This is a genomic window from Candidatus Zixiibacteriota bacterium (assembly GCA_040752815.1).
In the GTDB taxonomy this organism is placed as follows: Bacteria; Zixibacteria; MSB-5A5; order GN15; family FEB-12; genus JAGGTI01.
The window spans coordinates 46,389-104,059 of the sequence record JBFMGC010000005.1; the positions used below are offsets into that span (position 1 = coordinate 46,389).

General features: G+C 58.5%; 48 protein-coding genes (1 of these 48 only partly in view). 26 read left to right on the forward strand and 22 right to left on the reverse strand.

Annotated features, from left to right (window positions below; translation table 11 throughout):
• From AB1772_02590 to AB1772_02600, 3 genes are all read left to right on the forward strand, one after another.
• On the forward strand, nucleotides 1-455 hold a 455-nt coding region (locus AB1772_02590), incomplete at its 5' end, for a PPC domain-containing protein (GenBank protein ID MEW5795225.1).
• Between the two features lie 23 nt (nucleotides 456-478).
• Nucleotides 479-1,345 (forward strand): hypothetical protein, encoded by an 867-nt coding sequence (locus tag AB1772_02595; protein ID MEW5795226.1) that lies wholly within the window; start codon nucleotides 479-481, stop codon nucleotides 1,343-1,345.
• Between the two features lie 413 nt (nucleotides 1,346-1,758).
• Nucleotides 1,759-3,738: a hypothetical protein gene (locus AB1772_02600; protein ID MEW5795227.1), complete on the forward strand. Its 1,980-nt coding sequence runs from the start codon at nucleotides 1,759-1,761 to the stop codon at nucleotides 3,736-3,738.
• Nucleotides 3,739-3,806: 68 nt separating this feature from the next.
• On the opposite strand, the gene AB1772_02605 is transcribed toward AB1772_02600, so the two are convergent.
• Nucleotides 3,807-4,661 (reverse strand): sigma-70 family RNA polymerase sigma factor, encoded by an 855-nt coding sequence (locus tag AB1772_02605; GenBank protein ID MEW5795228.1) that lies wholly within the window; start codon nucleotides 4,659-4,661, stop codon nucleotides 3,807-3,809.
• Between the two features lie 93 nt (nucleotides 4,662-4,754).
• Complete coding sequence (locus tag AB1772_02610) at nucleotides 4,755-6,257, reverse strand: trypsin-like peptidase domain-containing protein (protein ID MEW5795229.1); 1,503 nt, start codon at nucleotides 6,255-6,257, stop codon at nucleotides 4,755-4,757.
• Nucleotides 6,258-6,416: 159 nt separating this feature from the next.
• Between AB1772_02610 and AB1772_02615 the strand changes: the two genes are divergently transcribed.
• The 11 genes from AB1772_02615 (at nucleotide 6,417) to AB1772_02665 (ending at nucleotide 17,769) form a co-directional block, all read left to right on the forward strand.
• Nucleotides 6,417-7,184: a class II aldolase/adducin family protein gene (locus tag AB1772_02615; protein ID MEW5795230.1), complete on the forward strand. Its 768-nt coding sequence runs from the start codon at nucleotides 6,417-6,419 to the stop codon at nucleotides 7,182-7,184.
• A gap of 16 nt (nucleotides 7,185-7,200) precedes the next feature.
• Nucleotides 7,201-8,382, forward strand: a complete 1,182-nt coding sequence (locus AB1772_02620) for a pyridoxal phosphate-dependent aminotransferase (GenBank protein ID MEW5795231.1) — start codon at nucleotides 7,201-7,203, stop codon at nucleotides 8,380-8,382.
• Entirely contained in the window at nucleotides 8,379-8,789 is a 411-nt protein-coding gene (gene folB / locus AB1772_02625) for a dihydroneopterin aldolase (GenBank protein ID MEW5795232.1), read from the forward strand. The genes AB1772_02620 and folB overlap by 4 nt, the downstream gene beginning before the upstream one ends.
• A gap of 3 nt (nucleotides 8,790-8,792) precedes the next feature.
• On the forward strand, nucleotides 8,793-9,302 hold the full coding sequence (gene folK, locus AB1772_02630; GenBank protein ID MEW5795233.1) for a 2-amino-4-hydroxy-6-hydroxymethyldihydropteridine diphosphokinase: 510 nt from the start codon (nucleotides 8,793-8,795) through the stop codon (nucleotides 9,300-9,302).
• Nucleotides 9,283-9,951, forward strand: coding sequence for a deoxynucleoside kinase (locus tag AB1772_02635; GenBank protein MEW5795234.1), 669 nt, complete (start codon nucleotides 9,283-9,285; stop codon nucleotides 9,949-9,951). Before folK ends, AB1772_02635 begins: the two co-directional genes overlap by 20 nt.
• Before the next feature lie 2 nt (nucleotides 9,952-9,953).
• Nucleotides 9,954-10,790, forward strand: a complete 837-nt coding sequence (panB, locus tag AB1772_02640) for a 3-methyl-2-oxobutanoate hydroxymethyltransferase (GenBank protein ID MEW5795235.1) — start codon at nucleotides 9,954-9,956, stop codon at nucleotides 10,788-10,790.
• A 162-nt stretch (nucleotides 10,791-10,952) separates the two neighbouring features.
• Nucleotides 10,953-11,855 (forward strand): DUF3078 domain-containing protein, encoded by a 903-nt coding sequence (locus AB1772_02645; protein MEW5795236.1) that lies wholly within the window; start codon nucleotides 10,953-10,955, stop codon nucleotides 11,853-11,855.
• Between the two features lie 8 nt (nucleotides 11,856-11,863).
• On the forward strand, nucleotides 11,864-13,057 hold the full coding sequence (locus AB1772_02650) for a diaminopropionate ammonia-lyase (protein MEW5795237.1): 1,194 nt from the start codon (nucleotides 11,864-11,866) through the stop codon (nucleotides 13,055-13,057).
• Nucleotides 13,058-13,223: 166 nt separating this feature from the next.
• Entirely contained in the window at nucleotides 13,224-15,230 is a 2,007-nt protein-coding gene (gatE, locus tag AB1772_02655; protein ID MEW5795238.1) for a Glu-tRNA(Gln) amidotransferase subunit GatE, read from the forward strand.
• Entirely contained in the window at nucleotides 15,223-16,605 is a 1,383-nt protein-coding gene (gene gatD, locus AB1772_02660) for a Glu-tRNA(Gln) amidotransferase subunit GatD (protein MEW5795239.1), read from the forward strand. The genes gatE and gatD overlap by 8 nt, the downstream gene beginning before the upstream one ends.
• A gap of 30 nt (nucleotides 16,606-16,635) precedes the next feature.
• Nucleotides 16,636-17,769, forward strand: a complete 1,134-nt coding sequence (locus tag AB1772_02665) for an HRDC domain-containing protein (GenBank protein ID MEW5795240.1) — start codon at nucleotides 16,636-16,638, stop codon at nucleotides 17,767-17,769.
• A 45-nt stretch (nucleotides 17,770-17,814) separates the two neighbouring features.
• On the opposite strand, the gene AB1772_02670 is transcribed toward AB1772_02665, so the two are convergent.
• The 3 genes from AB1772_02670 to AB1772_02680 all read right to left on the reverse strand — a co-directional run bounded on the left by AB1772_02670 (nucleotide 17,815) and on the right by AB1772_02680 (nucleotide 22,143).
• Nucleotides 17,815-20,409, reverse strand: a complete 2,595-nt coding sequence (locus AB1772_02670) for a thrombospondin type 3 repeat-containing protein (protein ID MEW5795241.1) — start codon at nucleotides 20,407-20,409, stop codon at nucleotides 17,815-17,817.
• Nucleotides 20,410-20,775: 366 nt separating this feature from the next.
• A complete protein-coding gene (locus tag AB1772_02675) occupies nucleotides 20,776-21,606 on the reverse strand; it encodes a PKD domain-containing protein (GenBank protein MEW5795242.1) in 831 nt (276 codons plus the stop codon).
• A 60-nt stretch (nucleotides 21,607-21,666) separates the two neighbouring features.
• Complete coding sequence (locus tag AB1772_02680; GenBank protein ID MEW5795243.1) at nucleotides 21,667-22,143, reverse strand: hypothetical protein; 477 nt, start codon at nucleotides 22,141-22,143, stop codon at nucleotides 21,667-21,669.
• 246 nt (nucleotides 22,144-22,389) lie between these two features.
• Here AB1772_02680 and AB1772_02685 point away from each other — a divergent pair, with 246 nt between their 5' ends.
• Complete coding sequence (locus tag AB1772_02685; GenBank protein ID MEW5795244.1) at nucleotides 22,390-24,762, forward strand: hypothetical protein; 2,373 nt, start codon at nucleotides 22,390-22,392, stop codon at nucleotides 24,760-24,762.
• Nucleotides 24,763-24,857: 95 nt separating this feature from the next.
• Here the strand turns inward: AB1772_02685 and pdxS are convergent, their stop codons facing one another.
• Nucleotides 24,858-25,754, reverse strand: a complete 897-nt coding sequence (gene pdxS, locus AB1772_02690; protein ID MEW5795245.1) for a pyridoxal 5'-phosphate synthase lyase subunit PdxS — start codon at nucleotides 25,752-25,754, stop codon at nucleotides 24,858-24,860.
• Between the two features lie 168 nt (nucleotides 25,755-25,922).
• Nucleotides 25,923-26,333, reverse strand: coding sequence for an Rrf2 family transcriptional regulator (locus AB1772_02695; protein MEW5795246.1), 411 nt, complete (start codon nucleotides 26,331-26,333; stop codon nucleotides 25,923-25,925).
• Nucleotides 26,334-26,679: 346 nt separating this feature from the next.
• Between AB1772_02695 and AB1772_02700 the strand changes: the two genes are divergently transcribed.
• The 7 genes from AB1772_02700 (at nucleotide 26,680) to AB1772_02730 (ending at nucleotide 31,773) form a co-directional block, all read left to right on the forward strand.
• Complete coding sequence (locus AB1772_02700; GenBank protein ID MEW5795247.1) at nucleotides 26,680-27,039, forward strand: iron-sulfur cluster assembly accessory protein; 360 nt, start codon at nucleotides 26,680-26,682, stop codon at nucleotides 27,037-27,039.
• Nucleotides 27,040-27,055: 16 nt separating this feature from the next.
• The gene (locus AB1772_02705; GenBank protein MEW5795248.1) at nucleotides 27,056-27,310 is read left to right on the forward strand and encodes a DUF2480 family protein; all 255 of its coding nucleotides are present in this window, start codon (nucleotides 27,056-27,058) and stop codon (nucleotides 27,308-27,310) included.
• An 11-nt stretch (nucleotides 27,311-27,321) separates the two neighbouring features.
• Nucleotides 27,322-27,621, forward strand: a complete 300-nt coding sequence (locus AB1772_02710; protein MEW5795249.1) for a 2Fe-2S iron-sulfur cluster-binding protein — start codon at nucleotides 27,322-27,324, stop codon at nucleotides 27,619-27,621.
• A gap of 254 nt (nucleotides 27,622-27,875) precedes the next feature.
• A complete protein-coding gene (locus AB1772_02715; GenBank protein MEW5795250.1) occupies nucleotides 27,876-28,634 on the forward strand; it encodes a type II secretion system protein in 759 nt (252 codons plus the stop codon).
• A 2-nt stretch (nucleotides 28,635-28,636) separates the two neighbouring features.
• On the forward strand, nucleotides 28,637-29,866 hold the full coding sequence (locus AB1772_02720) for a carboxypeptidase-like regulatory domain-containing protein (protein ID MEW5795251.1): 1,230 nt from the start codon (nucleotides 28,637-28,639) through the stop codon (nucleotides 29,864-29,866).
• A 9-nt stretch (nucleotides 29,867-29,875) separates the two neighbouring features.
• Nucleotides 29,876-31,039, forward strand: coding sequence for a prepilin-type N-terminal cleavage/methylation domain-containing protein (locus AB1772_02725; GenBank protein ID MEW5795252.1), 1,164 nt, complete (start codon nucleotides 29,876-29,878; stop codon nucleotides 31,037-31,039).
• Complete coding sequence (locus tag AB1772_02730; GenBank protein MEW5795253.1) at nucleotides 31,036-31,773, forward strand: prepilin-type N-terminal cleavage/methylation domain-containing protein; 738 nt, start codon at nucleotides 31,036-31,038, stop codon at nucleotides 31,771-31,773. Before AB1772_02725 ends, AB1772_02730 begins: the two co-directional genes overlap by 4 nt.
• 6 nt (nucleotides 31,774-31,779) lie before the next feature.
• Here the strand turns inward: AB1772_02730 and AB1772_02735 are convergent, their stop codons facing one another.
• The 12 genes from AB1772_02735 to AB1772_02790 all read right to left on the reverse strand — a co-directional run bounded on the left by AB1772_02735 (nucleotide 31,780) and on the right by AB1772_02790 (nucleotide 47,313).
• On the reverse strand, nucleotides 31,780-32,922 hold the full coding sequence (locus tag AB1772_02735; GenBank protein MEW5795254.1) for a saccharopine dehydrogenase C-terminal domain-containing protein: 1,143 nt from the start codon (nucleotides 32,920-32,922) through the stop codon (nucleotides 31,780-31,782).
• A 239-nt stretch (nucleotides 32,923-33,161) separates the two neighbouring features.
• Nucleotides 33,162-35,333: a hypothetical protein gene (locus AB1772_02740; GenBank protein MEW5795255.1), complete on the reverse strand. Its 2,172-nt coding sequence runs from the start codon at nucleotides 35,331-35,333 to the stop codon at nucleotides 33,162-33,164.
• 96 nt (nucleotides 35,334-35,429) lie between these two features.
• On the reverse strand, nucleotides 35,430-36,419 hold the full coding sequence (locus AB1772_02745) for a polyprenyl synthetase family protein (GenBank protein MEW5795256.1): 990 nt from the start codon (nucleotides 36,417-36,419) through the stop codon (nucleotides 35,430-35,432).
• 54 nt (nucleotides 36,420-36,473) lie between these two features.
• A complete protein-coding gene (locus tag AB1772_02750; GenBank protein MEW5795257.1) occupies nucleotides 36,474-37,343 on the reverse strand; it encodes an alpha/beta hydrolase in 870 nt (289 codons plus the stop codon).
• A 53-nt stretch (nucleotides 37,344-37,396) separates the two neighbouring features.
• On the reverse strand, nucleotides 37,397-38,938 hold the full coding sequence (gene guaA / locus AB1772_02755) for a glutamine-hydrolyzing GMP synthase (protein ID MEW5795258.1): 1,542 nt from the start codon (nucleotides 38,936-38,938) through the stop codon (nucleotides 37,397-37,399).
• A complete protein-coding gene (gene nadB / locus AB1772_02760; GenBank protein MEW5795259.1) occupies nucleotides 38,935-40,545 on the reverse strand; it encodes an L-aspartate oxidase in 1,611 nt (536 codons plus the stop codon). Before nadB ends, guaA begins: the two co-directional genes overlap by 4 nt.
• Entirely contained in the window at nucleotides 40,545-41,630 is a 1,086-nt protein-coding gene (gene lpxK, locus AB1772_02765) for a tetraacyldisaccharide 4'-kinase (GenBank protein ID MEW5795260.1), read from the reverse strand. The genes nadB and lpxK overlap by 1 nt, the downstream gene beginning before the upstream one ends.
• A complete protein-coding gene (locus tag AB1772_02770; GenBank protein MEW5795261.1) occupies nucleotides 41,623-42,861 on the reverse strand; it encodes a glycosyltransferase N-terminal domain-containing protein in 1,239 nt (412 codons plus the stop codon). The genes lpxK and AB1772_02770 overlap by 8 nt, the downstream gene beginning before the upstream one ends.
• Complete coding sequence (lpxB, locus tag AB1772_02775; GenBank protein MEW5795262.1) at nucleotides 42,858-43,964, reverse strand: lipid-A-disaccharide synthase; 1,107 nt, start codon at nucleotides 43,962-43,964, stop codon at nucleotides 42,858-42,860. Before lpxB ends, AB1772_02770 begins: the two co-directional genes overlap by 4 nt.
• On the reverse strand, nucleotides 43,965-44,960 hold the full coding sequence (locus AB1772_02780) for a Gfo/Idh/MocA family oxidoreductase (protein ID MEW5795263.1): 996 nt from the start codon (nucleotides 44,958-44,960) through the stop codon (nucleotides 43,965-43,967).
• A gap of 194 nt (nucleotides 44,961-45,154) precedes the next feature.
• Nucleotides 45,155-45,928 carry an acyl-ACP--UDP-N-acetylglucosamine O-acyltransferase gene (lpxA, locus tag AB1772_02785; GenBank protein MEW5795264.1) on the reverse strand — a complete coding sequence of 258 codons (774 nt, stop codon included), beginning with the start codon at nucleotides 45,926-45,928 and terminating at the stop codon, nucleotides 45,155-45,157.
• A complete protein-coding gene (locus AB1772_02790) occupies nucleotides 45,925-47,313 on the reverse strand; it encodes a bifunctional UDP-3-O-[3-hydroxymyristoyl] N-acetylglucosamine deacetylase/3-hydroxyacyl-ACP dehydratase (GenBank protein MEW5795265.1) in 1,389 nt (462 codons plus the stop codon). Before AB1772_02790 ends, lpxA begins: the two co-directional genes overlap by 4 nt.
• 340 nt (nucleotides 47,314-47,653) lie before the next feature.
• Between AB1772_02790 and AB1772_02795 the strand changes: the two genes are divergently transcribed.
• Nucleotides 47,654-50,767 (forward strand): M14 family zinc carboxypeptidase, encoded by a 3,114-nt coding sequence (locus tag AB1772_02795; protein ID MEW5795266.1) that lies wholly within the window; start codon nucleotides 47,654-47,656, stop codon nucleotides 50,765-50,767.
• Nucleotides 50,768-50,903: 136 nt separating this feature from the next.
• Here the strand turns inward: AB1772_02795 and AB1772_02800 are convergent, their stop codons facing one another.
• Nucleotides 50,904-51,158, reverse strand: coding sequence for a hypothetical protein (locus AB1772_02800; GenBank protein ID MEW5795267.1), 255 nt, complete (start codon nucleotides 51,156-51,158; stop codon nucleotides 50,904-50,906).
• A 35-nt stretch (nucleotides 51,159-51,193) separates the two neighbouring features.
• Nucleotides 51,194-51,763, reverse strand: coding sequence for a sigma-70 family RNA polymerase sigma factor (locus tag AB1772_02805; protein ID MEW5795268.1), 570 nt, complete (start codon nucleotides 51,761-51,763; stop codon nucleotides 51,194-51,196).
• A gap of 440 nt (nucleotides 51,764-52,203) precedes the next feature.
• Between AB1772_02805 and AB1772_02810 the strand changes: the two genes are divergently transcribed.
• Both AB1772_02810 and AB1772_02815 read left to right on the forward strand, forming a co-directional pair.
• Nucleotides 52,204-52,434, forward strand: coding sequence for a DUF5668 domain-containing protein (locus tag AB1772_02810; GenBank protein ID MEW5795269.1), 231 nt, complete (start codon nucleotides 52,204-52,206; stop codon nucleotides 52,432-52,434).
• Nucleotides 52,431-53,228: a type II CAAX endopeptidase family protein gene (locus AB1772_02815; GenBank protein ID MEW5795270.1), complete on the forward strand. Its 798-nt coding sequence runs from the start codon at nucleotides 52,431-52,433 to the stop codon at nucleotides 53,226-53,228. The genes AB1772_02810 and AB1772_02815 overlap by 4 nt, the downstream gene beginning before the upstream one ends.
• Nucleotides 53,229-53,757: 529 nt before the next feature.
• Here the strand turns inward: AB1772_02815 and AB1772_02820 are convergent.
• Nucleotides 53,758-56,523: a hypothetical protein gene (locus AB1772_02820; GenBank protein MEW5795271.1), complete on the reverse strand. Its 2,766-nt coding sequence runs from the start codon at nucleotides 56,521-56,523 to the stop codon at nucleotides 53,758-53,760.
• Between the two features lie 447 nt (nucleotides 56,524-56,970).
• On the opposite strand from AB1772_02820, the gene AB1772_02825 reads away from it, so the two are divergent.
• Nucleotides 56,971-57,671 carry the 5' portion of a hypothetical protein gene (locus tag AB1772_02825; GenBank protein MEW5795272.1) on the forward strand. 1,246 nt of this gene lie beyond the right edge of the window, so 701 of the gene's 1,947 nt are visible here — the first part of the coding sequence; the start codon lies at nucleotides 56,971-56,973; its stop codon lies beyond the right edge, outside the window.

Consider the following 57,671-nt stretch of genomic DNA (forward strand, 5'->3'; position numbering starts at 1 on the left):
ACAACGAGTATATAGATTGTTGTGTTCCGGGACCTGGCACTTATTACATAAGGGTCCATTACGACAATGAATGTAATGCCTACCAGTTGTGGTGGGACGATGTCAGTGGGTGTTGTGACGACCAGTACGAGGAGAACGATACGCGGGCCACGTGTACGCCTCTATCAGAGGGCACCTGGATCACGGCCAAGCAAGCGGATGACGACTGGTATTGTATCGATGTGACGCCCGGATACGAGCGGGTACTGATTGACTGTCGGTTTAGCCACGCGGAAGGTGACATTGACATCCGACTGGTAAACTCGGGCGGCGCGGTTTTGGCGTCCTCGCGGTCTACAGATGATAACGAGTACATTGACTTCACCGTGTCAACATCCGGTGTGTATTATATTCAAGTGTTTTACGGCAACCGCTGCAATCGATACAACTTATGGTGGGACGATGTGGCCCCATAGAAGTGGATAAAGATACTGAACGCATGAGCATAAGAGGAGTGTTTGTTATGCAACTGCCAGACTCCAGTAGAATAATCTCGCTAGAACTGATCGGCATCATAGTAATCCTATTCCTGGGATTGCCGGCGCAGACTATTGGCGACGACCAATCGGAACACAAGGTCGTCCGGCCCGACACTGCCTGGGACGAAACTGGCCGCCCCGTGATTCTGCCGCCGCGTTCACAGAGGAATGTAGTGGTAGACAACAAGCCAGTGAAACCGGCTGTGGAAAACTCTATGGGGGGCCTTGATGAGTTCGGACGACGGGTTGTCCCCCATGTGGGCACCGAGAAGAACGTAGAAGTAGAGGGGAAACCGGCGCAATCAGAAGCTGCCGGGTTCACCACGACCCTCGATGAGTTCGGTCGGGAAGTACTCCTCCGAGTGGGGATGGACAGAAACGTGGTAGTTGAAGGAAAGCCTTCTGAGCCTGCGTCAATGCGATCTGCCACGGTGACGGACGAAAGCGGGCGCGAGCTTGTGCTGCCGATGGGCATGGTGAAAAACGCTGTCGTCGACGCCAAGCCTGCTATGCCTGTCTCGCCAAGGTCTGCTGCTGTCTATGATGAGTCCGGGCGTGAGGTGGTCCTGCCGCCGGTGACTGAGAGGAACGCGGTTGGAGAAAACAAGCCTCCAGCAAGTGGAGCGCGTAGATTCACCACTGCCCTGGATGAATCTGGTCGAGAGGTTCTGGTAAGGACTGGGACAGACAGGAACGTGGTTGTCGAAGGCAAGCCATCCGAACCTATCCCCATTCAGTCGGCTGCTGCGCGCGACGAATCGGGGCGGGAAGTTGCCTTACCTCCATCTGGGACAAAGAAAAACGTAGTGATTGAAGGCAAAAAATAGCCTCTGGCACCAATTGCCCACCCGAAGCGGACCCACAAAAACAGCCGCCCCGAACATTCGGGGCGGCTTCGTCTTCAGAGATGATCTTCGCGCCTAATTCAGATACGCCCTTAGCGAACGGCTACGCGAGGCGTGCCGAAGACGGCGGATCGCTTTCCCCTTGATCTGCCGCACACGATCGCCGATACTTGGATAGGATAAGGTCAAAAGAGTATTCGGCAATCGTTTTTGAGCATCGGTGGTTTGAAGACAACCTCAAAGACCCCTCCGAATATCTCGGACCCGTCTTCGAAAGTAATGACGACTTCTGGCCGGTCACCGGCTGGCGCATAAGACCGGCTTCAATCTGGATACCCAAACCGAATGCCTCGGATACGTCCGGTGCCATGCGGCGTTAGAAAGGTCACCCGACATTGAATAGGGGCATAGATATCGGAGTGACGGGTCAACCGATCGGCGGTGAGACGCACTACTCTGCCGGCCGGGGTTTTCGCCCATGGGGCATCGGCTGGGGTGTGGTAATAGCGTCTGTCCTGGGAATTCTCGCCGTAGTGCTAGTTCTAACGGCCTGGATGCATGACGATGCCTACATCACCTTTCGAACCATAGACAACTTCGTGAACGGCTACGGGCTCACCTGGAATGTTGCCGAGCGGGTCCAGGCGTACACGAATCCGCTCTGGATGTTCCTGGTAACACTCGTGTACCTGTGCACGAGGGAAGTCTACTTTAGCAGCATCGCCCTGAGTCTCGGTATCACTTTGCTCGCGGCGGCGATCGTTTCGCTCCGGGTATCGACAGCCCCGTTCACTGCAGTGTTGGTGCTGCTGGGATTGCTGGCATCAAAACCGTTCATAGATTTCTCCACGTCGGGGTTGGAGAACCCCCTTACACACCTTCTCCTAATCGTGTTCTTTGCGAAATACTTCACGGGTGATCGCAACCGCGGTACGTTGATGTGGCTTTCCTTCGTAGCCGCGCTCTCAGCTATCAACCGCCTGGATACTATCCTCCTCTACCTGCCCGCTCTGTTGTTCTGCGTGGTCTGTTGCGACAACAAGAAGAACGCATGGGTAATCCTCCCCGGCGTTAGCCCGCTATTCCTTTGGCTTGCCTTTGCCACGTTTTATTATGGCTCGCCGTTTCCGAACAGTGCCTTTGCCAAACTGAGCGCAGGAATCGACTCGCCGGACCTGGCTGCCCAGGGTTGGATCTACTTGAAGAGCGGCTTCTCGCGCTCGCCTGTCACCTTGATCGCAATGGCCGGCGCAGTTGCGGCGGCAGTGTACGCCCGTTCCGCAAAACTGATAGTAGGTTCACTCGGGATCCTTCTCTATATCGGTTATGTGGTTAGAGTTGGCGGAGACTACATGGAGGGCCGATTCCTGGCGGCTCCGTTCGTAATGGCGATCACGTTTCTTTCGCAGCATCGATTCAGGCCGGCGCTGACGGAAGGTACTATGATAGCGGGCACAGCCCTTGTCATAGGTCTGGTGTGGCCAACTTGTCCTCTGCGATCCGGAATGAACTACGGGGCTGACCCTTCCAAATTCTACTGGAACGAGGGCATCGCCGATGAGCGGGAGGGCTACTACCAGAAAACAGGTTTGCTCGTACAATCGAACGACCAGCCCATCCCAAATCACCCGTGGGTACGCGAAGGGCTCGACGCTCGATTGGCGGGCAAACGAGTCGTGACGCGAGCAGGCATCGGCTTCTTTGGCTTCTTTGCGGGACCCCAGGTGCATGTGGTCGATTATCACGGGTTGTCGGACCCGCTTCTGGCTCGACTACCTACGATGACACCAAAGAAATGGCGCATCGGACATTTCATACGACCGATCCCGGAGGGCTACATCGCCTCACTAGAAAGCGGCGACAATGTTCTGACCGAAGAGCTGCTCCGAGAATACTACGGTAGACTGCGTTTCATCACAAGGGGCAATCTATGGGATTGGACCCGGCTCAAGACAATTGTCGATATGAACCTCGGACGATATGAGCATCTGATTCAGAGTTACGTTTCGCAGCCGGTTCGCGTACGATTATCCGACTTCCGCCACCCTCGCCCTCAGGGCACGCCGTATCGAGCCCCGGGAAACATGCTGCTTCGGCAACCAGGCCTGGTGATAGACATGGAAGAACTGCGTCACACCGAGATTATTGAGTTGAGCTCCGATAGCAACGATGAATACTTATTGGAGTTCCTGAGAGATTCGACCGTCGTGGCCAGTCATGTTGTCCCTATCCGGCGAATACCCGAAGGCGGGTTGCGAGTTGACACAATTTACGTCCCCCGCGAAGCGTTCGAGCCCGGATTCAATTTCGTTCACATAACCGGTCAGGGAGGTGATATGACATATAGCGTCGGCCATCTAAGACTGCTGCGATAATCTGTTTCTCCATGAAAAGCCGCCCCTCGAATGAGGAGCGGCTTGTCGTCTATCGATAATCTCGCGGTCTAATTCAAATACGCCCTTAGCGAGCGGCTGCGCGAGGCGTGCCGAAGACGGCGGATCGCTTTCTCTTTGATCTGCCTTACACGCTCACGCGTCAGCGAAAACCGCGCGCCGATCTCCTCCAGCGTGAGCGCCTTCTCGTGATTCAACCCGAAATACAGATTGATCACTTCGGCCTCACGCGGCGTGAGCGTGTCGAGCGCCTTCTCGATCTCGACCCTCAGCGAGCTGCTGAGCAGCGCTTCGTCCGGCGACGGTTGAAACTCGTCCTCGAGGATGTCGATCAGCGAGTTGTCTTCAGAAACCGAAAACGGCGCGTCGAGCGACAAATGCGAGTTCGAGATTTTCAGCGTGTCGGAAACCTCGCCCTCGGACAATTCCAGTTCCTTGGCGATTTCTTCCGGCGACGGCTCCCGGCCGAGACCCTGCTCCAGACGGCTCGAAACCTTGCCGATCTTGTGCAGCGTGCCAACCCGGTTGAGCGGCAGCCGCACGATACGGCTCTGTTCGGCCAGCGCCTGTAAAATAGCCTGGCGAATCCACCAGACGGCGTAAGAGATGAACTTGAACCCACGAGTCTCGTCGAACCGCTTGGCCGCTTTGATCAGGCCGATATTGCCTTCGTTGATCAAGTCGGCCAGGGACAGACCCTGGTTTTGGTACTGCTTGGCGACGGACACCACGAAACGAAGATTGGCGCGAGTTAGTTTTTCCAGGGCCTTTGTGTCACCCTGCTTTATTTTGCGCGCCAGGCGTACTTCTTCCGCAGCGGTAATAAGGGGGGTTTCCCCGATCTCGCGAAGGTACAGGTCGAGTGACCGGTCCTCATCGCGATACTTCAGTGACTGTTTCGCCACCTTGGCTGACTAGCTCCTTCGAACCCTACGACTACTGTTTTGGTCCAAGACGGCCCTCGCGAGCCGTCGGTACTGCTCTCTATCTTCAATAACTTACTGCCTCAGTATCTTCCGGGCGATAGCGCCATCCGGCTCCTGCACAATGAGCGGGATTCGCGACCGGTCTTCCTCTTGTCTCACCGCGGAAAGAAATTCCTCCACCGAACTCACGGCGTTTTTCCCGATTTTCATAATGATCGAGCCGGCAGTTACGCCCGCTCGGTCGGCCGCCGTCCCCGGGTACACTCTCCAAACGTACAAACCGTCAACATGTTCCGCGCCAATATCTCGGGCGATTTCCGGTGTGTAGCGGCTCAATTCCATGCCGAGCAGGACCTCGGTCTCGGGGTGAGCACCCCCTCCAGGGTTTTCCAGCGACTGGGCCAGCCCGCTGTCGCGGTCGCCAATTGTCGTCTTCAGGTTAACGTGCTTGCCGTCGCGGACCACCTCGACAGGGATCGTATTCCCCTGCCTGAGCGTGGACACCAGCACCGAGAACTGACTGCCGTTTACAACTTCCTGATTATTGAACTTCACGACAACGTCACCCGGTTGAATTCCGGCCTGGTCGGCGGGCGATCCCACAAACACCGAGTCGATCACCACCCCGCGTACGGCGTTTAGTCCGAGCCGCTTGGCCTGGCGCTCGTTGACATCCGACATCTGCACTCCCAGCCAGCCGCGACTCGGTTTGCCCGTAGCAATCAAATCTGGTACGATGGCGCGAGCCAGATTGATAGGGATGGCGAACCCGATACCGACCGAGGAACCGGTCGGGCTCGTGATGGCTGCATTGACCCCGATGCACTCACCGCGAAGGTTTAGAAGCGGGCCGCCCGAATTGCCCGGATTAATGGCGGCGTCGGTCTGAATGTAGTTCTGGTAGTACGGCGTGTCGCCGGTGAACCGGAGTTGGCTTCGACCTTTGGCCGAGACCACGCCGACCGTGACGGTCCTATCCAGACCCTGCTCGGGAAACGGGTTGCCGATCGCAATGGCCCAGTCGCCCACCTGGATCTCGTCGGAGTCACCAAACGGGATAACCGTAACCTTCTCTTCCGGCTCGACCCGAAGTACGGCCAGATCCGATTCCGGATCGTTGCCCACGAGCTGTGCCCGGTATTCGTAGCCCGACGATGTCCGGACCGTGATCTCCATGGCGTTGGCCACAACGTGATTGTTAGTCAGGACATAGCCGTCCTCGCGGAAGAAGAACCCGGAGCCGCGAGACATGGCATAGTGGCCGCCCCGGAGCCACCAGTGGGCCTGGTTGTCGCGGGTTGTGGCAGAGACATTGACCACGGCGTCAGCCACCTGATTGACCACGTCAACGAACGGCGACTGCATGTGGCCGCCCTTGTCTACCACAGGGAACAGACCGGTCTGGCTGACGTTGGTCGGCACCTGGGCCACTGAGGGGGCTGACAGGTCCAGGTTAGACGCAATTAGAACGCCGAGGAGGGTGAAAAGGACGGCAGCCGAAACGATACCGGCCGTGCGGCGGCCGGAGAATTTCGGCTTCTGAGGAGGAACCGATTGGTTAATCAAGAAGCCCACCAGAAAACTTAGCCTTATAGTATACCCCTCACTCCGAGGCGTGTCAAGCAAAACCTGATGCCTCGACGTGAGAACTTCCTTATTACTAATACGAACCTCATTCCTGACTTGATACCCGAATTCTAAGGGAAAGTTCTGCTCATCGGGGGTTGTAAGTCTATGGTTTATCGCATCATACAATTGCGAGGCGGCCTGCTTCGCACGGCCGTATCGGGTTTACCCCAGTGTGGCGACCTTGTTGACTTCCCCGCTGCTGCCCGCTACTTTGCCGCCGGAATGGACTCAGCCCGGAAACAGCGGAAACAGCTTATCGAGGTCGGCAAGAGGCTGACTAAGATGCGGATGGTGGCCGGGTCCGACGGCAACCTCTCCGCCCGCCTGGAGAACGGCCACATCCTGATCACTCCCTCGGGCGTGCCTCTCGGTGACCTAGATGCAGACGATCTCGTGATGGTCGATCTGCACGGGACGAAACTTGATGGCGATGGCGAGCCGTCATCGGAACTCGCGACCCATTTGTACCTGTACAAGTCGCGTCCGGACATACAGGCCGTTGTCCACGCCCATCCGCCGTACGCCACCGCCTTTGCGGTCGCCGGAGTCGAAATGGAATGGCGGTCGCTGCCTGAGATGGTAGTGCTTGTCGGTCCGGTGGCATTGACTGAGTATGCCCCTCCCGGGACCGAGGCCGTTCCGAAAGCACTGGAACCGTTTTTCGCGAACCACGACGCCTTTCTATTGCGTAATCATGGGCTGGTGACAGTCGGGCGGTCGGTTATGATCGCATGGCAACGGCATGAGATTGTGGAGCACGCTGCCCGCATACTCCACCTGAGTCGAACGTTGGGCGGTCCCCAGCACATTCCTGGTTCCGATTTTGAGCGCCTCGAAAATCTGAGAAATACGTTGACGCGCGAACGGGACTGATACGCATGGAGACAATGTGCCGGTCCGGAAAGTAGTTATCGATCGAGCCAATCGGCTCTACCAGATGCCGCCCGAGGTGGCGGACTTTGTCCCGTCGGGCCGCACACTGTTCGGGCTGGGACGCAGCGGCGTGATCGACCTGGCCTCGTTCCACTGGCCCATAGCGTTCGAACAAGATACCAAGCCCGCAGGCGACGAGCTGATGCCGGCAACAGAGCAGCAGTTGGCAGCACTTAGGGAGGAACTCGCAGTTTGGATAAATCGCACCCACGGCGCGCGAATCATCCCGGACAAAGAGATCTTCATTGGCGGGGGCATCTCCAACCTTGCCTTTCAAATGGCGCTGGCCCATATCGACAGCGGCGATGCCGCGTTCGTTCCCTCCGTGGGCATCCCCCTTTACAGGGCTTGTGTGACCGCGTGCAATGGTCAGCCGATCACTTATACAGTGTCGTCAAAAAACGACTGGTCGCCTCGATTCGACCGCCTCAATACCGTGCTGGGACGAGCCGCCCGTCTGCTGTTCCTCAATTCGCCGCACAACCCAACCGGCGTGGAACTGACCCACAAGGAAATCGCCGAGCTGGTCTGGACTGCCGGACGGCAGAACATCCTGATTATCAATGATACCGCTTATGCGTCGCTTTCCAACCGACCGCATGCGTCGCTCCTATCAGTCACTGGCGGAAAGAAGGTCGGGGTCGAATTGGGATCGTTCGCCTATCAATTCGGGCTTCCGGCGCTGCCGTTCGGATATGCCGTGGGCAATCGCGAAGCGATATCCGGTTTGAAAAAGACCTCCCGCCTGGTTCACGCCTACCTGCCGTCCTATGCCGCTAATCTGGCAGTCGAGGCGATTCGGCAATATCCCTGCGATGCGCTAACGCGTGTGCGCGACCGGCTAACGCGCGCGTCAAGCGAGGCCTCGCAGCTAATGTCGCTGCTGCGGCTCGAACGCACGGTACAATCGTCGGTACCATTCGAATGGGCGCGTATCGAGAGACGAATGCCATCGACCAACCTTGCCCGAACTTTGCTGCGCCGTTTTCGCATCGTGGTCGCACCGGGGCTTGCCTTCGGCGAGAACGGCGAGGGGTTTCTGCGATTCAGTCTGCTGGCCGGCTCTGAAGCGTTCGCCGAGGCGTGTCGCCGCGTGCGGCGAAGCCGCATCGCACGTAAGCGGGAGGACACAGAATGAAGGATGTCATCCGGCTTGTGGGTCTGACCTTTTACGGCTATCACGGGATTAGCGCGGCCGAAAAGGAAACGGGACGCCAGTTCGAGGTCGACTGCGATCTTCAAACTGATCTGGCCGAGGCGGCCCACTCGGACAACCTCCGCGATACGATCGACTACAGCCAGGTCTACGCGGTTATTCGCGAGGTTGTCGAGGGTCGGGCGTATGCCCTTCTGGAGGGTCTGGCCGGCGAACTGGCCGGTATCCTGCTCGACAGGTTCCCGGTGTATGCGGTAACGTTGAGGATTCGCAAGCTCCATCCGCCGGTGGCCGGTCCGGCGAAGTACATTGAAGTCGAAGTGACGCGAATGCAGGGAGACCCCTCGAAACTCACCGCCCCGAAGTTTAATAGGCCGGAGAGTACCTGAGCGATGATGGAAGTCGTATACCTTGGACTCGGATCCAACCTGGGTGATCGCGAACGATTCCTGAATTCAGCCGTGGGGCGCCTGCGAGACGTCGACGGGTTGGAGATTGTGGCCGTGTCGGCAATCTACGAAAGCCCGGCGCAGGAAACCTCCGACGACTCCCCGCCCTTTCTGAATCAGGTGGTCAAGCTGGAATACGCCTTCTCTCCCGAGGATCTCCAGCAGGCTGTAGAGACGATTGAAGACCACCTCGGTCGCAACGGCAAGGGTGAACGCCGGGCGCGGACTATCGACATTGACATTCTGCTCTTTGGGGATAAGCGAGTCAAAACGGAAAGATTGGAAATCCCGCATCCCAGGATAACCAGGCGCCCGTTTGTGCTCATACCCCTTCTGGATATCGATCCGGAGCTGGTCCATCCGGTGACAGGCAAACCGCTGGCAAAGTATCTTACCCCGGCCGGCCGAACCCAGGTAGAGATTTATCGAGATCATGTCGCACGACAAAGCTGATCCGAGCTATATCGCGGTCGAGGGCGTGATCGGGGTCGGCAAGACCTCGTTCGCTCGTCTGCTGGCCGAGCGCCTCAAGGCGCGGCTGATTGACGAGGAGGTATTCGAAAATCCGTTCCTGGCCGATTTCTATAAAGATCGGAAGCGCCACGCCCTGTCCTGCCAGTTGTATTTCCTGATCTCTCGCTTTCAACAACAGCAGCAATTGATGGAGCGTGATCTTTTTGCACAGCGCATAGTTGCCGACTATCTTTTCGCCAAGGACGCCATATTCGCATCGGTCAATCTCTCCGAGCGGGAGCTGGCGTTGTACAACAAGATCGCTCCGACGTTGGCGCGCGATGTCCCCTCTCCTGACCTCGTGATATACCTTCAAGCGTCCACCAGCGTCCTGCTGGAGCGTATCCGCAGCCGCAATCATCCGTTCGAGAAGCCGATCGATTTCGACTACATCGAAATGCTCAACAACGCGTACGATTACTATTTCTTTCACTATGTGGATACGCCACTTCTTGTGGTCAAAACTGATGAAATCGATTTCGTACATCGGCCGGAGCATTTCGACGATTTGATCGATCAGATTTCCAAGCCGATCGCCGGCAAGAAATACTACAGTCCGCCGTCCGGCCCACTTCCATCCGGGGAATGAATATGTCTGTCGTCAGGAAGCGCGAGAAGATCACGACCCACACTATCGTGAGGATGAAAAAGCGGGGCGAGAAGATCGCCGTGCTGACCGCATATGATTACTTCACCGCACGGCTGCTCGATCAGGCCGGGGTCGATATCCTGCTGGTAGGCGATTCTGCCGCCAATGTCGTGCACGGTCACAAATCGACTTTGGCAATCGGCATGGACGTGATGGTCAGCCACACGGCGGCGGTGGCGCGCGGGCGGGAGAAGGCACTGGTGGTTGCCGACATGCCGTTTCTCTCGTTTCAGCCGTCGATTGAGACGGCCATAAGAAACGCCGGACGTTTCCTGGCCGAAGGAAGTGCCGAGGCGGTGAAAATCGAGGGCGGCCTCGAAATGGTGCCCACGGTGCGGCGGCTGATCGAATGCGGAATTCCTGTGATGGGGCATATCGGTTTGACCCCGCAGTCGATCAATCGCTTCGGCGGACCCAAAGTGCAGGGCAAAACCGACAAGTCAAGCAGTTACCTCATGGATTCGGCGTTGGCGCTCGAACAGGCAGGCTGCTTTTCTTGCGTACTGGAACTTACAACCAGGGAGACCGCGGCGGAGATTACCTCGGCACTGAAGACCATGGCGACGATCGGCATAGGCGCCGGGCCGCATTGCGACGGCCAGGTGCTGGTAATCAACGACATCCTCGGACTGCGCGAACCCGGTTTCAAGCCGCGCTTCGTCCGCGAGTACGCCGACCTGCCGCCGATCATCGCCGATGCCGCGCGACGGTTCGTAGATGACGTCCGCAATGGCCGATATCCGAATGACGAGGAATCCTTCTCCAAGGGTGAAAACTAGAGTTCTTCAGGCTGGGACTAGTGCCGCAACTTCTCTTGGCTTCTGACAACCTCCGGAGATCTGCCGCCCACGATCTAGGAGATATTAGTTGGGATGGTACCATTCTACAGATAGTGCGGCCGTGATCGATTAGAGACAGTAGTCTCGGAAGGGAGTTTTGATATGTTCGCCAAAATAATCGGCATGTGCGCAGCAATGCTCGTGGTTGCGGGAACGGCCCTGGCGCAGAGTGACAGCGCCGCCGGCTGGAAGACCTCGCTGGTCACCGATCTGACTGTTACGCAAACATCGTACTCAGACTCGTGGGTCGGCGGCGAGGCCGGCTCGGTCAACTGGGTGTGGAATCTCGACGGCACCGCCGAGCGGCAGTTGAGTACCAAAGTGAACCTCAAGTCAACCCTGCGCCTGAAGTTCGGACAGACGCTGACACAGGACGCTGACACCAAAGACTGGGCCAAACCGAGAAAGTCCACCGATCTGATTGATTGGGAAAACGTCTTTCGGTTCACTCTGGGAAAAGTCGTGGATCCGTATGCGGCGGTCAGGTTGGAGAGCCAGTTCTTCGACGGCTCCGTGGCGGCCAAGAAGCTGTACCTGAGCCCGCTGAAACTGACCGAGTCGTTCGGTGTGGCCCGCCAGTTCTACAAGAAGGAGAATGAGACCTTCACCAGTCGCATCGGTCTGGCCGCGCGCCAGATTTTCAAGACAACAATCATCGATCTGGCGACACTCGAAACCGATGATTCGACTATTACCGACGGCGGTGTAGAATCGGTAACCGACGCTACCCTCAAGCTGGCGCAGAACATACAGTATGTGGGCAAGCTGAGCATATTCAAGGCGCTGTTTTCATCGGAGTCGGACCGCGAGCATGTGCTGGGCGCGCGCGACGTCGGTGTCCACTGGTCGACACCGGATGTCAATTGGGAAAACACGTTTACGGCTTCGGTGACGACAATTGTCAGCGTGAGCCTGTACACTCAGGTGCTCTACGACAAAGACATTGACAAACGCGCCCGTTTCAAAGAGACCCTCGCGCTGGGCTTCACGGTGCGGATAACGTAAAACCTCAGATGGCCGTAGCAGTAGTCAATCGGTACCGACAGCCGTCACCAGGCTGGTCCGAGGCGGTCGAGGCGCCGTTTCGCGCCGATGACATAACCGCGCTGCATCACTCAATTCCTGAGTACAAGCCCACCCCGCTGGTCCATCTTCCCGGACTCGTCTCTGAGCTTGGCGTGGGCGGGCTTGTGGTCAAAGACGAGGCGCATCGTTTCGGACTCAAGGCATTCAAAGCGCTCGGCGCGTCGTACGCCATCTACCGATACGTGAAGGCCTACCTGGCGGGCCAGTCACTGCCTTGTCCGGCTCCTTCGGAATTCTACTCCTGGCGCGACATACTCCGTAAAGGCGAGCTCACTCTTTGCACGGCCACCGACGGCAACCACGGCCGCGGGGTTGCCTGGACCGCGCGAAAGCTCGATCAGGGCGCGGTCATCTACATGCCGAATAACTCTGCTCCTGCAAGAGTACAGAACATTCGCGGCGAGAACGCAAAGGTGGTGCTGGTGGACGGGACATACGATGACGCGGTCACGCGATGCGCGCGCGATGCGGCGGTCAACCGGTGGCAGACAGTTTCGGATACCTCCTGGACGGGATACGAAGAAATCCCGCGATGGATCATGGCGGGATACCTGACGCTGTTCCGCGAGATCGAAAACGACATCGGCCAAAACGTCCGTATCGATCTGGTCCTGGTACAGGGAGGTGTAGGTGCGCTGGCGGCGGCCGCCGCCTGGTACTTCCGCCGCGAATCTCCCTGGCCGCAAGTTACGCTCGTGTCTGTCGAACCAACCGAGGCCGCCTGCCTGCTTGAGTCAATATCTTCTCCATCGGGCGAACCGGTGTTGAGCAGAGGACGGCAGAACAGTATCATGGCCGGCCTGAACTGCGGGACTCCCTCACTCGTGGCCTGGCCGCTCATCAAGCTCGGCTTCGACATGTTTCTGGCCATCGATGATTCGTCGTGTGTGGACGCCATGCGTCGATTTTATCATCCGAGCGGAAATGACACTCGGGTCATCTCCGGCGAATCGGGGGCCGCCGGCCTGGCGGCATTGCTCAGTTTGACAGGCGACAGCTCCCTGGAGCATGTCCGCCGATCACTCCCCCTGACACCTGACTCGACCGTGCTGCTTCTCAACACCGAAGGAGATACCGACCCGGACGGCTTCCGGTCCCGTGTTGGCAAGAACAAGCTGTAGAACACCTCCAACGAACGCCCGAAACGCTCGCCAAAAAACCTCTTTTCTACGCTGTCCGGCGGGGTATATTTTCCGATCATGACATGTCCTTTCCACCAGAAGTTGTCGTCTACTACCTCGCGCGCTCGGTCCTGAAGGGGTTAGTTATCACCAAGGAGAGATTTCATTGAACCGTGTTCCTGCCAGTTACCCTGTCGCAACGCTATCCCCCGGCCACAAGGAGAACTATGAGCTATCTCGCCGGCAGGTCGGCTATGTGCCCCGGTCCGAGGCCACTCGCGAAACCTATTTCCGGCTCGGTTTCAAAAGCGGTCTGGAAATTCACCAGCAACTGCTGACCCAAAAGAAGCTGTTTTGCCACTGTCCGGCGGGGCTGTATCAGCATGGTGAGTACGACGCTGAGGTGATCCGGCACATGCGACCCACGCTCAGCGAGATGGGGGAGTACGACGGCACAGCCCTAATGGAGAAAAAAACCCGCAAGACGATTATCTACCGGATCAAGGACGAAACCGCCTGCACGTACGATATCGACGATACTCCGCCCTTTCAGATCGACCGCGATGCTCTCGAAATCGCGCTCGAAATCGCCCTCATGCTTAAGTGCAACATGGTCGGCGAGCTGCACATCGCGCGCAAGCAGTATCTCGACGGCAGCATTCCGACCGGCTTTCAGCGCACCGGCATTGTCGGCATCGAGGGAGAAATCCCGCTCGCACACAAGAAAGTTCGCATTATCCAAATCAGCATCGAGGAGGACTCCTGCCGGGAGGTCTCCGATGTGGGCCACCTACGGGTATACACGACCGACCGCCTCGGTATGCCGCTGATTGAAACTGTTACCTATCCTGATATGCTGACTCCGGATGAAGTGGCCGAGGCCGCCCAGTACCTTCGCCTGTTGGTGCGGACATCGGGGAAGGTGCGCACCGGGATCGGCGCCGCGCGCGAGGATGTCAATGTCAGTATCGCCGGCGGAACAAGGGTCGAGATCAAAGGTGTGCAGCATATTCGCTGGATTCCCGATCTGGTGCATGTTGAGGCCTTCCGCCAGAAGGCGCTGCTGCGGATCAGGGATATTCTGCAGGAGCGGTGCTCCGATCACTCGGGATGGCGAGTCAAGTCGGTAAAGCTCGATTCGACTCTCCTGCACGCGCTTCCGCCGCTATTGGCCGAGACTCTAAACACCGACTATCGCTGCGTAGCGGTCAACTTGCCGGCGTTCAGGGACATTCTGTCTCACTTCACCCAACCAGGCAAGTGCTTTGCCAGTGAACTCAGTGATCGACTTAAAGTGATCGCTTGCCTGGAGCGACCAAATCTGATCCACAGCGAAGGCGACGCCTGGTTCGATAACGGCACCGCCGCCGAGTTGCGCCGTCTACTGGGCGCAGACGATAATGACGCCCAGCTCGTGTACTGGGGGCCCGCCGACGATATGGCTACCGCTCTCGAGACTGTCGAGGAGCGATGCCGCCTCGCTTTCGCAGGTGTGCCCAACGAGACGCGGAAGTCATTCTCAGACGGCACCACGATTTTCGAGCGCGTGCTGCCGGGGCCCGACCGCATGTATCCGGACACCGATTCGGCTCCCATTGCCATTGCCAATGATCACATCGAGCGTATCAGAGCGCGGCTGATCGATGTCCTCCCGGACTGGCTGCACCGGCTGCGCATGTGGGGAGTACCGTCGGACACCCATCGGTACCTGATCAGGCGGGAGATTGTGCCGGTGGTTGAGCAGATCGCGGGCAAGACCGGCTGGCCGGAGAAGTTTATCGCGGTGCTTTTCGGTCATACGCTCAAGGGTCTGGAACGCAAGCGGCGGACAAAAGAACCGTTTGAGGCCACTTGCGTGGTCGATCTCTGTCTGGCGGTGCACCGTACCGGACTCGAGCGGACAATGGCTAAAGAAGCGCTGTATGTTCTGGTCGCGTCGCCTGACAGAAGAGCGGAGACAGTTGTGAGCGATCTGAGTTCAGGCCTCAATTCACTGGCGGACGCGACCAGACAAATACCAGCCCTGGCGTCGGAGTTCGAGCGGGTGCGCAAGTCGCGCCATCCCGAGGCGCGGCAGCGCTGGATAATGGGCCGCCTCAAACCCAAAGTTGTCGGCAAGGTTGATTTGAAACTGCTCGCCGAGGCGGTCACGAAGGAGCTGGCTCATGTCTGAAGCGCTCAAAGGGTACAAGGGAGCCGCCCGCGAGGTACTCGAAAAATTCGGCGTGGCCGTCTGGGACAACTGTGAGCTCAAGACCACGCGCGGTGAGTTCAAGGGGATCGTGCTGCCGCGTTCTGAGACCGACGACGACCGGCATCTCGTACTCAAGCTGGCCAGCGGATACAATGTTGGAATCGAAATCGATACCGTGATGGACATCAAAGCCGGCGGACGTAAAGAGGCTCATTACAAGATTCCGGAGAAGCAGTTCCCAGTTTCGCCCAACAAGCCGAATGTGAAGCTCCTTGGCACCGGTGGTACGATTGCGTCGCGGCTCGATTACCGCACCGGCGCGGTCATACCGGCCTTCTCGCCCGGCGAACTCTACGGCGCCGTGCCGGAACTGGCCGACATTTGCAATCTAACGACCGAGAAGCTGTTCGCCGTTTTCAGCGAGAACATGGGCCCCGAGCAGTACAAAAAGCTTGCGGTGCGAATCGGCGAGGAGATCGCCAACGGTGTCGACGGTATCGTGATCGGGCACGGCACCGACACCATGCACCACACCGCTTCGGCGCTCGCTTTCATGATCCAGAATTCGCCGGTGCCGATAGTGCTGGTAGGCTCACAGCGGTCATCGGATCGGCCGTCGTCCGATGCCGCCCTTAACCTCATTCACGCCACCAAAACCGCTGCCGAATCGGATATCGCCGAAGTTGTGGTATGTATGTTCGGGCCGACCTCGGACGAGTACGGCCTGCTGCATCGGGGCACGCGCGTGCGCAAGATGCACTCCTCATACCGGTCGACCTTCCGCACGGTCGGCGATATTCCACTGGCGATGGTCAATCGCGAAAAAGTCACCCCACTGCACGACAACTACAACAAGCGGCGCAAAGACCGCCAAGTCGATATCCATCCGTATTTCGAAGAGCGAGTAGCGATGGTGTATTACTATCCGAACATGCATCAGGACATGATCGACTCGCTGGTTGATAACGGCTACAAAGGTATCGTCATTGCCGGTACAGGCTTGGGACACATCAACAAGCCTGTCTACCCCGCCATCGAGCGCGCCACCGCGGCCGGAGTAGCCATCTATATGACCGTGCAGACTCTCTGGGGATATGTGCACATGTTCGTTTACGACACCGGCCGCGACCTCATGGCCAAGGGGATCATTCCGGCCGCCAATATGCTTCCGGAAGTGGCGTACGTGAAACTGGCCTGGGCGCTGGGACAGACGAGCGATCTCGAACTCGTCAGGGAGATCATGTTGACACCGATCTGCGGCGAGATTACCGAACGCGAGCCATACAACGGTTATCTCATCCTGCAAGGGGGGGTTCCTGAGGTGGAGGCATTCCTCCGCACGATCCACAAATAGTATTGGAGTTGAGCCACGCGCCGATGCCCCATGCCCTGCCGTTTCCGCTACATCGATGACAGTGATTCTCTGCAGGCGCTGGCGGCCAGGCTTGGCGCCGTCGGAACGGTTGCACTCGACACCGAGGCGGACAGCCTGCATCATTACTATGAGAAAGTTTGCCTGATTCAGCTGACGTTTGACGACGAATCCTACATTGTCGATCCCCTGGCCGATATTGACCTGAATCCGCTACTCGATTCGCTGGCCACCCGAAAGCTCTTGATTCACGGCGCGGAATACGATTTGCGAATGCTCCGCGCCGGGTATCGGTTCAAACCAAAAGGCGAAGTTTTCGATACGATGCTCGCTGCCCAATTGGTCGAGGGCGAGGCGCGCAGCCTCGTGTCTTTGGTGAAGCAGTACCTCGGCGTCGAGCTGACCAAACAGAAGCAGCGCTCCGATTGGTCGCGCCGTCCGCTCGGCGACGACCAGCTCACGTATGCCTGCAATGATACCCGCTATCTCGCTCCCGTCGCCGAGCATCTGGAGCGCGAGCTGAACCGTCTGGGGCGGCTGGAATGGCACCGCGAATCGTGCCGCCGTATGGTCAAGGCCACCGGCACGGACAAACCACCGCTCGATCCCGACCGGGTGTGGCGCATTAAGGGCCTGAGCGAAATGGACCGCCGCCAACTGGCGTTCGTGCGTGAAATCTGGCGCTGGCGCGAGCGGGAGGCGCAGCGAGCCGACCTGCCGCCGTTCAAGATCATGGGCAATCAACTCATAATCGATCTCGCCCTGTGGGCCTCACAAGATCGCGGTCATCAACTGCTGCCGCAACCCAAACTGCCCCGCACATGTGAGGGCGCTCGCCTGCAGCGCCTCGAGGGAGCGATCCGTCATGCGCGACGGATGCGCGAGCCCAAGTGGCCGTTCTATCGCGTGGGCGCCAATCAGGTGCGCCCCGAGTACGGCCCCGAGCTGGAAACGCTGCGCGAGGAATGCGCTCGCATCGCTGCACAATTGGGCGTGGAGCCGTCGCTGGTGGCATCGCGCAAGCAGCTTGAGGCCATAGCTCTCGCCCGCCCGACCACACCGTCCACTCTCCAAAAAGCTGGCCAACTAATGGACTGGCAGACAGAGTTGCTGCTACCGGTGGCAAGCAAGGTTTTCGAGACTTAGACCTGGAGGCCCACCGGTCCTCTGATCGATATTGCGAAGCTCGGCCTACAGGCAGTCGGGCAGGCCGAGCGAGAATCCCGTTATGAACAGATAATCGATCAGATTGGTGATATCGCCAATCGTAATATCGTCACAGGATGCAGCGCCTGGAGCCGATTGATTGATGTCCGCCTCCGGCAAACAGCCTATAACTCCCACACACGTCCCCGTGATGAACTTGGCATCGATAAGAGTCGTAACATCGCCGATTGTGGGCTCGTCCTCGCCGCTGCCGTTGGCATCGCCCACGTTGCCGACACAGCAACACGCATCGCCGACTCCGTTTCCGTCGAAGTCCTCCTGTCCGGCATTTGCCACCAGCGGGCAGTTGTCGGACACGTCCGCAACACCGTCGTTGTCGTCATCCGTATCGCAGGCATCCCCCTGGCCGTCGAGATCGGTATCGAGCTGGCTTGCATTCGCGGCCAGCGGGCAGTTGTCGGCGTCATCCGTAAACCCGTCGTTGTCGTCATCAGCGTCACAAGCGTCACCCTGGGGATCGCCGTCGTTGTTGGCCTGGCCGGGATTTACTACCAGCGGGCAATTGTCGGAACCGTCGGCGACTCCGTCGTTGTCGTCATCCGTATCGCAGACATCGCCCTGGCCGTCGGTATCGGAATCGAGCTGATTGGCATTGGCCGCAAACGGACAGTTGTCGCCGGTATCAGGGACTCCATCATTGTCGTCGTCAGTGTCGCACGCGTCACCCTGAGAGTCGCCGTCGTTGTTGGCCTGGTTGCTGTTCGCGATCAGCGGACAATTGTCCGATGGGTCTTGAATCCCGTCACCGTCGTCATCCGGATCGCAGGCATTGCCCAGTGCATCGAGATCGGTGTTTAACTGATCAGGATTGGCCACGGTCGGGCAGTTATCGCATCCATCCGGTATCCCGTCGCCATCGGTGTGAGCGAAGTCGTTGAATCCCGGGCAGATATCGCATCCGTCTGGGGCGTTGTCGCCATCGGCATCGGCATTATCGTCGAATCCGGGGCACAGGTCACACACGTTGCCGGAACCGTCGCCGTCGGCATCCTCCTGGCCGGCGTTTGCCTGCGCAGGGCAGTTGTCACAATCATCGGGGACACCGTCGTTGTCGGCATCCGAGGGCGATTGATCAGGATTATAGGTGTTAGGACAATTATCGCAAACGTCGCCAACACCGTCAGCATCCGCATCTTCCTGGCCGGGGTTGTTAATCTGGGAGCAGTTGTCGCTTCCGTTTGCCACCAGATCCCCGTCCACATCAGGGTCACACACGTCAGTAATGAGATCCCCGTCAAGATCATCAGCCGGACGGAATAAATAAGCCGCTCCGGCGTCATTACCTCCGGAATCCTCGAGCAGAGCGCCGACGATGACTTCAGCCCGACCATCACCGCTGGCGTCTCCCCCACCGGCGACGGCGAACCCGAACCACTCCGTTGTATCCACACCGATAAACTCGAACAGCAGACTGCCCGTCTGGCCTGAGAAGATGCGGGCCAAACCCCGGTCGGCGACACCATCCTGGTTGTAACCGTAGCCACCGGCCAGGATGTCGTCGATTCCGTCACTGTTGACATCACCGGCCCTCGCCACCGAAACACCGAAATAGTCCTGAACCCCAACGCCGTCGAACGTCCAGATGATCCCGCCGGTTTGTCCGGAGTACACATAGACCCGGCCTGCATCAGTAGCCGCAAAATCATGATTGCGCGCCCCCACGATCACGTCGTCATAGCCGTCGGCATTGATGTCACGAAGTCCCGCCACCGAGAAGCCGAATCCGTCAAACGTAGCCGCACCATTGAATGTGTGCAACACCGTGGCGTCGGCGCCTGAGTATACGTACACCCGCCCGGTGCCTGCGTTATGGAAATAAGCGCCGACAATGAGATCGTCGAAGGTGTCGTTGTTGACATCGACCGCGCCCGAGACGGCGTTACCCAACTGCGAGGCCGTTGCCGGGCCGGTGAATGTCCATATCAACGATCCCGTCGGCCCGGAGTAAACATACGCCCGGCCGGCCGCCGTTCCGCCGGCGCTGTTGCCGGTGGCGCCTACTATAACGTCCGGGTTGGAGTCGCCGTTTACATCACCGGCGTACGCGACCGAAAACCCGAAATGATCATTGGCAGCTTGTCCGTTTAGGGAATACAGTAGCGTCCAGTTCTGCCCTGAATAGACGTACGCCCTTCCCGCGCCGGACGCGACGGCATCGTTGTCCGGCGCTCCGATCAGCAGATCGTCATACCCGTCGCCATCGACATCGCCCGCGGTCGACACCGCCGCCCCGAATTTGTCCAAGGCAGCGGCTCCCAGCAGATGACGAAGTAATCGGCCGGTACGGCCTGAGTAAACGTAGACTTCACCGCTCTCGTTGTCGCCGGCAACCGGCGCACCGATTACGATGTCATCGTATCCGTCATTGTTGACATCGCCCGCAAATTGCACCGACGAACCGAAGTCCGCGAAGTTGTCTTCCCCGAAGAAGATGTACGTGGCGTAGTCACAGGCTCCGTGGGCGCCCGACGGAACCGCTGCGGCCGCCAGGATCCCAACCAGCCCCAGAAGCCGGCTCCAACCGAAGCGCCCCGATCGCCGAAGTGCCGCTCGACACATATAACAGGTCCTTTCGTAGAATGAATCCTATAAGGGTCATCTGATCTCTTCAGCAAACGAGGTGATAGAGATGAGTATCGAAAGGTGTCGATGGCTGCGTCTGCGAAAGGATGTCTGAGCAACCTGACGATACGCCGACACATTGACGGTGCCAGGCAGATGCCGTTGGATGATCCCTGTCAGCTATGTCGGACAGTGCGATGATCACGAAGTACGTGATCACCTAATACGCGATAATATCGGTCTTTTTAGTCTCCGCGTCAAGTGAAAAAGAGCTTTGGCAGGCGCGCGCCAGGCCATCCGCCGTCGACCGTGCGAGAGTTAGAGCCCCGTCGAGCGACGGGGCTCACGTTTAGATAGAAGAGACTACAAACAGTTCGGCAGGCCCATGGTTGGGCCGGTGATAAACAGGTAGTCAATCAGAATCGTGATATCACCTATCGAGATATCTTCGCAAGTCGGATCACCGGCAGCCGACTGGTTGACATCCGCCTCGGCCACGCAACTCAGAATTCCGTCGCAAGAACCGGAGATGAACTTGGCGTCGATCATGGCAGTGACATCGCCAATAGTCGGTTCGTCCTCGCCTGACTGGTTGGCGTCGCCGACCCTGCCCATACAGCAGGAGACCGTCACAGAAACCGGCGCCGACCAGGCGGTCTCTTCACCGAACGGATCCCTCACTTTGACTCTTACGCTGTAGCTCCCGAATTCGGCCCAGGAGTGCGAGGCTACAGCGGTGGCGCCGGAGTTGTACGGTCCGAGCCATCCGCTCATCTGACCGTCACCCCAGTCCCACTGGTAGAATATCATGTTTGCCTGGGGATCGGTTGCCTCGCAGGCAAAGGTCATAATCTGTTCAGGCGGGATGCGACCGCCGCCGAGAGCGATCGCGGGAGTCGCCGGCGCGGTATTGGCAGGAACACCGTTGCCGATTGCCACGTGGACTCTTACTTGGTAATTGCCCAGCCAATCGATCGCAGTCAGCAAATCGAGCGCGGGCACCGCTCGCTGGGCGCAGGCGACAATTTCCGGCTCATAGTATGGAACCAACGATGGACCCGGGGTGGGAAATCCGCCCATCATGTTTCTGTAGCCGCCGTCGAAAAAGCAGGTCGGCGTCGGTGTGACATACGACTGCTCCACCCAGGCATCGGCCACAGGATTCATGTCGCTCACCAGGGCGACGTACAACATCGGATACAAACCTGATGATTTCAATTCGTGCAGCGCAGACCGCGCTGAAGGGCAATACCCTCACGAGGTTGCCGTAGACTCCTGAATAAAAACCGGATGGGTATAGGGTGGAGATGCCTGGCTGCGGCCCGGCACACCCGGAGTGGCGGCCGCGGCGGCGTCGGTGTACTTCGCCGAAAACCAGTACCCTTCCGGCGGACTGGCATCGGTGGGAACGCCCTGCGACCTGAACACCACTCCAATCGCCATGATGTTTTCCTCGAAGATTTCGGCAATGCTTGTGGTGGAGGCATCCCAGGTGCCGGTACGATAGACCACATCGCCGTCCAGCATGTTGATGTTGGATACCAGCGGAAAACTCAAAAAGCCGTACCGGTAGAAGTCGCCGTTGTAGTCAACCCACCGGGCCAGCGGCTCCACAAGGAAGACTCTCACGGTACCGGAGTAGGCGGCCTCGCCATCATCCGGAGCAGCCGGGAGGAATGCGCCTGGGGGCGGTTCACCGGGTTTCTCGGAACCGTCCAGACACACCTTCAATTCTCCCGCCGGCGCTACGGACAAAAGGACGAGGACCAAGCCAACGACAAGTAGGGAGTAACGTTGCATGGGGTCCTTTCGTGTGCTCTCTGCGGAGTTGTACCTAACCTCTTGAATTAAGTGTTGATAATATACTTTTTTTGTCTCAAAATGCAATATTGATCATTATGACCGCGCCTGTATTCCGCGCGCCAGTTGCCAAAGTAAACCGCATGGCGTATCATCTCAGGTACATCCGAGTTCCGCTTGTCGGAGAAAATGGGTGAGATCATGCTCGTGAAGTCACGCGCCATCGGGCCGGCCCTGATTGTGATCGTCGCCACTGCCGGTCTATATTTTGGCTGGAAGTTGTTCTGGTTCATGACCGACGACGCCATGATCGCGTTTCGCTACGTCAGCAACAGCGTCCTGGGGCATGGCTACGTATGGAACCCGCCCCCTTTTCTGCCGGTCGAGGGGTACACCAGCTTCCTCTGGGTGGCGCTGCTTGATGTTGTCTGGCGGCTATTCGGCGTTGAGCCCCCTGACATTGCCAATACCCTCTCTCTTGTTTTCTCGTTCGCAACCATTGTAGTAACTGCATGGTTTGGACTCCGGATGTCCCTCACTGACCGGCTTGAGAAATACCGGCTCGGTCTGATCGCCCTCGCGCTGGCGGGGATGCTGACCAATCGCACCTTTCTCGCCTGGACCAGTTCCGGACTCGAGACCGCTCTGTTCAATTTTCTGTTTCTACTCTGGATCGGCATGACTGTCATTCCTCGGCGGCGCGGCACCGTCTGGATCCTCGGTATGACGCTTGTAGCAGCCCTGCTGCATCTGTCGCGGCCGGATGGACTCCTGATCCTGGTGAGCACGCTTCTCCTGGTCGGGCACCGTCTTGCCGGCATAAAACAGGAAGGCAGGCTGCGATGGAAAACCGGCGCAAGCCTGTCCCCGCTTCTTATCCCATTCATCCACCTCGGATGGCGGCGACTCACCTACGGGGAGTGGCTGCCCAATACCTACTATGCGAAGTATACGGCGCCGTGGCCCGAGGCCGGTATTCGGTACCTTGCGTCGTTCGTGCTGGAATTCGGCCTCTGGTTGTGGCTGGCGCTTCTGGTCTGGCTTGGCATTCTCTGGATGAAGAAGGAGGCGCCATCGGCTGCGCAATGGAGGACGAAGGCGCGCGCCTGGTTAAGCAGCACCGTGGCTGACCGCTCCGACTTCGGCACGCGCCGTCTGGCGCTTGTGATAGTGCTTGGCACGATCGCCGCGCATATAGCGTATTACACTCTGCTGGTCGGCGGGGATCACTTCGAATACCGGGTATTCAGCTACCTGGTACCATTGATCTTCCTGTCGTTCATCTGGATGATCAACCGTTTGCTGGCCGATGCCTGGCTGGCCGGGTGCGTGCTGGCGCTTTTCCTCGCCGTCTCCTGGCCAATTCAGTGGGTTCACTGGCTCGTCACCAAGGACTACACCGCCCGCGGCGAGACGTGGATCATGTTCATCCCGGTAGCCCCCGAGTTTCCCGCGCCGGTTCGCTGGTACGCCCAAACCTTTGACGAACTCCAGTTCTGGCTGATCAAGCATCACGTGTGCATGCGGCACCAGGAACACAAAGTGTTTTACGAGTATTTCAAGGCGCGCTTTCCGGAACGCTCGCTCGCGTCTCCCCCGCTCGCCGGAGAGTTTCCCATCGCGGCCTTTCAGTCGGTGGGTGTACCGGGTTGGGTATTCCCCAAAGTCGCCATTATCGATGCCTTCGGGCTGAACGACTATGTTATCGCCCGCCATAAGGTAAAACCTCACAAGTTTCGCCTCATGGCCCACGACCGCTATCCTCCCAAAGCGTACCTCGAGTCCTTCTCCCTCAACTACGGGATGATGAGCGACGAAACTGCCGGTTTCTACCGACGCGAGTACGAGATAACCCCCGAGGATATTCGCGCCACCGAGCAGTACTGGATAGACCGGGTCGTCCACGGGATTGAACGCCCGTTCTCTTACTCCATGCTGAATCGAATTGGGGAAAGTCTGGTTCGAACCGACGAGGCCGATAGTGCGACCGTCTACCTTCGCCAGGCAATCGCACTGGAGCCGAACCAGGTGCGAGCATACGTCAACCTGGCGCGCTGTTTCGATCAGGAAGACCAGTTGGACTCAGTGCGGCACCACCTGCTCAAAGCCTACGAACTCGCCCCGGACGATCCGCTGGTGCTCACGCGACTCGGTAAGTCGTATGCCCTGACCGGATATGACAACTATGAATCTGACTCCGCCATGGCAACTGCGGCGCTCGAGCAAGCCGAGCGCCTGCTTCACAAGGCGCTCCGGATCGACACCACGCTCGCAGAGGCGTTGGTAGAGCTGGCCTCGATCGACTTGTTTCTCGATCGAATTGAAAGCTCGATCACGTACCTTCAGAAGCTGGAATCGCACGCCTCGCCCCAGCCGTCGGAAGTACAGGTACTGGCTTACCGCTATGCCTACAAACAGCACCGTGAGCTGGCGGTGCGGGCTTTTCGTCTGGCGATCCACCACGGCCTCGACCCGTCGATGGCGAGAATTCTTGTAGATCTTTACCCGGAGCTTGCGGACACCACAGCGGCAGCGGGAGCGGTGCCATAGTCTCCACCAGATCCAGCTGACCCCGAAGAAGACACCGGGCGGGCCGGTCGGCCCACCCGGATGGGAAGGAGAAATATGCGATGGGGGATCAGCCCCTACCGCGTTTGCAATTGGTGCTCGATCGGTATCGAGTGCGCCGCCTGGCCGTCCATGGTCTTGGTAATGCCGTGTGAATACTCAGCGATAATGCCGTAATCCTGCCAGTGGGTGGTGGCGCTGACTATCGCCTTGGCGAGTTTCTCCTGATCGGCCGACTTATCCGAGGACTTGAATATCCCCGAACCGACAAAGACCGCCTCCGCTCCCAGGTGCATGCACAGCGCCGCATCGGCCGGAGTAGCGATCCCGCCGGCCGCAAAATTCGGCACTGGAAGTTTGCCCAGTTGGGCCACGACTTTAACCAGCTCGAGCGGCACCCGGTATTCCTTGGCGGCGCCGTAATGTTCTTCGGGCGACATAACGGTCAGAGCCTTCATCGCCGAGCCGATCTCACGCAGATGCTTGACGGCCTGCGACACGTCGCCCGTGCCCGCTTCGCCCTTGGTGCGAATCATCGCCGCACCTTCGGAAATGCGCCTCAGCGCCTCGCCCAGGTTGCGACAGCCACAGACGAACGGCACCTTGAAGGGCCACTTATCGACATGGTATTTTTCATCGGCCGGAGTAAGCACTTCGGACTCATCGATAAAGTCGATCTCAATCGCCTCGAGTACGCGCGCCTCAATGAAGTGGCCGATTCGGCACTTGGCCATAACCGGAATAGTGACGGCGCGCTTGATCGCCTCGATCACGTCGAGATTGGCCATACGAGCCACGCCACCCTGGGCGCGAATGTCCGAGGGCACCCGTTCGAGCGCCATCACGGCAACGGCGCCGGCCTGCTCGGCGATCGTCGCCTGCTCGGCGCATGTCACGTCCATGATCACGCCGCCCTTGAGCATCTCGGCGAGCCCGACTTTCACCTTGTGAGCCTTATCTTCAAACTGCTTCATCATAGTCTCATCTCCTGCTTACGCAACCCAACTAATAATATAACACGCCGGGCATTAATCATACAACGCCAAACCGTATTACGTCGACCCCGCCGGTCTGTTGTAACAGTTACAAAAAGGCGACCCGCCCGGAGGCGGGTCGCCGGAAATCGTGACGACGGCAACCTCTTAGTGTACCGTCTTGCGATAACGCGAGAAGCTGTGCTTGGACAGCGCCTTTTTGAAGGTCTTCTCCTGGGTCGTCCAGAATTCGCGCATGGTGCAGTCGGAGGCCCGGTCGCACGGGCAGGCCTCGCCCTCAGTACACAAGTTAATATGCAGCGGACCCTCGATCGCCTCGATTACGTCGAGGAATGAAATATCCTTGGGGGCATTGGCCAGCCGATAGCCGCCGGTCACGCCCTGGAATGACACCAAAATACCACCCCGGGTAAGATCTTTGAGAATCTTGGCGAGAAATTCACGAGGAATGGCCTCGGCTGCGGCGATCGAGTTGATCGAACCAAGTTTGCCTTTGGGCAGCGAGGACAGATGTTTTACCGCTCTGAGTGCGTAATCGGCCTTGCGTGATAGCTGCATGTGTATCTCCTTGTTCCAGTTTCAGCAATCCCAAACGACTTCGGTGGGGCGATAATGGCTATGTTGCCCCGCGCTTCCATCATAAGGTACGCGACAATACGAAAAAAGATTGGACAAGTCCATCAAAAAGTCATCTAAAATCTATCTTTTTCGCAACTTTGACCCTGTGGTCAATCAAAGAGCGGCCCCCCGTAACGGTCGGGACCGGTTGCTACAACCGGAGAGAATCCGCTGCGCCACAACGAGTTATAATATGCGAACAATTCCGCGCCTGAGTGTGTTAGACGTTTTTGTACTGCGGGCAGACCGCAGAGCAAAGAGATGCTACTTGGAGAATGGAAGCAAGATGTTGCAACAGAGCCAGATAAACACCACCGAGAATATCCTGACCATGACGCCATCGGCGGTTGTCGAGGCCAAGCGGCTCATGGCGCTCGAAGACAAACCCGGCTTGTTCCTCCGATTCGGAGTGACCACCGGCGGATGTTCCGGCTTTTCGTATTCGATGATGTTTGACGATCAGGCCTCCGATCTCGATCGCGAGTTTGAATTCGACGGTCTCAAGGTCCGTGTCGACCTCAAGGCACTCATGTACCTCAAGGGGAGCGTCGTAGACTACGAGAGCGGCCTGCTTGGGGGCGGATTCAAATTCTCCAATCCCAACGCCAAACGATCCTGCGGCTGCGGCTCGTCGTTTACCTGCTGATCGTATCCCGACATCGATGGAATACAGCATCGTCCAGCCGGACCAATTCCTGCAATCCGACATGTTCCGCCAGGATGAATTTCTCGACGGAATCGGCCACCATGACTGGGAGCAGTATCGCGGTCGGAGAGTGCTGGTCCGCGGCTGCGGGGATGTCATCACGCCGCCTTGGGCCTATATGGCGATCGCAGCCCGCCTGGTAGGAGTAGCCCGGTCAGTCAGGTACGGCAACGAGCACGATAACGTCGTGGTGTACCGAAGCGACCGATGAGGTCCCCCGCGATGCCAAAAGTCACCTTCCTGCCCGACCAGGTCGAGGTGCAGGTCGACGAGGGGATATCGGTACTCGACGCTGCCCTCGACAATAATATCCCTCTCAATCACAATTGCGGCGGCAACTGCGCCTGCTCCACTTGCCACGTAATTGTCGAGTCGGGGTTTGAGACGCTTAACGCCGTTTCTGACGACGAAGCGGAGATGCTCGAAGAGGCCGACAATCTGACCGCCCAGTCCCGCCTGGCCTGCCAATGTATCGTGAAGTCCGACCTGGTGGTGCGCATACCGCCAGGCCGGGTGATCTAGCGCCATCCCCGCCAATATCTCCTAAATCGTGGGCGGAAGACCTCCCGGTCTGACCCTTTTAGATCCTTCCTCGATACACGGGCAATCGAGGAGAGGCTTTCCCATAAGTTAGAAAAGTTGCGGCAGGTTCTTGTCCGGTTGCTTGAGGCGACCGGACCGAGGCCTGCCGCAACCGCTACCTGCACTGGCGAGAAATCGCCCCGTTCTGCCGATAATCACTACGATGGGTCTTTGGCCCTGACAGGCAGGTGCGTATGGCCGATTTCGAATCAAACCGAGGGTACACCTTGATCGAATTGGTGCTGGTGCTGGTAATCATCGGCGTCCTGGCCACGGTCGGCCTGAGATCCCTTTCCGCGGTGAACCGGACCAGCAGGATAGAACAAACTCGCCAGGACCTCGATCGCCTGGCTCACGCCATCGCCGGCAATCCTGAATTGGCCGCCGCAGGCGCACGAACCGATTTTGGCTATGTCGGCGATGTCGGCGGTCTGCCGCCTGATCTGGACGCGCTCGCGGTCAACCCGGGCGGTTGGTCCACCTGGCAGGGGCCGTATATCGGCGATCAATTCTCCAGTGGCGGCGCGAGCACAAACTACAAATACGATGCCTGGGGCGGGGCCTTCGTTTACTCCGGCGGCGTGTCTATAACGTCGACCGGCGGAGGCGTCATTCTCACGAGGCAACTTGCCGGCTCGGTCGCCGACCTGCTCTACAACCCGGTACGGTTGGTCGTGACCGATATTGACCGCACACCCCCAGGGACGATTTATGACGATTCGCTCAGATTCCTCCTGACCGTGCCGAACGGCAGCGGCGAAGTAGCGGTCAGAACGGTTCAACCACAGCCCAGCGGATTCGCGCAATTCGATTCGGTGCCAATCGGCATCCATCTGCTGAGGCTTGTTTATCTCCCGACCGCCGATACCCTCGCCCGACAGATTGTCGTTACCCCCGGCGCAGTGAGCTATCTCGAAATGTCGATGGCCGAAAATCTCTGGACCGGTAGTTGAACGTGGCAGGCTTCCAGTCAAATAGCGGCTTCAGTCTGATCGAACTGGTGGTCGTGATTGTTGTGATCGGCATTCTTGCCGGAGTAGCGATGCAGTCTATGACCGCCTCGGTCGATGACTTGCGCCGGACTAGCACTGAACGAGAAATGGACCTGTTGGCCAAGGCGATCGTGGGGAATCCATCGCTCACCCAAAATGGCCAGCGCAGCGACTTTGGATATGTTGGCGATATCGGCGCTTTCCCACCTAATCTCGATGCTCTGCGCACCAATCCGGGCGGCTACGGAACCTGGGTCGGGCCGTACTTGGCGGCTTCCTACGCGCAAGATGCCACTGGGTTCAAGCTCGACGCCTGGGGTGCGCCTTACAGCTACGCGGGCGGCATTACAATCACCTCGACCGGCAGCGGCACGACCCTGACCGAGAAGATAGCTGACGCCACCGGGGATTACTTGTTGAACCGAATCAACGGGACGATTCTCGACGCCGCCAACGAGCTGCCGGGCGCAACCTGGGCCGACTCGATTGATATCACGATAACATTCCCCGACGGTACCGGCGGACTGGCGACCAAAACCTACCATCCGAACGCCGCCGGGCAGTTCACTCTGGATTCGATCCCGGTCGGGCAGCATCCGGTCCGGGCGGTGTTCCAGCCAGAGACCGATACCGTCATCCGATATCTAACCGTATTGCCTCGTCACCGGGGAACAGTTGCCTATCGATTCTCTGGTGCATACTTCGGCGGCGCGACGGCCACGGATACGCTTACCCTGAGACCGGACGGAGCCGGCTCGCTGACAGCGTTGACCAGCTCGGGCTGCTCCTCCAATTACCAGTGTGTCCAGGAGTCATCGCCGGACGGCGACGCCAGTATCGTCATTCGTGCCTCGAGTTCCTTCGCCACCGACGTGTATGCGCTTGAAGACCCCGCATTCGGAGCCGGGACGATACAGGAAGTAACAGTGTATTGCAGGGCCCGGCGGACACAGACCCTTGGCCAGGTAATGCTCGTGGTTTACCTTGGCGGAACCGAGTATCGTGGCAGCACCCAGGATCTGACCGGTAGCTATGCCATCTACGGCGAATCGTGGGCCACCCGCCCATCGGGAGGCCAGTGGACGTGGACTGACATTACCAACTTGCAGGCCGGTATACGGTTGAGCGGCCAGAACAGCAATTTCCCCGGCTACTGTACGCAGGTCTGGGTTGAGGTCGTCTACAGCAATTAGGACTTTGTCATGTCCGAGCATAGAGTCACCATACGGAGAAGCTCATTTGTCGATCGCGGTTTCACGCTGGTTGAGCTGGTGCTGGTGATCGTGATCATCGGCATCCTGGCAACCACTGTCCTGCGCACCGGCGGGGCGCTCTTCGAAACCGCCAAAACCGAACAGACGAAACACGAACTTGACGCTTTAGCGCTGGCGATGGTTGGCAACTCGCAACTCGACAACAATGGAGTGCGGGTCGACTTTGGATACGTGGGCGATATCGGCGCCTTGCCGCCAAATCTCGATGCCCTGTACACCAACCCTGGAGGCTATGCTACCTGGAACGGGCCGTACGTCGCTAACCGATTCACTCAGACTGCGGACGATTTCAAGACTGATGCCTGGGGCGTGACCTATAACTACAGTGGCGTCTCGTTGACCTCTACCGGCTCCGGCAGCAACATCGTGCGACGGGTAGCCAATTCGACAGCCGAGTTATTGCTTAACAGCGTTTCCGGCACAGTCACCGATTTAAGCGGCACGCCGCCCGGAAGTGTCTATTGTGATTCGGTTGAAGTGCAACTGTTTTACCCCGATGGCGCAGGCGCAGTCACCGGCGTGACTGGTTACCCTGATGCGGGAGGATACTTCGCGTTTGACTCGCTCCCGATAGGCAATCACCGGATAGCGATTGTCTATACACCGACTGGTGATACGCTTCATCGAATTGTATCAATCGCACCGGGATCATCTCCCTACAGCGAGTATCATCTGACCTCCGACGTCTGGTATGACACTACCGGCGGGGGCGGAATTATCTTCGTACCGGCCTCGGATACGCTGGTGGCCGACTGCCATGGCTTCACATTCTGGATTCTGAACACGAGCGGCGGCCCGGTGGATATCTCATCGCTCACGCTCAGCTACACTGGACTCACCGGATACTACCGGTATGTGAAATGGTCCGGTGCTACCGTATTCGATGAGAACAACCCGGCTAATGGAAGTGGCGACCTGGCCCCGTTCACGACAAGCCGCACGATCGCCGACGGCGAGAGCATTGAAATAATGATAGACGTTTTCAAATCAAATCCGGTCGGCGGTGCAGGTGTCGACGTTGACAACACGGCATTTACAGTCACGCTGTCGGACGGCTCCACTTTCGAATTCACTACGGGGAATTGTCCATGAGACCAATAACATACAACTCACGCGGGTTTACGCTGATCGAGATAATTGTGGTTATTCTGGTAATCGGGGTGATCGGCACTATTGCCACCTTTAAGATGAACCAGTCGATTCAGACCGCGCAATACGAACAGACCAAGAAGGAACTGGACGAGCTGGCCAGGGCAATCGTGGGGAACCCCGAGGTGTATTCCGATGGAGCTCGCACCGATTTCGGGTTTGTGGGCGACAACGGCACCCTGCCGCCAAATCTCGATGCCCTCGTGCAAAATCCGGGAGGCTGGAGCACCTGGGACGGACCGTACATGGCCCTCGGTCTGAACGCAAACGATTTCAAGCAGGATGCCTGGAATGTCGATTACACTTACACCGACACGCTTATCCGTTCCACCGGCTCCGGGAACAATATCGATAAGCTGATTGCCGCAACGTCTTCTGCACTGCTGTCCAATGCGGTGTCAGGCCAGGTAGCCGATGCCGATCATGAACCTCCGGGCGCGTTCTATGTGGACTCGGTTACAGTCGTGCTTACGTACCCCGACGGCTCCGGCAGCCTCATGCAGTCGTCGCAGCATCCCGACAGCCACGGCCGTTTCAACTACACCGGAGTGCCTATCGGCAACCATACACTGTCGGTGATCCACGAACCGACCGCAGACACGATGACCTACCCGGTGGCGGTCTACCCCGCCCGAGGTATCACGCTCGACGTGATCTTCCCTGCGGATCTTTGGTAGGTGCAATCAGCTCTCGCGCAGAGCCATGTCGATGCCGCGCTTTTTTAGTTGGGCGAAAAACACCGACGGCTTCACTACCACCTCTTGCGGCTTCACGCCGCGCGCAGCGATCTGCCCCGAGGCCGCCATGTGGGCGATAATCGCCGCAGGGAAAGCGGTGCAGCGCATCATGGCAGTCAAGCCGGTCTTCGAATCCTGCCGATCGATTATTTCATAAGTCAACGATTTCGCCTGCCCCGCTTTTTCGCCTTCAATCTGCACCCGCACCAGCACCATATCGAGGTCGTTGAACGACAGCGCCCGCCTGAGCACCTCGCGGAAGACGGCCCGTGGCTCGACCTGGCGGCCGTCGACATCGATAGCCTTGCGCGAACCCAGGCCCAGCTCGAGCATTGCTCTGAATATCTGGCAGTGGCCGGGGTATCGTATAGTCTTGTAGTCGAGAAACTCAATCCGTCCCTCGTACGTCTCCGGCAGCGTGGAGGTGCCGCCCGAAGTATAGAACGCCTCAAGTTCACCGATCCCATCGAAATGGAGCTGTTCGATCGCGGTCATCGGATTGACCGTCTTCCGGCGGCCGTCCTCAAGTATGACACACGGCTCCCAGTACTCGTTTATGAGTCCCTCGACCGAAAAGACGATCTGATAATTGAGCGGCGGACGCGGCACCTGGGGCAGGCCGCCCACACGGATACGTGCCGACTTCACCTTGTCCAGACGCTCGAAACCGTCGGCGACCATCAGCGAAACCATACCGGGCGCCAGGCCGCAGTCGGGGATGACGACTACGCCCGCTTTCTCGGCTTCGGCAGTCATGTTCAACTGTGCGCGGACAACGTCGTTGTTGCCTCCGAGATCGACCAGGTGGCAGCCCGCTTTGATTGCGGCGCGGGTCAGGCCGGGGTTGTGCTGATAGGTGGTGCAGGCCACCGCCGAATCATACCCGCGAAGCGCCGCCGCTGCCGCGTTCTCATCCCCGGCATCGAGCTTTTGGGCGATCGCCCGGCCGCTGCTGAAACGACGGCTGACATCGATAGCCCGCTCGGTGTCGATATCGAAGACCGCGAGCTGATCGATGTCGCTTATTCGGTCCAGATCGTAGAGAGCCGCCTGGCCCATCTGGCCGGCTCCAATTACTGCCATTTTCATTTTGGTTCTGTCTCCTGTGTCCTGGTGCCAGACTTCAGTGGGACGCTAAGTTGCACAGTATCCCGCCAAAAAGCAACTATGAGTATTCCGTGTTGGCGCACGATGTGTTCACGTGCGTGGCGTACCTCCCGGTGCGCCATGTCCGATCCTTGTTGGGGCACGAGGACGTACGCCAACCACCGGGTCACTCGGTCCAGCCCCCCACCCGCAAGCGGATGGGCCACCAGACCCGGCTATGGCTACAACAGATGATTGAACTTCCGGAGACCCCATTCAATGGCAAGCGTCCCGATGAAAACAAGCAGAAGCCAGAGTTTGCCCCACAGTACGATCTCTCGCTCCTCGGTCACAGTGACAGCTCGGGTATCTAGTGCGGAGACTGCGTTCACAAAGTCACGGAAGTCATGATAATCTCCTCCGGTTGCGGCGGCTATAGAAGCGAGAGTGGTGGGATCGCCCTGCTGGTCGTACTCTTCGGCCGTAAATGATTCGACCAAGAGCCGCCCCTGGCTGGTCTTGATAAGCTGGTCTTCGCGCATTAGCTCAGCCTGGTACGTATACTCACCGGGGCGGACGTTATCAAACTCGCCCCGCAACTTGCCCTCGTCGGCCTCGAGCAAATCCGTTTCGAGCGCATCCCCGCCACCGGAGGGTGACAGTGTCACCGTGCCGGTTACACCCGGTATCGGGCGATATCCCGGGTCGTACGCGTACCCGTCGAAGCGGACCGGCTCGCCGCGACGGTAGACCGCTTGCTCGGGCGCTACCCGGATCGGATCGAAATCGTCCTGCACGGTCAGCCAGGTGACGGTACCCTCTACTACTTTTGCGTACGCCTCCCGGTCGCCGCCATAGCTGAGCGTCTCAAACCCCAAGGTCCACAGAGGAGCGGCGGCAGCAGCCATGATCTTTCCCGGCCCTAGTCGGCGATAGCCGAGGATCGGCAGACCGTCATCGATATCGGCAGTGCCCGATGCGGTCACAAGGACAATGGCGCCTGGGGCGGTCTGATCGCACGGCACGATCATGCGAAACGGCGGCAGTCCGGCCCATATCTGGCGGATATCGGCGCGGCTGTCGCCGAGGCGTACGGTAGGGTGAAAGAGTTGCCCTTCGACCGGGGCGCCGTGAAACGGAGTGTAGACGATATCAGCGCGACTTGACGGGTAGAAGGGCAGCAGTTCCCCGGCGCGGGCGGGCGTTTCTCCGGATGCGAACCTGTGACCCATGAAAACCCAAAGGCCGCCGCCGCGCTCCGCGAGATATGATCTCAGCAGCTCATGGAGGTTTTCCAGCCGGTTCGGCGTGAGATCGTAGAGGATGACCAAATCGTACCGGTTCAATTCGGTCTGCTGGTCGGGGAATCGCCCGGCCATGTTGCCTGCCCTTGAGCCGAGCACGACCAGGTTTATCTCGTATCGATCCGACTGGCTCAAGAAGCGATTGAGAAAACCGACCTCGTAATCGGGACTCTCGCACGCCAGAAGCACTGCGACTCGACTCTTCAGGACCTTGACGCTAATCGTGCGCGCATTGTTGTGGGTGTCGGTTTCGCCCGTGAGGGGATCGATTTTGACGTTTAGCAGCACCTGTCCGGGTCGTGTGGGTACGTAGCGAAGCGACACCTCGGCGAGACCGGATTCCTGGTCTATTTGCAACCGGTTGTCGGCCACCACACGATTGGAATCGAGCAACTTCGCAGAGACCGGCCCCGGCTGTGCCCCGCTCCATCGGAGCTTGACTTTCAACTCGGTCGGGCAGCCGACAAATGCGATGGCGTTAAAGTCGACAGCGTCGAGCGCCAGGTCCGCCGAAGCCCCGCTCAATGCCACTCCAACTGCTATGATGGGAGTTTTCAAGCCGGCCGCGACTTCGACCGGGTGAGGGCCGCTATTGCTGTTGCCGTCGGACAAAAGCAGCCAGTAATCAGCCGGGCGAGCCAGTTCCTGCTGGTTGAGTTCCTGCAGCACGGAGCCGAGCGCGGTCTGGTTCTGGTCCAGCCCCTCGGGCCGTTCGCCGACGCCCGACGCGAAGTACCGAGGAGTGATTTCGCTCGAGGCCGAAAGAGCGCGTATGGCATCGGTGTTGAGCAGCGAATCGACCCGCGCGGCGCGAGTAAGGCCGTTTTCGAGCCTACCCATGCTGGCAGAGCGATCAATCAGAATTGTCGTTCTTCGAGGGCGCTCGAAATGGCGAGCATATCCGATCACCGGTTCCGAGAGCGCCGCTATCAATGTTAGAACGGCTATCACGCGAATCGCCCCCAGCACGATTCTCAGTCGAAGTGAGAGCGGGGGGTTAGTTTGCCAGTACAACAGCCCCGTGAGCCCAAGAAGCGCCAGGCCTCCGAGAACGACCCATACCGGCTGTCCGGTGAGGAAACTAACGCTGATATCTTTCAGGCCGAGCATGGTGTGCTGATTATACAGTATGACAGGGCTGTCGAGCGAAACAAAACTGACTCTCCCACCCCTGCGAAAAACCGAAATTCCGCGGAGGCAGCGGGTTCAAGAAGCCCGTGCGACGGCGTACCGTACCATATTGGCCAGGGAGTCATAGTAGACAGAGCGTCCCACATGCGCGATAGACTCAATCGCCTGTTCGCTCAGATCGAAGGCCCGGCGCGAAGCATAGTCGAGGCCGCCGCACTCCTGCACGAAAGCAAAAACTCTGTCGAAGGAATCCTCGTCCTCGCCGCTTTTGAGTATCCCCACGATTTCCCGTCGTGACGCCTCGCCCACGGTTTTGAGGGAGTAGATAAGCGGCAACGTGACATGACCGTTGAGAACATCGATCCCCGGTTCTTTGCCGGTGATCGCCGGGTCGCCGACAAAATCGAGCAAATCGTCGGCTACCTGGAAGGCGGTGCCGATTCTCTCGCCGAAATCGGAAAAGCACCGTTGCTCCGCCGCGTCCTGGCCCGCCAGGATAGGTCCGGTGGCACAGGAGACGGCAAACAGCGAGGCAGTTTTGTCGGCAATGATGTCGAAATACTCTTCCTCGGACAGGCTGTAATTCCGGGTCTCTTCAATCTGCCTTAACTCTCCGACTGAAAGCCTCTCGGTCGCGCGAGATATCGCGCTTATGAGCTCCATAGAACCGGTGCCGACCATAATGCGAAAAGCCTTGGCGAAAATATAATCACCCATCAGCACCGAAATCAGATTCTTCCACTTGTGATTGACCGTCTCCTGGCCGCGCCGCATCTCCGACTCGTCGACTACGTCGTCATGAAGCAACGTGGCGGTGTGGATCAATTCAATTGACAGCGACGCGTCAATGGCCCGGTCTGAAAAATAGTTGGCGGCTCTCGACGACAGAAACAGGAATGCCGGGCGAATCCGCTTACCCTTGGTTCTCAGCAGGTGCCGCGCGATTGAGGAGATAAGGGGAGTGTCGCCGCGCAAGTAATCGTGAAGGCGGGAGTCGAAAGCTTCAAGATCGGGGCGGACCGGTTCCGTGTATTCAACCAAGCGATCGGAATCAAGTCTGGTCATAGGTCGAGTTTTCTCCGCTGCGCCCGCCCATTAAAACGCTCCCGCTTGCTCGTGTCAATCGGTTTGGGACCCGCCCGGCAGATTACGCTCCGCCGGTCTGGTGTATAGCGCGGGATTTCCCGCAAGAAAGCCGGACAACGTTTTGCGATACAATTCGTTGTCCATTGAAGCCAACTCGTTGTGGCCGCCCTGCATCTCGAAAAACAGCTTTGGTTCACGAGCCGCTTCGAATAGCGCACGGCCCATCTGATACGGAATCAGTTCGTCAACCGGTGAGTGCGCCACCAAAACCGGGCAATTAAGACGCCCGATCTTGGCGATCGAGTCAAATCCGGTGCGTGTCAGCAGGCGGATCGGCAAAAACGGATAGAGCTTCTGGCCGATATCAGCCACCGACGTGAAGGTCGATTCGAGAATCACGCCGCCACATTCCACCTGCAATGCCAGTTCCACCGCCGCCGCGCCGCCGAGAGACCGCCCAAAAAGAAATATGTTCTGGGCTGGGAGCTGTTTGGTTTCGAGCAGCCACTCGTAGGCCGCGCGAATATCAGCGTACACATTCGCCTCGGAGGGCTGACCGTCGGAGCAGCCGTAGCCGCGATAATCGAACAAAAGCACGTTGGCGCCAATGTCGAGAAACAGGCGTGCGGTGCCCAGCCGGTGAGAGACATTGCCCGCGTTGCCATGGGCAATCAGAACGGTTTTCGCCGTGATGTCGTTCGAATCCGCTGGGAAGTACCATGCGTGGATGTACTCTGTCGTCGCCACCGGGATGCGAATATCCTCGTACCGCCAGCCCATCTGGTCAGGAGTGATTTCGATATCCCGGCTGGGCAGGAATATGAGCCGATCCTGAAACAGATATACAAGCAGGCAAAGGAGCAGATATACTCCGGCAGCAGCTACCAAAACCGTGAGAATCATCCTGCGAAATCTCATTATGGCAATAGCAGAAGTCCAGGAGCGACGTTTTGCCCTCACTCCCATTCGATCGTAGCGGGCGGCTTGGACGAAATGTCATAGGTGACCCGATTCACGCCCTTGACCTTGCGAATGATCTCGTTCGATATCTCCGCCAGAATATCATGGGGGATTCTGGCCCAGTCAGCGGTCATGCCGTCGACCGAGGTCACCGCCCGAAGCGCCACGACGTTTTCATAGGTGCGTTCGTCCCCCATGACGCCTACGGCCCGCACCGGCAGGAGCACGGCGAAAGCCTGCCAGATGTCATCATAGATGCCGTGCTTGTAGAGCTGATCGATGAAGATAGCGTCTACTTCGCGAAGCAAATCGCACCTTTCCCTGGTAACTTCGCCGAGAATTCTCACCGCCAGCCCTGGGCCGGGAAACGGATGCCGCCCGATGAATTTCTCCGGCAGGCCAAGCGCCCGTCCCAGTTCGCGCACCTCGTCCTTGAACAGCTCCCGCAGGGGCTCGACCAGTTTTAGGCTCATCTTGTCTTTCAGGCCGCCAACGTTATGATGCGACTTTATTGTCGCCGATGGCCCTTTGAAGGATGTCGACTCGATTACATCGGGATACAGCGTTCCCTGGGCGAGATAGTCGATGTTGCCGATCCGCTGCGCCTGCTCCTCGAAAACGTCGATGAAGGTGGCGCCTATTATCTTCCGCTTTTGTTCGGGGTCTTCCACCCCCGCCAGGCGGGACAAGAACATCTCGGAGGCATCGACCGGGTGCAGATTGATGCCAAGCGTTTTCAGCGTAGCTGTGACATCCTCAAACTCGTTCTTGCGAAGGACCCCATTGTTCACAAAGACCCCGTGAAGACGACCCCCGATCGCTCGGTGCAAGAGCAGAGCTGCAACCGACGAATCCACGCCACCTGACAGGCCGAGAATCACCTGTCCGTTGCCAACCTGCTGGCGGATCCGCCCGATCGATTCTTCGATAAAGGAAGCCGTAGTCCAGTCGCCCTTCACGGCACAGATCTTGAATAGGAAATTTCCGAGTATGCGTTTCCCTTCGACCGTGTGGTGCACTTCGGGGTGAAATTGCAGGCCATATATGCGCGAATACTCGTTCGCGATAGCCGCGGTAGGCAGTGATTCGGTGCACCCAATCACCTTGAAACCGCGTGGGAGTTCGACGATAGAGTCGCCGTGAGACATCCAGACCTGGCTACTGGGTGAAACTCCCTCCAGTAGCCGGCCGTCAGCCACCGGCTCGAATATCGACCTCCCGTACTCGCGATACTCCGCCCGCACGAGCCGTCCGCCGAACACGTCCGCTAAGAGCTGCATCCCATAGCAGACACCGAGAATCGGTACGGAGGTATCGAAGAATTCGCGGCCGAGGCGAGGAGACTGCGGGTCTTTAAGCGATGCCGGCCCTCCTGAAAGGATATATCCCGCGATATTTCGGCTGGAAAGCGCGCGCAGATCGGCATTATAAGGGTGAATTTCACAGTACACATGGGCTTCACGCACGCGGCGGGCGATCAGTTGCGTGTACTGGGAGCCGAAGTCAAGTATGATAATGGTTTCGTGGCCCTGCTTCATGCGTGATGCTCCTGACGCGTCAATCCGCGAATAACCGTATCGTGCTCGAACGCGGGATCGGTTTCCGGCTTTTCTTCGAGATAATGCAGCCCACGCGATTCCTGGCGGCAGAGCGCGCAGCGGATAATCAGTTCCGCGACCGTGGCGATATTTCGGAGCTCGACTACATCATTGGTGGCGGGAGTAGCGAAGTAGTATTCCTCGATCGCACTCCTGATACGGCTTACCCTCTCCAACGCCAGGGTCAGACGCTCGCTGGTGCGCACTATGCCGACAAAGTCCGACATGACTCGGTTCAATTCATGGCGGTCGTGAGCAATCAGAATCTTCTCGCGCGGCATCTTCAGCGAGGATGCCAGCGGGTTGTCCACCGGCACCGCCTCGGGAAAGTCACTCTGCCTCAAATAGTCGCTTGAGCATTGAGCCGCGAGATCCGCCATGACCACCGCTTCCAGCAATGAGTTGGAAGCCAGCCGGTTGGCGCCGTGCATGCCGGTCATGGCGACCTCACCCGCTACATACATGCCGGGCAGCGACGTCTCTCCTTCAAGGCTGCAGACCACCCCGCCGCAAGCATAATGAGCCGCGGGTACCACCGGAATCGGCCGTTTGGTGATGTCGAAACCATAGCGCAGACACTCGCGATAGATGTTGGGAAACCGCTCCATTACAAACGCAGGATCGCGGTGACTGATATCGAGCAAGACGTACTCTTCGCCGGTCTCTTTGAGTTCCCGGTCGATCGCTCGGGCGACCACGTCGCGCGGGGCCAGGTCCTTCAATTCGTGGGCGTCTTCCATAAAATAGCGGCCGTCGACCGAACGCAGTCTCGCCCCCTCGCCCCGCACCGCTTCGGATATCAGAAAGGGCCAGCGCCCGGGAGAGTACAGCGTGGTCGGGTGAAACTGAATGAACTCCAGGTTGGCAACATCTACACCGGCGCGATACGCACAGGCTACTCCGTCGCCTGTGGCGATCTTCGGATTCGAGGTATGAAAGTAGACCATGCCCAAACCGCCGGTAGCCAGCATGGTGACTGGAGCGTAAAACGAGTCGAACGAGCGCTTGTCTTCGCAGTAGACATATGCCCCCGCGCAAATCTTCCGGCCATCCTGATTATATGTGACCAGATCGAGCACCATGTGATCGCGGAAAATCCAGATATTGTTGGGCAGGCCGCGACAGGCAGCCAGAAGCGCCCGCTCGATTTCCTGACCGGTTAAGTCGGCAGCCCGAACTACCCGGCGGTGCGAATGTCCTCCCTCCCGACCCAGATCGAGCTGGCCGTCAACCCTGGTGAACTGGACGCCATAACGAATCAACTCGGCGATCGCCGCCGGACCCGCCTCGACCACTCGCTCGACTACGTCGACATGGCAAAGCCCGCAGCCCACTTTAAGCGTATCGCTGACGTGCGACTGGACAGAGTCTGTCTGAGCCATCACAGCGGCTATCCCGCCCTGCGCGCGATTGGTGCTGCCGGCGTCTTCGTCTTTCTTGGTGACGATAGCCACCCGGGCCCGCGGGTTTCGCTCCACCACTTTGAGGGCATAGAACAACCCGGCAATACCGCTGCCCGCGACCAGAAAATCGAAACGGCGATCCATCAGGCTCCTCGACGCGCCAGGTTTAAGCGACTCTTTACCTCGGCAACAAGTTTTTCCTCGCCGGGGTCCAGGTCAATCGACAGGTCAAGATAGTAGAATTCGCGACCGAAATCAAAATCACCTATTTTGACCCAGTCTTTCAGCGTGGTCAGAATCAGGTCGGGGTTATGCTTGTCGGCAAGTGCTTTTATCCGCTGAAGGAGGGGCGGATCATAGCGCTGGTGGTCGGAAAGCTCCAGGGCGTAATCAAGATCGGATGAGAGCGCGGATACCTGCCGCTCGAGCGCCCGAAAGTTGCCCACCCCGGCAAAGAGAAACACCGACTTGTCCGAAAGATATTTGACCGACAGCCGTTGATCTCGCCCGGCGACATTGGCCGCCTGAAAGCCGGCGTGGTACAGACTGGCTTTCGGAGCGAGCGCCTTGAGTTCGCGTTTGATCGCGTTGATGTCTTTGGCCAGCTTGGCCCGCGTGATGACTATGATATCGGCCCGCTCCAGGGCCGTCTTAGGCTCCCGCAGCATGCCGTATGGGAACGGCTTCAACAATCTCCGCCTGAGGCCGGCATCGTAGGTCACGAGATCGAGGTCACGCGCCAGCTTGAAATGCTGGAAACCGTCGTCGAGAATGATCAAATCGACTTCGCCGCTATCGGCAAGCCTGCGGGCGGCGTTGGGCTTAAGCGGGTCAACCGAAAACCAGGCGTGGGGAAGCTGTTGAGCCAGCAGCATGATTTCATCGCCGGTCCGAGCAACTTCCATTTCCTGCACTTTGTAGCCGGGCGCGACGAAGGGCGTGCGGTCGGGACGGCCATACCCTGACGACACAACGCCGACTCTCAGACCGTCGGCGAGCAGGTCTTTCGCCAGGCGGGCGACCATCGGCGTTTTCCCCGAGCCGCCGACCGTTATATTGCCTACCGACAGCACGGGAACTGACACCTTCACCGGTTCGCCGGACCAGGCCTTGTGAATGGCGAAACCGAGCCGATAGACAAACGATGCCAGCCAGAGCAGGAAGGCAGGCAGATCGAGCGGCCCGTACGGGTCACGCCTGATGATAGTCTTCCACAAACGCTCAAACATCGGCCAGCCGCTTCAATATGTAGTTTCCGGCCAGCGCGGTCGCCGAACGGCCTGAATCCGACTCGACCTTCTCAGCGAAAGTCCTGCGCTTCTCGATAACGTCGCTGATGGTTCGTTTCAATTCCTCGCCGTCCTTCACCATGGCGCCATAGTCATTGGCGATGATGTATTCAGCCGCGTCGGCAACATTGTCAAGGTGTGGACCAAACAGCACCGGCGTCCTCGCCCAGACCGGTTCGAGAATGTTATGCCCGCCGATTTCGACCAGCGTACCGCCGACAAAAGCCAGATCAGCCGCCTGGTAAAGATCGTTGAGCAGGCCCATCCGGTCAACCAGCGACACCGCCTCGCACGCCCGGCCATCTCCGTAAAGGCAGGACGGTATATTCGTGGTGTCGATCAAACGCCGCACCTCGTCGAGCCGTTCGAGATGGCGTGGCGCCAGCACCATGCGAAGCTGCGGATACTTCTTGTGCAACTCGGCGAATACCGCCAGGAGGACGGCCTCTTCACCGGGGCGGGTGGAACCAGCCACGAGCAAAAACCGATCCATCGCGACACCGAGCTCGGCCCGAATCTCCTCGACCCACTCTTTCGACTTCATGGCCACCGGCGCGTCGAACTTCATATCCCCGGCGACCACGCCTTTCGACGGGTCGAGCCCAAAAGACAGAAAGCGCTCCCGATCGGCCTCTGATTTGAAGAAGAACCGTTCGTATTTCGATAGCAGTCGCCGCAGGCTCCGCGCCATGAAACGGTATTTCCCCTGCGAGCTTTCGGTCATGCGGCCGTTGACCAGGATGATCGGGATGCCTCTGCGGGCGGCGGCACCGATCAGGTTGGGCCAGATTTCAGTCTCCGCGACTACAATTATCCTGGGCCGAAGCTGACCGATCACACGAGTGAAAAGCGGGAGCACGTCGAGCGGAAGCACCGCCACCGATACGCGCCGAGGCAGAACCGCGCGGGCGGTTTCGACTCCGGTGCGAGTGACCGCAGTGACATGCACGCGGATGTCAGGTTTACTCTTGATCAGGAAGGCGGTCAGGTTGCTGATCACGCGGATTTCGCCGACCGACGCGGCGTGCATCCATAGATCGACCGGGTGTGGTGGGAGATCGAGACCGAGCCGCCCGCGCCAAACCTCGTCGCGGCGCGCCGCACGCCAGCGCGCCCACGGATACACCAGCAGGTACAGCAGGAATGTGAGAAGGCGATACAGCAGGATCATAGGAACTCCGCGATCGCCTCCGCCGCCCGTTCCGAGGCACCAACACCGCCCAGTAGCGACGGTACCCGCCGGAGCGCCTGTGTTACTCGAGTGCGATACCGCTCATCAGCCAGGTACCGCTCAAGCTCGGCGACCATTCGGTCCGGGGATGCCTCGTGCTGGATCAGTTCGGGCACGACCTTTTCACCTAATACGAGATTGACCAGCGCGATCTTGTCCAGCGTCACCAGGCGTCGCGCGATCTGGTAGGTCAGAAAACCAGTCTTGTAAACAACCACCATCGGGCGGCCGATAATAGCGGCCTCGAGCGTGGCCGTACCCGACGAGGCCAGCACCAGATCGGACTCGTAAACCACCCGGCGGGCATCGTCGTAGCTAAGTCTGACGCCGTAATCGCTGTACATGCCACAGATCGAATCGTAATCATACGCGCCGGTAAGCGCCGCAACTACCGAGGTCAGACCATGACTGCGATGCATCCGCGCCGCGGCCTCGAGCATCGGCGGCAGCATCCGCTCGATCTCCTGCGGGCGCGAGCCGGGCAATAGCGCGTTCAGCCCGTTCCCCGGCGCAGCGGTCGACACATACTCAGGCGGAATATCCTCGAGCAGGTAGTGACCCACAAACCGGCAGGCGACACCTTGCTCCCGGTAGAACGGTTCCTCGAAGGGCAGGATTACCAGCATCCGGTCAACCAGCTTGCGGATTTGCTCCAGACGTTCGCTCCCCCATGCCCACACCTGAGGGGAGATGTAATAAACTGTGGGAATACCAAGCGGGCGTATCCTGTCGGCCAGCCTCAGATTGAAACCTGGATAGTCCACAAGGAGTATCAGTGATGGCCGCCGCCGTTCAATTGCACTGATACATCGCCGCATCAATCGGCGAAAGAAAAGCGCCCTGCGGGCGACCTCCCAAAATCCGAGCACCGCCAAATCAGCCGGTTGGGTCAGTTGCTCCTGCCCCAGTTGTCTCATCCGCGCACCGCCGAGGCCGAACGTACGGACACCCGGCTGTTTGTGCTGTAGTGCTGCTATGACCCGGCTGACGGCGATATCGCCCGACGGGTCCCCGGCCGACACGAATAGGAGCGGGTCGTCCATTCAGACCGCCTGCTCCTGCAGCATTCGGTCAATTGAGTCCAGTCCGATCCGCTTGACCTCGAGCGCCACCCGCAGCGCTTCAGCGGCTTCGTCGATCGTGACCGCGACCGGGTTGTCGTTGATGACCGCATCAAGAAACGACGACAACTCGGCGCCGAGCATGTCCTCGCCGGTGTCGGTCTTCTTGGTATAGAGGATGTCTTTGCCGGACTTGCCGAGCGGCACGCGCAGGCCGCCCGCGTCATTGTCACTGGTTGCCAGTTGGTAGATATCCGCCTGCTTTTGCGCCAGGTCGAGCGAGAAGTAGCCTGACTTTTGAAAGATGCGGAGCTTGCGCATCTGGTGGAGCGATATCCGCGACGACGTAAGATTGGCCACCGCGCCGTTCTCAAAAGTCAGACGGGCGTTGGCGATATCCGCCTCATCGGAAACTACCGCCACGGCCGACGCCTGGATATTGGCGACTTGGGAGCGAGTGAACATGAGGGCGAGGTCGATGTCATGTATCATCAGGTCGAGCACGACCGCCACATCGGTGCCACGCGGATCAAAGGCCGCGAGGCGGTGGGCCTCGATAAACGACGGCCTGACCTCGATATCCGCCAGCGCTCGCACCGCCGGGTTGAACCGCTCGATCTGGCCGACCGTGACTTTGACCCCACACCTTTTCGCCAGTTCCTTCAGCTTGCGGGCTTCGTCGAGCGAGGGAGTAATTGGCTTTTCAATAAGGCAGTGGATACCGCAATCGATCAGTTTCGAGGCTACCTCGAAGTGCGCACTGGTAGTGACAACGATAGCGACCGCCTCGGCGGATTCGGCCAGCGTATCGAGCGAATCAAACGCCCTGACGCCGTACTCAGAGGCGTTCTTGGCGGCTTTGTCGCGATCAAGGTCATAGAGCCCGACCAGTTCGGACTGTTCGAGTTTGGCGAGCCATTTGAGGTGGTGCCTGCCGAGCGAGCCGACTCCTACCACGGCGGTTTTCAGTTTTCTCATCTGCGGACCTTTCGGAATGCCGGTGTGGCCTGAAAGTACGAAGATCAATGGGTAACATAAAGCGGAAACTCGAACCCAGTACGGGGGATGGCAATCTCATCTACTCGCCCGTGGTGGACCAGGCCCCGATCGAGCCGTGGGCAGGCTCCACCACGCACACTGACTGTGCGAACAATCGGAAATAGATCGCCCCCCTACTTCACCATCCCTCTCCCCGAACGCTCGACAAACTCGAGAATCTTCTTCACTTCGTCAATCGGCTCGATCTCCGCTTTGATCCGCTCCACCGCCTGAGTTGTGTTGAGATTGGAAAAGAACAGCAGCTTGAACGTGCTCTCCAGCGTGCGAAGAACCTCCGGTCTGAACCCTCGCCGCTTAAGCCCGATCGAGTTCAAACCTACCACTTTCAGCGGATACCCGCCCACCAGTGAGTACGGGCAGACATCCTGCTGCACCCGGAACCCGCCGCCGATCATGCAATGACATCCGATCTTGACAAACTGGTGCACCGGCAGGACACCGCCGAGGATAGCATAGTCATCGATTTCAATGTGCCCGGCCAGGTTTACTGAGTTGGCCATGATGACGTTGTCACCGATATGGCAGTCGTGCGCCACGTGGGCGTACGCCATAATAAAGCAGTTCTTGCCGACCCGCGTTTCCCCGGTCGCCTGGGTGCCCCGGTTGAGCGTGGCGTATTCGCGGATTGTCGTGTGGTCGCCGATCTTGAGAACAGTCTTCTCGCCGGCGAATTTCAGATCCTGCGGGACAGTCCCCAGCACGGCGCCGTGCGATATTGTCACCCCGCTGCCAATACGCGTGCCGGGGGCTATGAGCACATCAGACGCGATATTGGTTCCCGCGCCGATGACCACGTCCTCCTCGATAATCGTATGCGGCCCGACCGAAACGTCGTCGGCAAGTTCCGCTTTAGGCGAAACGATCGCCGTAGCGTGAATAAGGCTCATCGATCCACCACCATCGCCTTGAAATCGGCGCTGCACACCAGTTGCTCGTCGACATACGCCTTGCCGGTCATCTTGCAGGTGGCGTGGCGGAAGGCCTCCATCTCCAGCTCGAACCGAAGCTGATCACCCGGCATCACCGTGCGGCGAAACTTGGCGTTGTCAATCGACACAAAGAACGGCAGCTTGGTTTCCGGGTTTTCGACCGCGTTGAGCAGAAGCACGCCGCCTGCCTGGGCCATAGCCTCGAGTATCAGCACCCCGGGCATGATGGGATGATCGGGGAAATGCCCCTGGAAAAAAGGTTCGTTGAAAGTCACGTTTTTGACCCCCACTACCCGTTTGCCCGGCTCCATATCGACAATCCGGTCCACCAGCAGCATAGGATACCGATGCGGCAGAATCTTAAGTACCGCCTGAATATCGAACAGCGCCCGTCCGCCCTTGGAGTAGCGGCTGGCAATCCGCTTTTTCTTGTATAGCTCCCGCATCTTGCGAGCCAGGGCCACGTTGGCCCGGTGCCCCGACCGCGCCGCCAGCACATGCCCCTTGAACGGAGCGCCGATCAGGGCGAGGTCTCCCAGCAGATCGAGTGTCTTGTGCCTGACCGGCTCGTTGTAGAAACGGAGCGGGATGTCATTGATAATGCCGTTCTTACCAATAAATGCTTCGTCTTTCAGGTCAAGTGCCCGGCGAATGCGGTCTACTTCTACCTGCCCCTTATCGGAATCATAAAGAACAATCGCATTGTGAAGGCCGCCCCCTTTGATCAGTCCCTGAGCCTTGAGCGTTTCGATCTCCGTAAAGAAGCAGAAAGTTCGCGCCGGGGCGAATTCGGCGACGAATTCCTTTTCGAGGTCCTGAAGCGTGGTGTACTGGGTACCGAGCGCCGGATTCTTGTAGTCGATAAGGAAGGTAATCCGGAGATCGTTCGACGGCGTCACCACCAGGTCTACCCCGCGTTCCGGCTCGCTGTAAGACATAGGGGTATCTATTTCAAGATAGAACTTGTCGACATGCTGATCCTCGATCCCCGCCTCGAGCAGGCAGTCGACATACGGCTTGGCGGAACCGTCGCCGACCGGCGGCTCATTGGAATCGAGCTCGACAATCATGTTGTCAATCTGAAGCCCGGCGAAAGCGGCCAGAACATGCTCGACCGTGTGCACCCGGGCCTCCCCCTTCTGGAGAGTGGTGCCGCGCGAGATATCGACCACGTGATCGATATCGGCTATCACCCAGGGTTGCCCAGGGAGATCGATTCTGACAAAACGAATACCGGTATCCGGCTCGGCCGGCTTGAAAGTCATGGTGCAGGTGTTGCCGGTGTGAAGGCCGATTCCGGTAAGTGAAATCGAATTCCTGACAGTCCTTTGTTTCTCGTACATAAGCGTTGGTATGGTAATAGGTTGGCTCGGAGTATACCGTCCTTAGAGGACGTGTTCAAGCGGTTTTTTTGCGAGGACGTAACAAGCGACGTGATTGTCGAGGCATCCGCGCCGAAACACGCTTTCAGGCGACGCTGAATCTGTTGCGGCCGGTCCTGCTCCCGGTTCGACTCGCTCTACGGGTCGGGCTCGGAGTGAGGCTTGCCGCCAGTAAAGACAGACATTCGCTTTGGCACACGAGGACGTACGCCAACCACCTTGATGTAGCTTTGTCGCCGCCACCGCTTGTCTTGGCGCCGGCAACAGTTATATTGCAGTGTACACGCCAACAGGAGCAACTATGAGACTTTGCCGCACGCTTGTCACCGCCGTATTGATCACCCTTTCCGCCGCCACTCTTTTCAGTCAGGTTCCCAAAGACATTCAGGAGCGGGTCTTTATCGACCACAAAGATCAGCGCCGCCTGCTGGGGTCGTTTGATCTCGATATTGTCTGGACCGACTGGACCTATGTCGAGATTATTACCACCCCGGCCCAGATCGACTCCCTCCGCCGGGCCGGATTCAAAACCGAGACGATTCACGAATCGGTAGGTGACTTCTACCGCTCCCGCCTGCCCCAAAAGGACATGGGCGGGTACAAGACCCTGGCTGAGATCGACGCTTATCTCGACGGCATGATCGCCGATCACCCGAATTTGGTTTCCGCGAAACAATCGATCGGCCTCACTATCGAGGGACGCAATATCTGGGTGGTCAAGATTTCGGATAACCCGAATGTCGACGAAAACGAAGCCGAGGTGCTCTACACCGGGTGCATCCATGCCCGTGAGGTTGTCACGCCTGAAGTCCTCTTCCACTTCATGGACCATCTGACCAACCGGTACGACACCGACCCGGAAGTGAAAGATCTGGTGGATGACCGGGAGATATGGTTCATCCTGGTGTGTAATCCGGACGGCTATTATTACAATCAGGTTATTGCCCCATTCGGCGGGGGCCTTTGGCGCATGAATCGCCGTGACAACGGCAACGGCACGTTTGGAGTCGACGTAAACCGCAACTTCGGGTACATGTGGGGATACGACAACCAGGGATCCTCTCCGAATCCCGGGTCAGACACCTATCGTGGCACCGGCCCGTTTTCCGAACCGGAGTCCCAGGCGATACGCGACTTCATGATATCGCGCGAGTTCGTGCTCTCGGTTTTCTGGCACTCGTACGCCAATATCCTGATTTACCCCTGGGGGTACATACGGCTCCCCACCGACGATCACGACATTTATCGCGCACTTGGTGATTCGATCCAGAATCTCAACGGATACGAGCACGGTTTGGTAGCAGACCTGTTGTACCCGGTCAACGGCGGCGCCTTCGACTGGGAGTACGGCGAGCAGACGCTCAAGAACAAAGTGCTCGGGACGACAATCGAAGCGGGCGGACAGTCCGATGGTTTCTGGCCGTCGCTGGCACGCGCCGAGCAGATCAAGCAGGAGAACCTCCAGCCACTCATGTTCCTAACCCGTATGGCGGGTAACATCAACTCCCTGCGCGCCCCGGAACCGCCGCAGATCGTCGGGCCTGCCAGCCCGGCGGACGGCGCCGAGTATATGGTAAGCTGGGTCGAGACCGACCCCACCAACCCGGCGGTCCGGTTTGAACTGGTCGAGATGCGGAAGCGGCATCTTCTGGATGATCCGGGCGACAATCTCGATTTCTGGGAAACTAACTACTTCGGATCGACTCCGGCACGTTCGAATTCAGCGCCCAACTCGTTGTATTCCGGCACCGGCGACCTGTACGTAGCTCATCTTACCACGGCATTTCCCCATACCGTGCGGCCGGGCGACCAACTCACCTTCCGTACCTGGTACGATTTCGAATTCTACCGCGATTTCGCTTATGTGGAGATTTCCACCGATGGCCTGAATTTCATTTCCATTCCGGGCAACATAACCACCAATTTCAACCCGTACGGCGGCAATCGAGGGAACGGCATCAGCGGTACGTCGGACGGCTGGGTTGACGCGACGTTCGATCTCTCGGCCTTCCAGGGCCAGCAGGTCTGGTTCCGGTTTCTTTACCAGACCGACGAAGGTCTAGCCGGCGAGGGATGGTATATCGACGACATACACCCTCACGTGGTATTCGCTGAAACCGCGGTGGTGGCATCCGACCTGACGTCACCGTCCTATACGTTTACCGGCAGGCCGATGGACGTGTACTACTATCAGGTTCGGGCCATGGATGCCCAGAACCAGTGGGGGCGGTATTCGTCGCCAGCCGAAGTCGATGTGCTCGGCTCCGGAACCGGCGACATCGACCTCGACGGCCTTTACAGTACGGTGGCAGACCTGACTTTGCTGAGCCTGTACTTCCAGCAAGGTCTGTCCGTGTTCGATGTCTACTACGTAACCCAGATTAGCGAGACCGATGCTAACTGTGACGAAGTGCTCCTGACAGCAGCGGATCTGAATGCTCTGGCTGAGGTCGTAGTCGGCGCGCAGGCCCCCTGTTTTGCCCCGCCCGCACCCGCTCCCGGGCCGAAGACTCCCGCCTCAGGCAACTCATCATCAGATCCGAAATCCAGCAACTATGCTGTCTCCAATAGCGCAGTTTACTCCGTGTCGCTGCAGGGTACGACTTTCGAGGGCGACGACACAGTTATTGTCGACATCGTGCTGGCCGATGCCGCCACTACACTTGCCGGGTATCAGTTCCATGTGGAATACGACGCCGCCACTCTTGCACTCGACGATGTCCGCCCGGGCGATGCAATCACAGCCTGGCAGTTCTTCGACTACCACGCCAAGACAGCCGGCACGGTCGGGGAGATTACTCTCGCCGGTGTCGCACAATTCCAAGGCGCGCCTATCCTTCCCGGCGATATTGACCTCCAGCCAACGCCCGCGGTGCTGGCTCAACTCAAATTCAGCATATCAACAGCCGGTGCACCGGTGATCGCCGAGATCAGGTTCATCTGGGAGCGCTGCGGCGACAATGCAATCGTCTGCGGCCGCTTTGTTACCGACCGCCTGGTGCTCGATTCGCTGGCGCTCTCGCGAGAAGTGAGAGACGCGGACGGAACTGACATCACAGGGGTCGACGCCCGTTACGGCGGCGCAGATTACACCTGCTTTTATGGTCTGTTCGGCGATCCTCAGGCGCCGGTCGTCGACTTTCTGTCAGCGCGGATCACCCGCGACGGCGGATGCTGTGTCGGGCAGGTGGGCGATGTTAACGGCGAGGGCGGCGATGAGCCGACTATCGGCGACGTCACCATGCTGGTCGATCACCTGTTTGTCACCGGGGCCGAATTGTCTTGTCTTAGCGAAGCTGATATCAACCAATCCGGCGGCTCACAGCCTGCACTTGAGGATATTACGATCGGCGACATAACCGAGCTGGTGGATCATCTGTTCATCAGCGCGGGACCGCTCGCACCATGCTTGTGAGGATGCGCAACGTACGGCCGGCGATCGCAATGCGGACAACCAACTCTCAATGGTTGCGACAGGACTTGAGCCCGAACCGTTCCCGCGACGCGGGACGGGTCGGGCGGTGACCTGACGTCGTCAGTGCTGCCGATCATCAAATCTCCTTCAGCGTCTTCACCTGCCGCAGCTTGCGAAAGAGCTGAATGTACTCCCGCACCATAATCTCCTCTGCCTGCGATAACCCTTCCATCATCGGTATTCCGATCCTCAATACCGCGCGCACAATATCCGCGGTGGTGCGATCATACCGGTCGGCCAGTTCCTTCAGCCGCCCTTTTAGGTCCGGGGACACGAACACGTTGAGACAGTGATCGCCTCGCGTCTTCTGACACTCGTCGGTAGTATTCATCCGTTCTCCTCTGCCATTGGGTTTAGCTGTAGGGTTTAGTGATATTTTTCATGCCCGATAAGGATCTGCGGCGTCGTAAGACGCAGCCCGAAACGGTCACGGATCCTGCGCAATACGGGTCGCCAGGTCTGGTCCGGATTGCGTTCTCGTATAATATGATCGATTTCCTCGCGGTGGGGCGACTGACAGATAGGGCATTCGAATTGGCTGGCCGACGCGACCCCGAAGAGCTTCGCCACCAGCGGCGCCAGCTTGCGGCGCAGTTTGCGCAGCGCCCGCTGGTGCATCGCCTCGAGCCGATGCCCGCTTCGGCCCGATCGTTCGGCGATCTCCCGGATCGTCCGTCCCATGAAATGAACTTGCTCGACTATCTCGCGCTCATCGTCCGAAAGCGTCTCAATGGCCGCCCTGACCGCCGAGCGAATGAGCTCCCGGCGCGAACCTTCTGCGTCGTCGGGCGTGTCACTACCCGACAGGATCTCCGCCGCTTCATTGTCCGGATCAAGTATGTCCGGCCACGGGACGGCGCTGTCGTCAGCCTGGACCGAGGGATCGCGCCCGAGTTCGGCGATCCAGTTCTGGTAGATGATCCGTTGTGTAGCCATATGGCTATGTTCTCCTGTGGTGTCGCGTTTTCATTCCCTTCGTGCCGACAGGCGCATCGCGGCCGTCCCACAAGTTGAAAGAGTTGCGGCAGAGCCTGCCCCGGACTTGATCCGGGCTCCTTGTCCCGGCTCGATGAAAGAGGGACGGGACTGAGACCTGCCGCCAACCTGTCTCGCCTATGGGATAGCTTCTACCTACCCTGCGGCACTGACGTCATCGTAGTCGTACCGTGTCCGCTGCGCTACCACGGACGGTTCACATGTGATGGGGTGTCATGGCGACAACCGGTATCACGTGAATCGCTTTACCCATGATGGCGAGGCCGCGTACAAATGCCGGGCGCAGGCCAAAAACACCTGATTTTGCGCACCGAATTTGCGTATACTTGGGGGCAGCGTTGAACGGTAACGAATTGCTCAGGGAATGAGGTGCAACTCGGATGTCGGATTACACAAAACGTAACGGCCGTGGCAGCATTGTCAGCGGGGTGATTATCCTCGGCGTGGGACTTTTCTTCTCGGGAGTGAATTGGGAAGTGCTGCCGCCGGTACAGGATAGTTGGCCGCTTTTCCTGATAATCGTCGGCGTAGCTTTGATTGTCGGGAATCTGTACCGCCGGGGATCGACACGTGATGAATCCGAAACTCCGCCGCCGCCCCCGATGCCATGAAGGAGTCGTCTCTGGAGAACCAGGAATACAAGCGCGAGACAGTTTATTCGCCCGGCCACAGCGGGTTTGAACCGTCGGACCCCATGGCCATATTCAAACTGCAGACCGATAACGGCGCCTTTGCGCGCTCTCATTGGACCTGGGTCTCGCTCGGAGTACTGCTCGTCTTTTATCCGGGCCTGTCACTGATCGGTATCGGCGAAGATCCTACCGTTTTGCTCCGCAGTCTGAATCAGGGCGTGCTTATTTTCCTGCTTATCGCCACGATCTTGTTTCAATGGACCATCTTCCTGGTCAATTACGTGACCGTCTATTTCGAGGGCACGGGGCTGGCCGGAGTCGGCCTGAGCAGGCTTAGAGGTATTGATTTCGCCTGGGGTGGCGCGTTCTTTCTCGCCGCCTGGCTGCTTCTCACCGGCCTGGCCTGGTTACTGGGACAGGCCGGGATGCCGCTGCCGGGTGAGGTGGAGATGTTGATCCCGACGGAGTCGCTGGGCAAAGTAGTCTGGGTGGCGGTTTCGTTTACAGCGGGCTTCTGCGAGGAAATCGGTTTCCGAGGGTACCTCATGACTCGGCTCAGAATCCTCGGCCGTTTCCAAAGCTGGGTAGTCCCAACCATCGTGTCCGCAGTTGCTTTCGGCATCTGCCACGCCTACCAGGGCCTCCCGGGGTTCATCCTGATTTCGGTTTACGGGGTTCTGTTTTCTCTGCTGTACATCCGTACCGGTCGGCTTTGGCCCTGTATCATTGCCCACTTCTTTCAGGACTTCGGCGCCCTGTTCCTTCCGCGGTAAACAGGACTTTGTTAGCCGTCAATTACTAGGATACTCGGCCCTAAGGGGCGATCTTGCAGGAAGTTCGACCTATCGCTGCAAGTGTTTTATTAAGTGGACTCAATCGCAGGCAGGAACAAATTCATCGATTTTTTCTGTTGCTTTTCCGTGTAGCCAGTTGTTTATTTATTGTAGGATTGAGAAGACGTCGCCTGGGAGTTAACCGGGCACGCAAGATTAAGGGACGTTGGTGTCGAGTTGGGTTCCCCTCCCCCCCCTAACTCTTGGCACCACCTGGCGGCGCTAAAAATCACTCTGGCAGAATTTGCGCCGCCAGGCTCCCCTTTTTTTTGTTTAAGATTGGACTAATCTGGACGGCAGGAGAGCGCATAATCCGCTGTGTCAGATCCTGCGCCGACGGGTGGTGGACATCCTCGTCCGCCACGTTCAATTCCGGAGACAACCGCTTCATGGCGGGTTTCCGCCATGGCGGACAGGTGAAGCAAACCCACCCTACGGACCTCCAAACAGCGGGACAACGGATCGTGTGCTACTTCAGTAGGATCATCTTGCGCGACGCAACGAGTTCACCCGCCCGCAAGCGATAGAAACAAACACCGCTCGCGACCGCTCTGCCGTGATCATCAGTGCCGTTCCAGATGACACGATGTGTCCCTGGCGGCACCGATTCATCGATCAGCGTTGCGATCTTCTGTCCGAGCACGTTGAAGATACTCAGCTCTACTGGAAGCGCTTTGGGTATCGAGTACTCTATTTCGGTGGCCGGGTTGAACGGGTTGGGATAATTCTGCGCGAGATGGAACTCCCTGGGAAGGCCATCGGGATCGTTGCCGACATCGGTCGGCAGGTATACGTGGGGTCGCCCGAATACGTTCAGACCATCGACACGCGGATCGGACCAGACAAACCATGCCCGCCCCCGAAACGCGTCAACCGCCGGATCGCGCATGAATTCGGTTGTCGTCGTTGAGGCCGCTTCATTTACTCCGATCAGCGTGAGGGCGGGATCGACAATCTGGAAGTAGGCTTTCGGCGCGCCGCCGCGTTGATCGAGCCAGACAAGGCTGGAATGTTGATTCTCACATAGCGAGACAGCCGGCGACAACGGCAACGCCTGCGGCGAATCGGTGATCTCGATCGGCCCGCCCAACACGCTGCCGTTCGAGCTCAACATAGTCAGAAAGCCTCTCCTGACCCCAAGATCGGATCCAATCCAGAACACCGCCACCCGACCGTCAGAACCAATATCTACAGCGGCATCCTCTATCGTCCCCGGTGAGGTCGGCGCGTACACAAACGAACCGGCATCGCTGCGATCAGGATTGAACCGTCGCACCTTGACGCTCGGCGTGGCCGCGCCCACGTCCAACCAGGCCACCGCGATGTGATCGGTGTTGTCGTTTCCCACAGCAAGGCGGGTTAACGAAATGTCTTGCGCCGGCTGGGAAAGGAGCACATCAGATCCCTCCGGAAGGCCTGTATTCGCCAACCACCTAGCGTAAACCTGCGGCGCGCCGGAGCGGCTGTCCAGCCATGCCACCAGCCCGGTGCCGTCGGACAGTAACGCGGCTGCCGGTGAAGACTTCGCGGCCAGCGAAAGCGAATCTGAAAAGAGAATTTCGCCTGACCTGAATGCGCCGTGAGGTGTCATCCGGCGGCCAAAAATGTGTTGACCGGAAAAACCGCCGACGTTACGCGCATCGTTCCAGACAAGCAATACCCAGTCGCCGTTGATGGCCATGTTCGGTTCCGCCTGCAAACTCCGCCCCACATCCTGGTTGGCCCTGGCTTCGCCGCCGAGAAAATCTCCGGCGTGCGATATGACGCGTACGAAGATATCGCCTTCGTCATTGCGACGGTCGACCCAGGCAACCAGATTCCACCAGTCGGTAGTGGTGAGAATGCGCGGAGAGACTGAATGTGCTCCCTGCGAGTCGTCGTTGGCCATAAGCTCGGCGCCAAGACGGCGGTTGCCCGAGGCCTCATAGAGCATGAGGGCAATATCAGGGTCGTCATCGGCCGATTCTGTCCAGGCCACCGCATAATGGCCGCTCCGACCGAAAGCCGCCGATGGCGCCCAGCGCTGGCCGAGAGCATTCATATTGACTACGGCGGGAAGGCCGCTCGGCGCCATCCCGGAATCGAGCATAAGTGACTCAATCGAGTTGTCGGCTCCAGAGGCGCTCCACAGGGCGTGGATTCTCCCGCTCGTGGACGCTGAAAGATGGAGATCACGATTCAGCACTGAACCGAGACCACTGGAAATGAGTTGGTTGCTTCCCACCAGGCCGGTGGTTTGGTTGTACCTCTGCAGGTATATTTCCTGACCCTGGCGGTGATCGGTCCAGCCGATTACGTAACGGTCTTTTGTCGAGTAAGTTATTCTCGGCGAATACTGGTTGGCTGTATTGGCCGGAGGGGGCACGAGCGCGAAATCGCTGCCGACAGCGCTCCCCGCGCCCGTATACTGGCGGGCGTAGATGTCCGCCTGGCCGCTGCGATAGTCTTCCCAGCTGACTACGAAACCGGAGCCAGGCGCGCAGGCCACAGTCGGCGCCCAGTGATTGACCGAACCTCCATCGGTATTAACCTGCACCGGCCCGACCAAAGACAATCCGGCTGCTGAGTAGAGCCGCATTTGAATAGTCGAACCCAGGGCGGAATAACCCTCCCAGACCATGACGATCTGGCCATCGGGAAACACCGCCATGTCCAGCAGACCGGCGAATCCGCTCAGGCTGGTGTCGCTTACGAGTACCGGGCCCCAATCCGGGGAACCATCGGCAGCAAAACGGGAAACGAAGATCATGCCGCCGGTCTGATCGCGCCAAGAAAAGTAGATGCGGCCCAGCGTATCCAACGCAAGTCGTGGGTCAGCAAAGTCAGCCCCTATCGACGAACTTGCCAGTAGTTCGTTGCCGGCACGCGGAGTCCCCAGTGAATCGTACCGCTGACAAAAGATCTTCCGGCTGCCCATCCGGTCATCATCCCATACTACCCACCAGTCACGATCGGCGATCTGAACTACTCTGCCTCGATTCTGATCGAACCGGGCGGGTGAGACAGACAGCGATATGCGGAAATCATCCCCGTTCGCAGCCGCTAGCGCGGAAGCGGCCGCCAACAGAACAGGCTGACCGCGACGGTTCAGGTCAAGCCCGGACAGGCGCTGGTCGTGAGAGAGCCGATGTTCCACATCGGCAGTCGCTGACCGGGTCAGCTGCAACGACAGCGCGAAACAGACAAGAATCGGGCGCAACACTGATTTCCACTCCAGCACAAACGTAGGGGACATCGAAAACTGTAAGCGCAAAAGAGGTGCCTGTAATATAAGCATGGCGCCCGCTCGGCGCCAGAAGAATCCCCGCCCAAGGTCTTAGAAAACACATACTTACCGTCGCGGCCGAGGTACTTATCGGTGAGCCTCACTCACCCGCTCTCGGGAGGCGCAAGTCCATGCATATTCGGAGGCAGAATGGCTGCTCCAGGGGATGCGCAGATTCTGCTCCTGCCGTACTATTCACTTGCAAGGAGCAAAACACCGATATTGCTTGAAACCCATGCTAACCGATTGCCGTACTTTATCATGGGACCATGTCGGGGAAGTTTCCGTCTGGTCCGCTGTAGAGCTTGTAAAGAGGCATCGTGTATGGCTATGTGTATCGATACGGCAACCGAACACCCGTGGGGCGAAGATTGAAAAAAGGTCGCCCCGGTCACTTTGTGGAGTAGGCAGGCAACTTTGAGCTGTTGGCTAAGACAAATCATTCTAGCCGGCGTGGTCATCTCCTCGGCGGTAGCGACCGGCTGGTCGCAGGAGCGCACCCAGTCGCTCAAAGAACAACTGCAGAGCGAGCTGGACCGCCTATCCCGCGACGCTGCCGAGGAGTATCTTGACATACTCGAGAGTCTCCGCGATGTCTTGGACGACTACACCGACTACAAGCGTGAATCGCCCGACGACGCCGGGCACAACCCCAGGGCAGTAGAAGTGCTGCGCCAGAATATCCGGAAGGGATCGTACGGAGATAACCCCGAGAAACTGCTTGATGACCTGAGCGAGGCCATAGCAGAAATAAAGATGACCGAGAGCGATCACCGGGTCAGGTTCAACACGAACAACCCGAACTGCTGCCGATTGGATCGCGGCCTGAGAAAAGAGCTGGTCATCATCACCGAATTGGTCGAGGACTACCTGGACACCCAGCCGGGTGAGGTGCTTCGCTGGGACGAGATCAGCAGCTATGTTTCGAAGGCAATGAAGGCCCTGGCCGAATTGGAGAGCGCAAAGAAAAGTCACGGCGTCGAGGCCGAGGAGCTTCGCAAGGCGATCGACATGTTGCGCGCTCTGGGACTTGAGCGAAGAATAATCGTTGCCCCGGGGATGGCTCCTGAGGCCGAGCTGCCGGAGATGCACGACATACCGGAGATGCACGACATACC

Coding starts and splice junctions, on each gene's coding strand:
- AB1772_02595 (MEW5795226.1), top strand. CDS start 479: ATGAGCATAAGAGGAGTGTTTGTTATGCAACTGCCAGACTCCAGTAGA.
- AB1772_02615 (MEW5795230.1), top strand. CDS start 6,417: ATGGTTTATCGCATCATACAATTGCGAGGCGGCCTGCTTCGCACGGCC.
- folB (MEW5795232.1), top strand. CDS start 8,379: ATGAAGGATGTCATCCGGCTTGTGGGTCTGACCTTTTACGGCTATCAC.
- folK (MEW5795233.1), top strand. CDS start 8,793: ATGATGGAAGTCGTATACCTTGGACTCGGATCCAACCTGGGTGATCGC.
- AB1772_02635 (MEW5795234.1), top strand. CDS start 9,283: ATGTCGCACGACAAAGCTGATCCGAGCTATATCGCGGTCGAGGGCGTG.
- panB (MEW5795235.1), top strand. CDS start 9,954: ATGTCTGTCGTCAGGAAGCGCGAGAAGATCACGACCCACACTATCGTG.
- AB1772_02645 (MEW5795236.1), top strand. CDS start 10,953: ATGTTCGCCAAAATAATCGGCATGTGCGCAGCAATGCTCGTGGTTGCG.
- AB1772_02650 (MEW5795237.1), top strand. CDS start 11,864: ATGGCCGTAGCAGTAGTCAATCGGTACCGACAGCCGTCACCAGGCTGG.
- gatD (MEW5795239.1), top strand. CDS start 15,223: ATGTCTGAAGCGCTCAAAGGGTACAAGGGAGCCGCCCGCGAGGTACTC.
- AB1772_02665 (MEW5795240.1), top strand. CDS start 16,636: ATGCCCTGCCGTTTCCGCTACATCGATGACAGTGATTCTCTGCAGGCG.
- AB1772_02670 (MEW5795241.1), bottom strand. CDS start 20,409: ATGTGTCGAGCGGCACTTCGGCGATCGGGGCGCTTCGGTTGGAGCCGG.
- AB1772_02675 (MEW5795242.1), bottom strand. CDS start 21,606: ATGTTGTACGTCGCCCTGGTGAGCGACATGAATCCTGTGGCCGATGCC.
- pdxS (MEW5795245.1), bottom strand. CDS start 25,754: ATGAAGCAGTTTGAAGATAAGGCTCACAAGGTGAAAGTCGGGCTCGCC.
- AB1772_02695 (MEW5795246.1), bottom strand. CDS start 26,333: ATGCAGCTATCACGCAAGGCCGATTACGCACTCAGAGCGGTAAAACAT.
- AB1772_02700 (MEW5795247.1), top strand. CDS start 26,680: ATGTTGCAACAGAGCCAGATAAACACCACCGAGAATATCCTGACCATG.
- AB1772_02705 (MEW5795248.1), top strand. CDS start 27,056: ATGGAATACAGCATCGTCCAGCCGGACCAATTCCTGCAATCCGACATG.
- AB1772_02710 (MEW5795249.1), top strand. CDS start 27,322: ATGCCAAAAGTCACCTTCCTGCCCGACCAGGTCGAGGTGCAGGTCGAC.
- AB1772_02715 (MEW5795250.1), top strand. CDS start 27,876: ATGGCCGATTTCGAATCAAACCGAGGGTACACCTTGATCGAATTGGTG.
- AB1772_02725 (MEW5795252.1), top strand. CDS start 29,876: ATGTCCGAGCATAGAGTCACCATACGGAGAAGCTCATTTGTCGATCGC.
- AB1772_02730 (MEW5795253.1), top strand. CDS start 31,036: ATGAGACCAATAACATACAACTCACGCGGGTTTACGCTGATCGAGATA.
- AB1772_02735 (MEW5795254.1), bottom strand. CDS start 32,922: ATGAAAATGGCAGTAATTGGAGCCGGCCAGATGGGCCAGGCGGCTCTC.
- AB1772_02740 (MEW5795255.1), bottom strand. CDS start 35,333: ATGCTCGGCCTGAAAGATATCAGCGTTAGTTTCCTCACCGGACAGCCG.
- AB1772_02745 (MEW5795256.1), bottom strand. CDS start 36,419: ATGACCAGACTTGATTCCGATCGCTTGGTTGAATACACGGAACCGGTC.
- AB1772_02750 (MEW5795257.1), bottom strand. CDS start 37,343: ATGATTCTCACGGTTTTGGTAGCTGCTGCCGGAGTATATCTGCTCCTT.
- guaA (MEW5795258.1), bottom strand. CDS start 38,938: ATGAAGCAGGGCCACGAAACCATTATCATACTTGACTTCGGCTCCCAG.
- nadB (MEW5795259.1), bottom strand. CDS start 40,545: ATGGATCGCCGTTTCGATTTTCTGGTCGCGGGCAGCGGTATTGCCGGG.
- lpxK (MEW5795260.1), bottom strand. CDS start 41,630: ATGTTTGAGCGTTTGTGGAAGACTATCATCAGGCGTGACCCGTACGGG.
- AB1772_02770 (MEW5795261.1), bottom strand. CDS start 42,861: ATGATCCTGCTGTATCGCCTTCTCACATTCCTGCTGTACCTGCTGGTG.
- lpxB (MEW5795262.1), bottom strand. CDS start 43,964: ATGGACGACCCGCTCCTATTCGTGTCGGCCGGGGACCCGTCGGGCGAT.
- AB1772_02780 (MEW5795263.1), bottom strand. CDS start 44,960: ATGAGAAAACTGAAAACCGCCGTGGTAGGAGTCGGCTCGCTCGGCAGG.
- lpxA (MEW5795264.1), bottom strand. CDS start 45,928: ATGAGCCTTATTCACGCTACGGCGATCGTTTCGCCTAAAGCGGAACTT.
- AB1772_02790 (MEW5795265.1), bottom strand. CDS start 47,313: ATGTACGAGAAACAAAGGACTGTCAGGAATTCGATTTCACTTACCGGA.
- AB1772_02795 (MEW5795266.1), top strand. CDS start 47,654: ATGAGACTTTGCCGCACGCTTGTCACCGCCGTATTGATCACCCTTTCC.
- AB1772_02800 (MEW5795267.1), bottom strand. CDS start 51,158: ATGAATACTACCGACGAGTGTCAGAAGACGCGAGGCGATCACTGTCTC.
- AB1772_02805 (MEW5795268.1), bottom strand. CDS start 51,763: ATGGCTACACAACGGATCATCTACCAGAACTGGATCGCCGAACTCGGG.
- AB1772_02810 (MEW5795269.1), top strand. CDS start 52,204: ATGTCGGATTACACAAAACGTAACGGCCGTGGCAGCATTGTCAGCGGG.
- AB1772_02815 (MEW5795270.1), top strand. CDS start 52,431: ATGAAGGAGTCGTCTCTGGAGAACCAGGAATACAAGCGCGAGACAGTT.
- AB1772_02820 (MEW5795271.1), bottom strand. CDS start 56,523: ATGTCCCCTACGTTTGTGCTGGAGTGGAAATCAGTGTTGCGCCCGATT.